Annotated in this window: 33 protein-coding genes and 3 pseudogenes; 15 read left to right on the forward strand and 21 right to left on the reverse strand. The window is 62.3% G+C overall.

Features of this window, described 5'->3' with window-relative positions:
• A partial coding sequence (locus tag EH209_RS23275; RefSeq protein WP_282957108.1) for an SRPBCC family protein occupies nt 1-627 on the forward strand: 627 nt, incomplete at its 5' end.
• A gap of 61 nt (nt 628-688) precedes the next feature.
• Nucleotides 689-1,048 (forward strand): hypothetical protein, encoded by a 360-nt coding sequence (locus tag EH209_RS23280; RefSeq protein WP_126665187.1) that lies wholly within the window; start codon nt 689-691, stop codon nt 1,046-1,048.
• Nucleotides 1,049-1,141: 93 nt separating this feature from the next.
• Here EH209_RS23280 and EH209_RS23285 read toward each other — a convergent pair whose 3' ends face one another.
• On the reverse strand, nt 1,142-1,939 hold the full coding sequence (locus EH209_RS23285) for a hypothetical protein (RefSeq protein WP_126665188.1): 798 nt from the start codon (nt 1,937-1,939) through the stop codon (nt 1,142-1,144).
• 307 nt (nt 1,940-2,246) lie between these two features.
• On the opposite strand from EH209_RS23285, the pseudogene EH209_RS23290 reads away from it, so the two are divergent.
• Nucleotides 2,247-2,645 (forward strand): annotated as a pseudogene (locus EH209_RS23290) (EamA family transporter); the annotation flags it as partial.
• Nucleotides 2,646-2,744: 99 nt separating this feature from the next.
• Here EH209_RS23290 and EH209_RS23295 read toward each other — a convergent pair.
• The 4 genes from EH209_RS23295 to EH209_RS23310 all read right to left on the reverse strand — a co-directional run bounded on the left by EH209_RS23295 (nt 2,745) and on the right by EH209_RS23310 (nt 9,090).
• Nucleotides 2,745-4,346: a BCCT family transporter gene (locus tag EH209_RS23295; RefSeq protein ID WP_126665189.1), complete on the reverse strand. Its 1,602-nt coding sequence runs from the start codon at nt 4,344-4,346 to the stop codon at nt 2,745-2,747.
• Nucleotides 4,347-4,702: 356 nt separating this feature from the next.
• Entirely contained in the window at nt 4,703-6,223 is a 1,521-nt protein-coding gene (locus tag EH209_RS23300; RefSeq protein WP_126665190.1) for an aldehyde dehydrogenase family protein, read from the reverse strand.
• Between the two features lie 391 nt (nt 6,224-6,614).
• Nucleotides 6,615-7,814, reverse strand: a complete 1,200-nt coding sequence (locus EH209_RS23305) for an iron-containing alcohol dehydrogenase (protein WP_126665191.1) — start codon at nt 7,812-7,814, stop codon at nt 6,615-6,617.
• 469 nt (nt 7,815-8,283) lie between these two features.
• Nucleotides 8,284-9,090 carry an IclR family transcriptional regulator gene (locus tag EH209_RS23310; protein ID WP_126665192.1) on the reverse strand — a complete coding sequence of 269 codons (807 nt, stop codon included), beginning with the start codon at nt 9,088-9,090 and terminating at the stop codon, nt 8,284-8,286.
• 1,598 nt (nt 9,091-10,688) lie between these two features.
• Between EH209_RS23310 and EH209_RS23315 the strand changes: the two genes are divergently transcribed.
• From EH209_RS23315 to EH209_RS23330, 3 genes are all read left to right on the forward strand, one after another.
• Nucleotides 10,689-11,699, forward strand: coding sequence for an aromatic ring-hydroxylating oxygenase subunit alpha (locus EH209_RS23315; RefSeq protein ID WP_126665193.1), 1,011 nt, complete (start codon nt 10,689-10,691; stop codon nt 11,697-11,699).
• A gap of 701 nt (nt 11,700-12,400) precedes the next feature.
• Nucleotides 12,401-12,826, forward strand: a complete 426-nt coding sequence (locus EH209_RS23325) for an EamA family transporter (RefSeq protein WP_126665194.1) — start codon at nt 12,401-12,403, stop codon at nt 12,824-12,826.
• A gap of 374 nt (nt 12,827-13,200) precedes the next feature.
• Complete coding sequence (locus tag EH209_RS23330) at nt 13,201-14,331, forward strand: CobW family GTP-binding protein (protein WP_126665195.1); 1,131 nt, start codon at nt 13,201-13,203, stop codon at nt 14,329-14,331.
• Between the two features lie 237 nt (nt 14,332-14,568).
• Here the strand turns inward: EH209_RS23330 and EH209_RS23335 are convergent, their stop codons facing one another.
• The 7 genes and pseudogenes from EH209_RS23335 to EH209_RS23365 form a co-directional block, all read right to left on the reverse strand.
• Complete coding sequence (locus EH209_RS23335; RefSeq protein WP_126665216.1) at nt 14,569-15,726, reverse strand: glutathione-independent formaldehyde dehydrogenase; 1,158 nt, start codon at nt 15,724-15,726, stop codon at nt 14,569-14,571.
• A 135-nt stretch (nt 15,727-15,861) separates the two neighbouring features.
• Nucleotides 15,862-16,692: pseudogene (locus tag EH209_RS23340) on the reverse strand (phosphoenolpyruvate carboxylase); the annotation flags it as partial.
• 429 nt (nt 16,693-17,121) lie between these two features.
• Nucleotides 17,122-17,430, reverse strand: a complete 309-nt coding sequence (locus EH209_RS23345) for a hypothetical protein (protein WP_126665196.1) — start codon at nt 17,428-17,430, stop codon at nt 17,122-17,124.
• A 212-nt stretch (nt 17,431-17,642) separates the two neighbouring features.
• A pseudogene (locus EH209_RS23350) lies at nt 17,643-18,193 on the reverse strand (integrase core domain-containing protein); the annotation flags it as partial.
• Nucleotides 18,194-18,265: 72 nt separating this feature from the next.
• Complete coding sequence (locus tag EH209_RS23355) at nt 18,266-20,209, reverse strand: aldehyde ferredoxin oxidoreductase family protein (RefSeq protein ID WP_126665197.1); 1,944 nt, start codon at nt 20,207-20,209, stop codon at nt 18,266-18,268.
• Nucleotides 20,210-20,230: 21 nt separating this feature from the next.
• The gene (locus tag EH209_RS23360) at nt 20,231-20,521 is read right to left on the reverse strand and encodes a HalOD1 output domain-containing protein (protein ID WP_126665198.1); all 291 of its coding nucleotides are present in this window, start codon (nt 20,519-20,521) and stop codon (nt 20,231-20,233) included.
• A 361-nt stretch (nt 20,522-20,882) separates the two neighbouring features.
• Nucleotides 20,883-21,539, reverse strand: coding sequence for a helix-turn-helix domain-containing protein (locus tag EH209_RS23365; RefSeq protein ID WP_126665199.1), 657 nt, complete (start codon nt 21,537-21,539; stop codon nt 20,883-20,885).
• A 208-nt stretch (nt 21,540-21,747) separates the two neighbouring features.
• Here EH209_RS23365 and rdfA point away from each other — a divergent pair, with 208 nt between their 5' ends.
• Nucleotides 21,748-22,377: a rod-determining factor RdfA gene (rdfA, locus tag EH209_RS23370; protein ID WP_126665200.1), complete on the forward strand. Its 630-nt coding sequence runs from the start codon at nt 21,748-21,750 to the stop codon at nt 22,375-22,377.
• A gap of 201 nt (nt 22,378-22,578) precedes the next feature.
• Entirely contained in the window at nt 22,579-24,516 is a 1,938-nt protein-coding gene (locus EH209_RS23375; RefSeq protein WP_126665201.1) for an archaea-specific SMC-related protein, read from the forward strand.
• A gap of 47 nt (nt 24,517-24,563) precedes the next feature.
• Here the strand turns inward: EH209_RS23375 and folP are convergent, their stop codons facing one another.
• Nucleotides 24,564-26,987 carry a dihydropteroate synthase gene (gene folP / locus EH209_RS23380; protein ID WP_126665202.1) on the reverse strand — a complete coding sequence of 808 codons (2,424 nt, stop codon included), beginning with the start codon at nt 26,985-26,987 and terminating at the stop codon, nt 24,564-24,566.
• Nucleotides 26,988-27,076: 89 nt separating this feature from the next.
• Between folP and EH209_RS23385 the strand changes: the two genes are divergently transcribed.
• Both EH209_RS23385 and EH209_RS23390 read left to right on the forward strand, forming a co-directional pair.
• Nucleotides 27,077-28,288: an alanyl-tRNA editing protein gene (locus EH209_RS23385; RefSeq protein ID WP_126665203.1), complete on the forward strand. Its 1,212-nt coding sequence runs from the start codon at nt 27,077-27,079 to the stop codon at nt 28,286-28,288.
• Nucleotides 28,289-28,575: 287 nt separating this feature from the next.
• On the forward strand, nt 28,576-29,553 hold the full coding sequence (locus tag EH209_RS23390) for a formyltetrahydrofolate deformylase (RefSeq protein WP_126665204.1): 978 nt from the start codon (nt 28,576-28,578) through the stop codon (nt 29,551-29,553).
• 745 nt (nt 29,554-30,298) lie between these two features.
• Here EH209_RS23390 and EH209_RS23395 read toward each other — a convergent pair.
• Complete coding sequence (locus tag EH209_RS23395; protein WP_126665205.1) at nt 30,299-30,679, reverse strand: Rid family detoxifying hydrolase; 381 nt, start codon at nt 30,677-30,679, stop codon at nt 30,299-30,301.
• A 127-nt stretch (nt 30,680-30,806) separates the two neighbouring features.
• Between EH209_RS23395 and EH209_RS23400 the strand changes: the two genes are divergently transcribed.
• A complete protein-coding gene (locus EH209_RS23400; RefSeq protein WP_126665206.1) occupies nt 30,807-32,057 on the forward strand; it encodes a serine hydroxymethyltransferase in 1,251 nt (416 codons plus the stop codon).
• Between the two features lie 263 nt (nt 32,058-32,320).
• Here EH209_RS23400 and EH209_RS23405 read toward each other — a convergent pair whose 3' ends face one another.
• The 5 genes from EH209_RS23405 to EH209_RS23425 all read right to left on the reverse strand — a co-directional run bounded on the left by EH209_RS23405 (nt 32,321) and on the right by EH209_RS23425 (nt 40,845).
• Nucleotides 32,321-33,961 carry a BCCT family transporter gene (locus EH209_RS23405; RefSeq protein ID WP_126665207.1) on the reverse strand — a complete coding sequence of 547 codons (1,641 nt, stop codon included), beginning with the start codon at nt 33,959-33,961 and terminating at the stop codon, nt 32,321-32,323.
• Nucleotides 33,962-34,237: 276 nt separating this feature from the next.
• Nucleotides 34,238-35,482, reverse strand: coding sequence for a threonine ammonia-lyase (ilvA, locus tag EH209_RS23410; protein ID WP_126665208.1), 1,245 nt, complete (start codon nt 35,480-35,482; stop codon nt 34,238-34,240).
• 39 nt (nt 35,483-35,521) lie between these two features.
• Nucleotides 35,522-38,080, reverse strand: a complete 2,559-nt coding sequence (locus tag EH209_RS23415) for a GcvT family protein (RefSeq protein ID WP_126665209.1) — start codon at nt 38,078-38,080, stop codon at nt 35,522-35,524.
• Nucleotides 38,081-38,253: 173 nt separating this feature from the next.
• Complete coding sequence (locus tag EH209_RS23420; protein WP_126665210.1) at nt 38,254-39,147, reverse strand: bifunctional methylenetetrahydrofolate dehydrogenase/methenyltetrahydrofolate cyclohydrolase; 894 nt, start codon at nt 39,145-39,147, stop codon at nt 38,254-38,256.
• Nucleotides 39,148-40,107: 960 nt separating this feature from the next.
• Nucleotides 40,108-40,845, reverse strand: a complete 738-nt coding sequence (locus tag EH209_RS23425; protein WP_126665211.1) for a creatininase family protein — start codon at nt 40,843-40,845, stop codon at nt 40,108-40,110.
• 90 nt (nt 40,846-40,935) lie between these two features.
• Between EH209_RS23425 and EH209_RS23430 the strand changes: the two genes are divergently transcribed.
• Complete coding sequence (locus tag EH209_RS23430) at nt 40,936-41,931, forward strand: succinylglutamate desuccinylase/aspartoacylase family protein (RefSeq protein WP_126665212.1); 996 nt, start codon at nt 40,936-40,938, stop codon at nt 41,929-41,931.
• 20 nt (nt 41,932-41,951) lie between these two features.
• On the opposite strand, the gene EH209_RS23435 is transcribed toward EH209_RS23430, so the two are convergent.
• Both EH209_RS23435 and pabB read right to left on the reverse strand, forming a co-directional pair.
• The gene (locus EH209_RS23435) at nt 41,952-42,572 is read right to left on the reverse strand and encodes an anthranilate synthase component II (protein WP_126665213.1); all 621 of its coding nucleotides are present in this window, start codon (nt 42,570-42,572) and stop codon (nt 41,952-41,954) included.
• Nucleotides 42,569-44,086: an aminodeoxychorismate synthase, component I gene (pabB, locus tag EH209_RS23440; RefSeq protein ID WP_126665214.1), complete on the reverse strand. Its 1,518-nt coding sequence runs from the start codon at nt 44,084-44,086 to the stop codon at nt 42,569-42,571. The genes EH209_RS23435 and pabB overlap by 4 nt, the downstream gene beginning before the upstream one ends.
• 228 nt (nt 44,087-44,314) lie before the next feature.
• Between pabB and EH209_RS23445 the strand changes: the two genes are divergently transcribed.
• The 3 genes from EH209_RS23445 to EH209_RS23450 form a co-directional block, all read left to right on the forward strand.
• The gene (locus tag EH209_RS23445) at nt 44,315-45,514 is read left to right on the forward strand and encodes a hypothetical protein (RefSeq protein ID WP_126665215.1); all 1,200 of its coding nucleotides are present in this window, start codon (nt 44,315-44,317) and stop codon (nt 45,512-45,514) included.
• Nucleotides 45,515-45,604: 90 nt separating this feature from the next.
• Nucleotides 45,605-46,006 carry a DUF7344 domain-containing protein gene (locus tag EH209_RS25320; RefSeq protein WP_449271928.1) on the forward strand — a complete coding sequence of 134 codons (402 nt, stop codon included), beginning with the start codon at nt 45,605-45,607 and terminating at the stop codon, nt 46,004-46,006.
• A 105-nt stretch (nt 46,007-46,111) separates the two neighbouring features.
• On the forward strand, nt 46,112-46,512 hold a 401-nt coding region (locus EH209_RS23450), incomplete at its 3' end, for an aromatic ring-hydroxylating oxygenase subunit alpha (protein ID WP_164722119.1).

The raw sequence follows: 46,512 nt of genomic DNA on the forward strand, positions 1-46,512 counted from the left end.
GTGAATCTCAACGAGGATCCGATGCCGCTGGCCGAACAGGCCGGCGTGATGAAAGACCGCCTCGAGGCGCTGCCCCTCGGGGAGTACGAACACGCCACCCGCATTGTCTCGGAAGTCGAGTGCAACTGGAAGGTGTTCGCGAGCAACTACTCGGAGTGTGACCACTGCCAGGCTAACCACCAGGACTGGATCAAGGGCATCTCGCTCAACGATTCCGAACTCGAGGTCAACGATTACCACTGGGTGCTCCACTACACGCACGCCCAGGACGTCGAGGACGAGATGCGGATCCACGACGAGCACGAGGCCCAGTTCCACTACTTCTGGCCGAACTTCACGGTCAATATGTACGGCACCGCCGACGGCTACGGCACCTACATCATCGACCCGATCGACACCGACCGCTTCCAGCTCATCGCGGACTACTACTTCCGCGATAGCGAACTCTCCGAGGAAGAGCGCGAGTTCGTCCGGACGAGCCGCCAGCTCCAGGAAGAAGACTTTGAGCTGGTCGAACGCCAGTGGGAAGGCCTCAGAACGGGCGCGCTCGCTCAGGCCCAGCTGGGCCCCAACGAACACACTGTCCACCGCTTCCACCAGCTCGCCCAGGAAGCCTACGACTCGTGATCGCACCGTTCACCGACCAGCACTCGCCAGCACCCGAAACGGAATCCGAAATTCGATACCTATGAGCACGCAAGATCAGGCATCGTACGTCGCGTCCTGTCCGGAGTGCGACGTCGATCTACGAACCGAGACGCCGAACGAGATCGTCGAGTTCTACCGCCGTCACTATCGCGTGACGGGCCACGACGTAGAGTTCGAACGCGCACAGTTGGATTTAGACGAGGACGTCACGAGCGACGATCTCAAGGACGTCGTCTGGCAGCTCCAAGAGCACTACGAGAACGGCGTCCCGATCGGCGTCGTCGCGGCGGCGATGTCCGACCGCGGACTATCGATCGGCGAGACGATCGACGAGATCCATGAAGTACGGATGACCGGCGGCCTGTACGAACCACAGGACGATCATCTAGGCGCGTTCTGACCGACCGTTTTCGTTCGTCCCCCGGCTCACTGACTCGCGTTCGATTCGAAACGCCGGACGGCTCCCGCTCACCGCCGTCGCTCGTCGCAACGGTCACTCCTCGCGATCGGTCGCGTCCGTCTTGGGCCACTTCTCGTCAGGATCGATCGGTTCCACCGCGCGAACGAGTTCGTCTTCGGTGTAGTCGCGGTCCTCGAGTCGCATGCTCCGGATCCGCCACTGGCGGCTCAGTTCCGGTTCGCCCTCGGGCCCGACTCGCCCGCCGTGGGTTCTGAAGAACGCTCCGCCGCGACCGAGCCGCTTCCCCTCGTAGGTGTGTTGGTCGAAGACGGCGTCGTACGTCCCGCCGGGCTCGAGTTCGTCGACTGGATGGTCGTAGCGGGGCTCGCGGCCCTCCTCGCATGCGGCAGCGCGTTCGTCGGAGAGTTCGCCGAAGTAATCGTCGGCGTGTGCGGCCTCGCGAGACGACGGTGCTCGAGCGGCCGCCAGGGCCGCGTGGACCGCACAGAGCCGCCCGCGCCAGGACTCTTCCGACCAGCGTTCGCGGGCCAGTTCCTCGTAGCGGGCCACCGTGAGCGCGACCTCGTGTCCGGCGCGCAGGTCCTCGACGACGTAGAGGTTAATTCGGTCCCAGAAGTTCCAGGCGTAGCCCGAACGGACCAGTTCCCACGCGGCCCACGCCGCGACCTCCTCGTCGGATCGCCGAACCGCCTTCTGGAGAAGGCTCGAGACGACGTACCGATTCGCCCCGGACTTGGTCGCGTTTTCACCGAGTTCGTCGCCGAAGTCGTCGCGCTCGGGTCCGGAGTCGGAATCGTCGTCGGTCGCGTCCGTCTCGTCGGTCCGGAGCTCGCCTTCGGTGCCGAACGTGGCCTGTTTCCTGTCGTCCATACTCGATTCTCGCTCCCGTCAACGGAAATAGCTGACTGCTCCGATCAACGGGCGGGCGAATCACGCCGACTGACCGTACTCGAGATCGGGATCGTCACTCCGCTCCGAGGGACGGGTGGTACCCACACTGCTCGCAGAGCCGTTCAACTCGAACTCCCGGAAACCAGTCGCGGTTCGGCTACGCGACGTGTCTGTCGGTGCGCTAACGGTAATGGTGGTTCGTGAGACTGTCCACTGTATGGGACGTCCGATACTGCTCGCGTTAGTAACGATGATCGCGTGGGGCCTGTAGGCGGTCTTCGCCAGGCTCGCAACGGACTCCATCCTTCCGGAGACGGCGATGGGGATCTCCTACGCGGTGGGGACGCTCGTCGTCGTTACCTATATCGTTGTCACGCGGACGATCCCGACGGCCGTGGTCTACGACGGCTTGTTCTACGCCACGCTCGCCGGTGTCGCGTCGGCGGCCGGTAGAATTGCCCTGTACGCGGCGCTCGCGAGGGGTGACGCCGCGATCGTCACGACCATCAGCGCCCTCTATTTCATCGTCGCGGTGGTTATCGCGGTCGTCTTTCTGGAAGAACCCTTGCAGATGACTGATACTGCGGGAATCCTCCTAGCCGGTATCGCTATCGCGTTGATCGCGAACCGATCGAACTCGCGGACGAGTCGAGCGGATCGCGTTCGCTCGCGAAACACATCGTGATCGGTTCGTTACTGCTCGAGTTCGCGCACGCCGCCAAGCAGTCACCGGTCTCCGGTCGCAGTCTCGATGACGCCTCGCTTTCCCCTTCGAACCGACGCGCTAGTCATCGTCGTCCTGCCCCTGTGGGTGGGAGGAATCGGTGTTCGCAGACGTGATCAACGTGTCCTCGTTTGCTAGCGTGGACTCTCCCTGATAGTATTCGCGAGCGGTAACGTAACTTGCATAGACGATCGCCAGGAGGAAGAGCGTGAACGGGAGCGCGAGCACCGGGGGAAACGCTTGCATCGCGTCGAACACCGGAAGTTCGAGCGTCATCACGCCGAGGAAGGAGAGCAGGACTCCCCACCACGCCCGGTTTCGAGCGTTCGGCTCCTCCGTGCCAAGCGTTATCGAGGAGAGGATGTACACGGCCGAGTCCAAGGACGTCACGACGTACCCGGCGATCACCAATATGAGCAACACTCCCAGCAGGGGTGCGAACGGCGTGAGAGTGACCGCAGTCGCGATCGAGGCGGGGATACCGCCGCTGGCAAACGCGTCACTGACCGGCCCGACGTATCCCGGTGCGAGCACCCAGCCGCCGACGATGGAGTGCTGTATCCAGAGCAACACGCCAGGAATAACGACCAGGCAGACGAACGTCTCGCGGATGGTTCGGCCCTTCGACACGCGGGCGACGAAACTGCCGACGAACAGACCCCATGCGGCCCACCACGCCCACCAGAAACTCGTCCATTGTTGGGGCCAATTGCCCGCAGCCGTCGGAGCGGAGTACAGCGAGAGGCGGAACATGTTATTCAGCCAGACGCCGCCGGCGTCGAGTCCGAGGTTGATCGTAAAGAGCGTCGGTCCGACCGTGAGGAGCAGCGCGAATGTGACCAACATGAGGACGACGGTGATCCGAGCGGCGTTGCGAATCCCGCTTCGCAGCCCCAACCAGACGTCCCCGAGGAAGACCAGTCCGAGAACGCCGAACAGCCCGTACGTGAACAGCGTCGGGGGAACGCCGAACACCGTATCCAGCAGGGCGGAGAACACCTGCGCGGAGAATCCGATAGCCGCCGCGACGCCGCCGATGATGGCGATCAGCGCCGCCAAGTCGACGGTCCAGTAGAGGAGCTTGTACCGATCGTCGTCAAGGAACACCTTTAGCATCGAACTGAACTTGTACGAATCCGTACCGCGCGTGTAGATGATCAGTCCGAACGCCAACGCGAACGGCGGATACCACATGGCGAGTCCCGGGAAGACCTCGTGGATGAACATAAACGCGAGCGCGAGCGATTCGATTGAGGCCCCCGTGACCGGAAGCGGCTCCGGAGGCGGACTGTTCACGATGGAGATGGGTTCGCCGACCCCCCAAATGATGATCGAGCCGCTGTACCCGACCGTGAACACCATGGCGAGCCACGAGAACAGATCGAACTCTGGCTCGGCGTCCTGTCCGCCGATCCGAATGTGACCGTATCGCGAGAAGACCATGTACGTCGAGAAGACGAGCAATACCATCCCGAGTAACATGAACCACCAACCGAAGTAGGTCAACACCCATCCGAAGGCCTCGTTGAACGTATCGTTGAGGACCTGTGGACTCCGGATACCGATCGCTGCTAACGCCAGCAACGCCCCTCCCGTGATGAAGAACAGGAGTTTCTCATCGGCGTCTGCGCTTTCCAGGCCGAATATGTGCCAGAAGTTCATTGTTTTTCGATGATGAAACTACACGTCTCCGTAATCGATCCCCAGTCCGATGCGTGACTCATGTTATGTATTACCAGTGCATCTGCTATCCCAACGGAACGGTACTTATACCTTTCGGACATATCGACGATTCGGTCGAAAAACTCGGACGGTACATCGAAACGAGAACCGTCGTCGCACACGATTTCGGCGCGAACGACGGAGAATTCGGTCCCGTACACTATCTCTCGTATTCGGGATCGCTTGAGTGCGTCTCCGTTACCTTCGGTCAGCGGTAACGGAGGCGGTCGTCCCGACTACGTCGCGATACCACTATCTCGTCAGTCGTGACGATTCCACCTCTCCGAATCCTCCCGTCAGAGTTCCGGCTCATCGAGATTGACGTAGACCGATTTCGTCTGCTGGTAGTGGTCGAGCACCTCCGTGCCCAGGTCTTTTCCGATACCCGACTCCTTGAAGCCGCCATACGGAGCCTGCGGCAGGATCGGACCGTACTCGTTGACGTACACGAGCCCCGCTTCGATGTCCGCCGCCGCGTTGTGGACGACGGACGTCCGCTCGGTCGCGATGCCCGCTGCAAGTCCGAACTCGGTGTCGTTCGCGAGTTCGATCGCCTCGTCGTAGCTCGAGAACGTGTTGATCGTCTGTACGGGCCCGAAGATTTCCTCCCGAGCGATGCGCATATCGTTCTCCACGTCGTCGAACACCGTCGGTTCGACGAACCAGCCGTTCCGGAGGTCGGAATCGTCTGGCGGTCCGCCACCCGTGAGCAGGGTGGCGCCTTCGTTCTCGCCGACGTCGATGTATTCTGTGACCGTCTCGTACTGGGACTCGGTAGTGAGCGGCCCCATCGTCGTCTCTTCGTCGAGCGGATCGCCGAGCGTGTAGGATTCGGCTTTCTCGACGAACCGGTCGACGAACTCCTCGTGGACGCTCTCGTGAACGATCGCTCGAGAGAACGCGTCGCAGATCTCTCCCGTGCTGTAAAAGATACCGTCAGCGACGGCGGAAACCGCCTTTTCCAGGTCGGCGTCGGGAAACACGATAAACGGCGACTTCCCGCCGAGTTCTAACGTAACCGGGGCGACGTTTTCGGCGGCCGCCTGCATCACTCGCTGTCCAACGCCGACGCTGCCAGTGAACGAGATTTTGCGGACCTGATCGTGTTCTGTCAGTGCGCCGCCGACCTCCGATCCGGTCCCGGTGACGACGTTAAGCACGCCGTCCGGGAAGATACCCTCGGACAGTTCGGCGATGCGGATCGTCGTCAGCGGGGCCTCAGCCGACGGCTTCAGCACGGTCGCGTTCCCCGTCCCAAGCGCGGGCCCGAGCTTCCACGCGGCCGCCCAGATCGGGAAGTTCCACGGCGTGATCTGTCCGACCACGCCGTAGGGCTCTTTTCGCGTGTAGAGGTGCAGATCCTCGGACGTCGACACCTGTCTCCCGTCCTGACTCTGGCCCCGGCAGATCGACGCGTAGTATTCTAAGGTTCCAATCGCCCCTTCGACCTCCCCTCGAGCCTGCGACATCGGCTTCCCGGTGTCTATGCACTCCAGGAACGCCAGTTCGTCGACGTGATCGCGGAGTACGTTGATCCAGTCGAGCATGAGTCGAGATCGTTCGGCAGGGGTCGTCTCCGACCACTCCTCGTCGAACGCGCTCCACGCGGCGTCGACTGCCGTATCGACCTCCGCCGAGCCGCAGCGCGGAATCGCGGTGATTGGTTCACCGACGACGGGGTCGACGGTCTCGACGACCTCGTCCGTCTCGTATCGAGACCCGTCTAGCCACGAGTCGAACGTGCTGATATTCTCGACTCGTTCTCTCGCTTCCACGTGATTCTCCCGTAACTGGCCGCTAACAGTCTCTGATGCCATTTACAGGAAGTGGTTTGTTACCATCCTTCATATATTTTAGCATAGACCCGTCGATGCTAGAGCTTCGAGTTCGAAAATCGGTGCCGCGAACGAAACTTCCTGCTACACTGTTCCCGATGATCGATGAGACTACCGATGACTGACGTCCGCGACGGAGGGGTGAGGCCGACGCGGTCGCGTCCGTTCGGAACTGCCCGTCTCTTCCGTCGAAACTAACACACTACCGGTCGGCTGTCGCTCTTTCGAGTCTCCGGCTCCGAACGTTCACCGTCCGCTAGAAGGCGACGGAAACGGAATCTCTCCGACGGTATCGGAACGGATGTGCTCGGTCGAGTCGATGGGTGACCGGGGTCAACTCCCTCGATTGGCTGCGTTTCGCGATCGGCGACGATCAGTACGCGTCCCGAGCGACTTCCAAGAGGTCGTCGGCGTCCGCGTCTCGGGGGTTGTCGTGAATCTCGATCGTGTCTAACGACTTCTCCGCGATCGCGGGGAGATCGTCCTCCGCGACGCCGAGTTCGCGGAGACTCGAGGGGAGGTCGACCCTGTCGATGAGTTCCTCCACGGCGTCCACCGCTTCCCTCGCGGCCTCCTCGTCGGATAACCCGGACACGTCCACGCCCATCGTTTCCGCGACTTCGGCGTATCGACCGGGAACGGCTTCGATGTTGTATCGCATCACGGCGGGCGTGTACGCGGCGATGGCCTCGCCGTGTGGGATTTCGGGATACATTCCGCCGGTCGTTTCGGCCAGGGAGTGGATCGCTCCGAATCCGGCGAAGTTCTCGCAGATCCCCGCCACGTGAGAGCCGAACATCATCTGTTCGCGCGCCTCCATCTCGCCGTCCTCGTAGGCGGCGGGGAGGTGCTCCGAGACGAGTCCCATCACGTGTTTGGTCAGCGGTTCGACGAGGGGCGGACGGGCGGACGACACGTGATTCTCGAGCGCGTGGGAGAAGGCGTCGAAGCCGGTCGCGGCGGTCTGTCTCGGCGGTAGCGTCTCTGTCAGGGCGGGATCGACCAGCGAAATTTCGGCGCCCAGGTACGGTCCGCCCGGGTACAGCGGCGATTGGCCGAGGGCCATCTTGAACTCGCGTTCTTCGTCGGTGATAACGGCCCAGTAATCGACCTCGCTGCCGGTTCCGGCGGTTGTCGGTACCGTCACCAGCGGAAGGGGGTGATTCTCGATCGGTTCCTCCATCACCTCCTCGGCCGACGTCACTTCGTAATCGGCGATCTCTCCCGGGTTGGTCGCCATCAGCGACGCTCCCTTTCCGACGTCGATCGAACTTCCGCCGCCGACGGAGACGATGAAGTCACATCCCTCTTGCTCCAGCATCTCGGTCGCTTCGTCGACCATTCCGGCCGTCGGGTTGGGCTCGACGCCGTCGTAGGTAGCGTACTCAATGCCTTCGGCAGTGAGCGACGTTCGGATCCCGTCGACTAGGCCAGCGTCGAGGATCCCCTGATCCGTGACGATCAGCGCCTTCTCCCAGCCCTGCGAATCGACGATCGATCCGATGTTCTCGCTGGATCCGTTCCCGAATTCGACCCAGATCGGAAAGGTGAGCGTGTAGTCGCCGAGGCTCATCGGCGCTCACCCTCGCGTTTCGCGTCGAGAATGCCGGGTGATTCCGTAGCCGTACTATCTATGGACGTCTCTCGGCCCGCATGAGTGTCTTTCTCTCGCATTCCAACCGAGGATTCCATATTCCAGTATATAAATCTTAGTGTTAGGTCACACCGCCGCGGTTTCGCGAACGACGTGTCTGCGTCCGTGTGACCGGCTGGGCCCCGATCGCGGCGGATCGGTCCGCCGTCCGCACTATTCGGTCCCCTGCTCGCTTGGGGAGGAACTCTCGGCTCCGACCTTCTCGTTAGCCACCCAAACAATTGATATCTGGTAACTGAACAGTGACCGTTCTGATGCGTTTCGAATGTGGAAACGGACCTCGAGTATCGTCGATCATCGACTTCGCGAGCCGATCGTCTCGGGAGAGGTGTTGCGTTCGATCCGTCGGAGAACGCCGGCGCCTTTCCGATGCGCCACGTTCGGTCCGCTACGGACCGTCACTACGGTCGTTCGCCAACCGTCGTTCGAACGATTCGACGGTCCGCTCGAGCACCGAAACGATATTCTGCTCGATCACCTCATCGGTAATGCGATAGCTCGGTCCCGAGACGCTCATGGCACCGATGGGAGGACTGTCCGGTCGATCAACCGCCATCCCGACGCCGCGCAATCCGTCGGTAAATTCCTCGTCGTCGATCGCGTATCCCCGATCGTCGACACGCTCGAGTTCCTCGAAGAAGGCCTGTCGATCGGTGATCGTGTTATCCGTGTTCGCCGGTAGTCCCCACCGGTCGAGGATTGCTTCGGTACGTTCCCGGGGCAATTCGGCGAGAATCGCTTTCCCGGATGCGGTAGCGTGCATGTGGTAATATGTCCCCATTCGAGCACGGTAGCGGTTCGAATCGCTCTCGTCCGGGTATTTCACCCATTTGTGGTACGATTCCGAGATCGTGACGACGCAACCGTGGTCCTCGATCACGAAATCGACCTCTTCGTCGGTCGCGTCCGTCAGCTCTCTTACGGCGTCGTCCGCGAACTGGTAACCTACCTTTCGACTCCGAGCATGTTCGCCGAGGTCGAGGAATTTCGGACCGATGTGGTATTCGTCGCCCTCTTTTACCAAATAGCCGCATTCGTACAGGGTGATCACGTGCTTGTATACCGTACTTTTGGCGAGCGATAGATCTTCGGCGAGCTGGGAGAGGTTCGCGCCGCCGCGTTCCCGTATTCGGTCGATCAGCGCCAGCGAGCGAGCGGGCGTTTTCAATGTCGGATTCTTCGGTTGGCCCATCATATGTGATGTCAATCCATGCCATTCCAATTAAGCATTTCGCACATCGAAACACTAGTTCGAATTTCGCTTCTCAGAACAACCATCGGCGGATCTGGGACTGTCATCTCCCCATTTCGCCGATCCACAATCTGTAGGGGGTTATACCATTTGTCTATTCGAAACCGTCCGCCGTTCGTTCGCAGTTGGCGAGATGACGTCACGATCGCCCGAAAGCACCCTGATAACGCCACGTATGGGATGACTCTCGGTCCCGAGACTTGCTCGCCACTCACAGCGTTGAGTCGAGCGTCGAGGAGCGGGCGAACGGTCGGCAGACGACACTGCACTCTTCTCCCGGGTTCCGTTTTGGATCCGTTACCCGGCCTCCTATTCGGTTGTCTCTCCCGTTCGACTACGGTACGTCGGCTCACTTCGCCAAGTCCATTACACTCGTACTGATGTAATCACCTGCGTTTACGCCCGCCGTCTCAATGTCGAGACCGATTATACACGGTCCGACCGAAACCCGATCGGTAGCTCGACGTTCGAACGATTCGCCTGTTCTCATCGGTCGGCAGACCTGCTCTCTCTCATCGGTGCGGTGGGCTATTATCTTCCGCTGACTCCCGGCATCGCCTACTGAGCTGCAGCGGCCGAAAGAAGTCTCCGAGGTCATAGTAGCCTGCTAGTCGCGGCGACTTGTGACACTGAAACTGCGACCCCACCGTCCGCTTTTACGCATTCGAAAAGTACGGGTGATACTACGTCTTTCACTCGCGATCGTACGCATCCGGCAGCAGTTCTATTTCCGCCTCTTTCACACTGAAGTCGTAGTTCCGTTCGAAAACGTAGTCCAGAGAGATCGTGCCCCATCCACGAAAGGTACTATTTCTAAGGTTTTGTGTTTCACGATTTCGTTTCGCGAGACTCTCGCGTAAATACGGCGGTACCGATCGGATACGACGGTAGCCAGGCGATTCTCTTCATCCCTCATTCCGGGCGGACTGAAAGGCGATAGTATCAGTGACTGTCACTTGTCGCCACCTCATCTCTTCCGGCGTGATTCGGACTTCCATCAGGAATCGGTTGCTAATTACGCATCCACACGCAGTGGTGGCTGTTTTCCGAAAAACAGCTACGGTCACCGCGAGCCGATCGTCAATCCGCTCCGAGGGACGGCACGTTCCCGCAGTGATCGCACATCGGCGTGGATCGTTCGTACGGTTCGACCATCGTCTGTTCGCAGTTCGGACATGGCATCTCACGTCTTGTGCCAACGTAGCATATGACATTCTTGGAGTGCTAAATGACGGGCCGTTATACCAGATTGTGGACATCTTCAAAGGCGGAAACGGGTCGATCAGTTCTGCTGATCTTCTGCTCGGTTCCGCCGACGCGGAACCGATTCAGTGTACTGATGATTCGGCCCCTATCATGTTCGACTTCTCGTTGTCGGGTATCGCAGCGCTTCAAGCGCGTAAAGTGGCGAGTCGCTGGCTCGAGACAGTCGAATCGATGTCGCAGCATGATCCGATATCCGGATCTGGAAACCGGACATATAATGGGATTCTATATAACTGGTTAACGCTTTTTCGTAATGCCCTCAATTGTGCTACTGTATGACGCAATGGAACCAAAGCCAGACCGAGGCAGTAAGCGCAGACATCACGGAGAAGACGAACGCGCTGCCGGCCCGGTACTTCACCGATGACGACGTCTTCGAGATGGAGAAAGAGAAAGTGTTCGGCCAGTACTGGGTGTACGCCGGCCACGCCAATAGCATCAGTGATCCCGGCCAGTACTTCACGCGAACCATCGGCGGGCGTGATCTAATCGTCGCTCGAGACGACGACGGTGACGTCCGCGCCGTGGAGAACTTCTCCGCTCGCGACGGTAACGCGCTTCTCGAGGACGCGCCGATGACCGATCCCGGGCGTGTCGATCCGGACGAGCTCGCTGATGCGGAGTCGGTGCACGCCGACAGCATCGGTCCGCTGCTGTTCGTCAACCTGCGCGAGGATCCGATGCCGCTGGCCGAGCAGGCCGGCGTGATGAAGGATCGTCTCGAGGCGTTGCCCCTTGAGGAGTACGAACTCGCCACCCGGATCAGTTCGGAGGTCGAGTGCAACTGGAAGGTGTTCGCGAGCAACTACTCGGAGTGCGACCACTGCCAGGCTAACCACCAGGACTGGATCAAGGGCATCTCGCTCAACGACTCCGAACTCGAGGTCAACGACTACCACTGGGTACTCCACTACACGCACGCTCAGGACGTCGACGATGAGATGCGGATCCACGACGAGCACGAAGCCCAGTTTCACTACTTCTGGCCGAACTTCACGGTCAATATGTACGGCACTGCCGACGGCTACGGCACCTACATCATCGACCCGATCGATACCGATCGCTTCAGGCTGATCGCGGACTACTACTTCCGCGACAGCGAACTCTCCGACGAAGAGCGCGAGTTCGTTCGCACGAGCCGCCAGCTCCAGGAAGAGGACTTCGAACTGGTCGAACGCCAGTGGAAGGGACTTAGAACGGGCGCGCTCGCTCAGGCCCAACTCGGCCCCAACGAACACACCGTCCACCGCTTCCACCAGCTCGCCCAGGAGGCCTATAACTCATAACTGATCTAAAACGTAAGCGCAGACTCATCCGATCAAGTATGTAGTTCCGTTTTTCGGAACACCGAGATTCGTTATCTGGAATTGCTGCGACGACACTCTCCGATCTGGAGTCGTGTTTCGTACCTCCTCTGCGCCGATTGGCTGCGTCTTGATAAAGTGTAACTCTCCGCCGACGAGTTGCGTCTCACGCTTTACGAGCATCGTGGTGTTTACGAAAGTGTGTGGTGAGATCCCCCTATGATTACCGACTCGATGAGCAATCTAGCGGACGGGACTCTGGACGGTGTCGTCACCGACGTGTAAAAACGAGACAAGGACTCATCCACACCCTCGCGACCGAGCCTGACTTCGAAGCGGGAGATGCTGTCACGGGTCGCATTGACGAAGAGTTCCGGACCTACTGCACGCGAGCGCATACGGCGAGTCATTCGGTGTACGGCGTGGAACGAAATCTGTTTGAGGACCCTGGGTACAGCGGGTTTGATATCGGATCGGAGAAAGTTCGCCTGGGCTTCGAAACTGACCGCGACCCCGGCGATGGAAACGCTATCACGCTCGAGAAATGGGAAACGAAGTCGGAAACGCTCAGGACATCACATGGGAAGGGCCTTTAGACGCGGAACAACCGCAGCAGCGAGTATTTAAACACCAGTCATAATGAACATGGCTTTTCTCTAAATAGAGTCACGAAGCACTCACTAATGGGATTTATAGGAATGGATTCGGGAATTTTGTTCGGCTTAATTACAATGACGTCGTGGGGGATTTGGATAATCTTAGGCAACGGTGCATCAGAGTCCATCGATCCGAGGACTGCCGCCGCGATTACGTATCTCGTAGCGGGTCTTCTCGCACTTGGGTCGATCGTCGTTTCAGATGCCTCGATCGCCGTTACTGCGAGAGGAGGGTTGCTTGCTGGCGCGGCTGGATTGTTCGCTGGAATCGGCCTCATTTCGATGTATATCGGATTCTCCCAAGCGTCAACGACACTGGTCTCTACTCTCGGTGCCATGTACTTCGTCGTCGCGGCTGTCCTCGGTATCGTCGTTCTCGGAGACGAGGTTACGATAACGAGATTTGCTGGAATCGCGTTCGCATGTCTCAGTATCGTCTTAATCACTCGATAGAGTGGATTGATTCGATGGTCGCGCGTGAGTCAGTACGACCGGTACGCAGGGCGGCGGATTGCACGAGGAACCGGCGACCGTCGTCGAGTACCTGCAGAAGCAGGCGTAATTGCTCAGAGGCGACGAGAGCGTGAATTCTCCCCCCGTATTGAGCTAGACGAAACGGCATGTTTTCCCGTTCTTTTCAACAAATCAAATATATTATCTGTTGTGGGCGGTGCGAACTAAGTCTATAGCGCACGTGTCCCCGTTCCGACTCGATGCCAGCCGCGAACACAGAACTGCGATAACGGTCCCTGTATCGCCGCTATTGGAGCGGATGACGAACTATCACTCTCGGCGGTGACGGGAGATTCATTACACGTCGACACGAGATGCCATACGGAATGGTCACGTCTTCATCGGAGATTCCGATCACCGTTATCAGTGGACCGCTGGGTGCGGGTAAAACGACGCTGGTCAACCGACTGCTGAACAACCCCGGCGAGAGGCGAATCGCCGTCATCGTCAACGACATGGGCGAGGTCAACGTCGACGCGGAGTTGATCGCTGACGAGACGGAAGAAGGTGTCGTCGACCTCTCGAACGGGTGTATCTGCTGTCGGCTCCAGGACGACCTCGTCGCTCAAGCGACGCGGTTGGCTGAGGAGCGTTCGTTCGACTACCTCGTCGTCGAGGCGTCGGGAATCAGCGAACCGGTTCCCATCGCTCGTGCGCTCACGGAGGGGACAAACGAAGACAGCCTTCCGGACCGGTTCCGCCTCGATACGACAGTTTCGGTCGTCGACGCTTACGGGTTCTGGAAAGCGTTCGATTCCGAAGAATCCCTCCCGGATGCTGCCCCGGACCCGGAGCGCCCGCTAACCGAGGTGTTAGTAGACCAGATCGAGTTCTGCGACGTGTTGCTGCTGAACAAATGCGATATGGTTCCCGATGATGCGCGGGAGTCTATCGAGACTGCCATCCGTAAACTCCAGCCGCGTGCGACGCTTCATCGAACGACGTACAGCGATGTCGACCCGAGTGCCGTTCTTAATACTGGATCGTTCGACTTCGAAGCGGCACGGCGGCAACAAGGCTGGAAGCGAGCGCTGTCCGGAGAAGCAGCAAACGAGCATCCGGGTCACGACCACGGTGACGATGCCGTTTCGGCGGCTGAGGCACACGGCGTCGAGTCGTTCGTCTATCGGCGAGAGCGTCCCTTCCATCCCGAGCGGTTCGACGCGTGGCTCGACGACTGGGACGGCAAGATTATCCGCGCGAAAGGGTTCGCGTGGGTCGCGAGTCGCCCGGAGACGGTTCTCGGGGTGAGTCAGGCCGGTCCGTCCGTCCAGGCTGGCCCGATCGGCGAGTGGGGAGACGACGACCCGGCGACACGGTTAGTGTTCATCGGTAGCGACCTCGACGAAGCGGCCGTGACCGACGAACTCGACGACTGTCTAGCTGCGTCCGACGAACAGACCGAAGCGTACGCTACCGATCCCTTCCCCCGCGGATCTGCTTGATCTCCGCTGGGTCTGATCTCTTCGCTGGTCGTTCCAGCGCCCGCAGACTCCCCGCAGCCGACGGTGATCGATCACCGGTGCTGCCCGGTTCGCATCGTACTCAGGTACTCGTCGCGTCTCGTACTCGGTCCCTCGCGTCCGGCCGTCTAGGGACGAAGAATCCTGTGCGGGTAGCGTATACCAGAACGTAGAGCGACGTAGTCACGCCAAAAACGGAGGCGTCTGATCGCGCGAGGGTTACGGTTCCAGCAGGACCTTCGTGACGCCTTCCTCACGGTTGTCGAATTTCTCGTACATCTCCGGTGCGTCCTCTAGGCCGACGCGGTGGGAGACGACCCAGCTGGGATCGGCGCGCCCTTCGATGATCATGTCGCGGAGTTCGCGGTTGTACTCCTTGACGTTGCACTGGCCGGTACCGAGCGCCTGCCCCTTCTCGAAGAGGAGGCCAAAGTCGATGCCGAGACGTCCCTGTGCGGCCATGTCGTCCGGTGCACCGGGGTCATCGGGGACGTACAGTCCCGGAATCCCAAGTTCACCGGTCGGGCGGACCGTCCGGATGAGATTGTTGATGACAACAGCCGGGTTCTCGCGAGCGGGGTCGTACGCGCCGTCGCCTTCCTTATCCGGGTCGATAGCCTGGTATCCGACGGCGTCGACGCCCTTATCGACGCCCCCGCCATGGACGTCCTTGATCTGTTCGACCGGATCTCCCTCCTCGAAGTTGATCGGCGTCGCGTCGCAGTGTTCCTCAGCTAATTCGAGGCGGCTGGGAACGCGGTCGACGACGTAAATCTCCGCGGCACCCTTGAGCTTCGCGCTGTAGGCCGCCATCAGGCCCACCGGCCCGGCACCGTAGATTGCGACGGAGTCACCGGACTGGAGGTTGGCGAGCTCCGTGCCGTGCCAGCCGGTCGGGAAGATGTCCGCGAGCAGTGCAAACGAGTCCTCGTGTTCGTCTCCGTCGGGCAGTTTGAGCGCGTTGAAGTCCGCGTACGGAATGCGGAGTTGCTCAGCCTGACCGCCCTGGTACGGCCCCATCGCGACGTACCCGTACGCGCCGCCGGCGAATCCGGGATTGACGTTCGTACAGAAGCCCGTGTAGCCGTTCTCGCAGTTCTCACAGAAGCCACAGGCGACGTTGAACGGCGCGACGACGCGGTCGCCCACCTCGAGGGAACTCACCGCGTCGCCGACCTCGGTCACGACCCCCATGTTCTCGTGCCCGAACACGATCCCCGACTCTGCGGCCGTCCGCCCTTCGTACATGTGGAGGTCGGACCCGCAGATGCACGTCGTCGTGATGTCGATCACGACGTCGTTCGGGTGTTCGATCTGGGGTTGCTCGACTTCTTCGACCGCAACCTCGCGTTCGCCTTTGTAAACGACGGCATTCATGGACATTGATCGATATCTCCACTATCATCCACGAGCGGATCATATTTATATTCGGTGTTTATTTAGACGGTTAAAACTCAACTTGTAAAATTAACAACCTTTAGTGGCGAAGATCCGTTCTACATGTTTGCCGTTTCATCCGGTGTTTTTCATCCCGGCAGCGATTCCTTTGACCGTCAACCGAAGCGTCCGCTCCTCGAGCTCCGTGCGATGGGTCTGCTCGAGGTTCTCACCGAGCCAGTCGCGGGGATGGAGTTCGTCGCGTCGGCCGATCTCGCCCAGTCGGCGCTGGTTCTTATACAATGACCAGTTGGCCGCGAGGAAACCGTTCTCCTTGTTCGAGTCCGAGTAGCCCAGCATGATCTCCTGGGTCCGGCCGCGGACCTCGAGGGCCTGACCGGAGGCTTCGTTCTCGAACAGCGTGCCCATGATCCGGCGGGCTCCCGAGAGGGCGTACTCGGTTTCCAGAAGCGGGACGATGTTGATGCCCGCGTGTTCGGGCAGCGAGACGATGCCGGCTTGATCCGCCAGAAACAGCACCTCGAGGACATGGCTCGGCTCGTCGGTCATCTAGATGCAGTAGGTGTCGATGGCCTCGATGCCGTACTCGGTCTGCCAGTCGGCGAGGCTGTCGAAGAGTTCGAAAACGCGCGCCGAGTCCGCCGAGAGCTCGTCGGTTTCGCTCTGGTCGAGTACGGGCTCGTCCTGTAACACGGCGTCGGTCAGGAACGTGTCGCGCTCCTCCTCTGAGAGATCGTAGTGGTCGATCCCCCCGCTCTCGAGGGCCTCGGCGATGGCGTCAGTATGCTTCTGCTGATGTTCTCGCAGGTCCAGGCTGGCCAGCGAGAAGCCGAAGGTGGTGACCTGGAGCCGGATCGGGTCGACGTGGGCCTCGACGACGTTTTCGGCCGCATTGTTACGGAGGCTTTGCGCGATGACTTCGAGGTCGTCGAGGAGTTCGTCGACGGTCAAGCGCGTCGAGCAGAAGCTGCTCCTCGAGTCACGGAGAACAGAGTGACTTCGATGGACGGAACGTGCCTCGAGACCGTCGGCGGATCGGACGAGGTTCGATGCAAGCGCTAACCGAGCGATCGGGCGTCGGCCCTACTCGAGGGCGTCGTCCGGTTCGCCGGACGTCGGTCTCGGACAGTGACCGCGATCGGTCGTTTTCTTCCGGTTCGAATCGATTGTCCCTTTCATGTCGACATTTGGAGGAGTCAAACGAATGGGGTTCGATACGTAGCGGTGACTCGTTGGAGTCGATACGGAAGACCGATCGAATCGGTCGGCTTTGACCGCAGGCGAACGTGACCGGACAAAATACGATAATCCGACAGTTCGTCGTCCCCGTCCCCAAACCGCCTTCATCGTCGCGACCTAATTTCCGATGACGGTTCACAGAGGCTGGGCCATCGCGTCCAGTTGCTCGACGAAATCGTCGATGACTCCGCTCGTGGCCGCGGTCTCGTTTTCGGTATCGCTGTTATTGTGAACTGGGGGCTCGTAGACGGTGATCTCCGCACGCTCGAGGGCGGTTAGATCACCCTTGTGGCACTCGAGGTTGAGAATCGCGCCGGCAAAGATAACGATCACCCGATGGTCGTGGACGTCGAGGAACTGGATTTCGAGTCGGTCTAAGACTGCGGTGACGTCGATCGCCGTCGGGAACGCACATTGCTGCGAGACGTCGGCAGCCTTACTCATTACGATCTACGTCGAGATGCGATATAATAGTTCTTCGGGCACCGTCTGGTGAAGCGCTTCTGGCACGGAGCAGTGGCTTACCGCCTGTTACGAGACTACAGGAGAGAACAGAAATAATCACTGTTCGGGAGTGTCTGCTGAGTCGGTCGACTTTCGCCGCTGATGGAACAGAACCTCGTTATGTCTCGATGGTATGTTCACAGCGGCACTCTCTAGTTTAGCACCTCCGCTGGCGTTTGTCCACTGAGTGATTGGTGTGGTCGTTGTGTATTGTAATTGTGTCCGAACTGTTCAAGACACCCTGACGCTCGTCCGACTGCCTACCCACGAGTTCTGGAAGCGGTCAGCCCAAATTTCGAGGGGATGAAACCACTTCCCGATCAGACATCTCACGACGTAGTCAAGCTGACCGCTTAGTCCTAATCGAGAGAGGACAGCAAGATATCTGTAGTCATCGACGAGAAACACCGTGTCGTCGAGATCGTGATTCTCGGTCAGTTGATGCAGGAACGCAACGGCTGGACCGGTGCCTCGCCGTCCGAATACTGCGGCAGCGAGACTGAGTTGTGAGTCTCTGTCTATTGCAGCGTAGGACCAAGGCCAGTCGCCGTTAATCTTGGCAGCGGTTCATCAATAGCGACCTGTGACGGCACACCCGTCGGCGGATCTGGGTGTTGACAGCTAGCTGCTGTACTCTGGTCCAGATTGCTTGACGAGAATGTTCAACGCCGATCAAGCGGAGCGTCGACGAGTTCGATAGAAGGTGTTCGAGGTCGCGCTCGCGAGGACTTCGCGAATGGCGTTCGAGACTGCGAGAAACCTGTCGGTCGTTTCGTCAGTCGTCGGACAGAATCGCTGCTCCGCTTCCGCCGTCGCTGATACCGGTACCGGGACCGATCTCGATTTCGAGGTCGTCGAGTTTCTCGTCGGGGACGACGCCGTCAACCCAGCCGCGGTGGTCGTAGTACTCGTCTTTCATCTCCTCGAGTTCGCAGTACTCGCCCTCCGAAGCGCCCTGACCCGGCGTCTCGCCTTCTTCGAGGAACACCTCGGGCAGCGAGTCGTCGTCGCCGTCGAAGCCGACGAGGTTGTTGTAGTAGCGCTCGAGGTTATAGATTCGTTCGCCGCACTCGAGCAGGTCTTCCTCGGTGTACTCTAGCCCGGTCATCCCGTTGAACTGGGTAACGTACTCTTCGATGCCTTCGGCGAACGCGTTGAACTTGCAGATGTCGAACGAGTCGCTGATCGCGTGGAGGTCCTGGAACTGAGCGGTGAGTTCGCCTTTCCCTTCGTACTCGTAGGGATCGACCTTCTCGGGGATGCCCAGGATCTCCGCGGCGGGCGTGTAGCCCCGCAGGTGACAAGCTCCGCGGTTCGAGGTCGCGTAGCCGATCCCCATCCCCTTCATACAGCGGGGGTCGTACGCGGCGATGGACTGGCCTTTCACGTCGAGTCGGCAGTCGTGAGCGTCGATTTCGTCGGCCATCCGCGCTTGGCCTCGCGCAAGGAGGTCGGCGAGGTCGTCCTCGCGACGAGCGACCCGTTTGATCATCTCGATCATCGTCTCTGCATCGCCCCAGTCGAGTCCGTCGTCTACGTCGTCGAGATAGCCCTTTTCGGTCGCGTCCATAGCCATCGCCATGATGTTGCCTATCTCGATGGTGTCGAGGCCCATGTCGTTACAGCGATCGATCATCACGGCGATCCTGTCTCGATCGTCGTTGGCGGAGTTCGTCCCGAGCGCCCAGGCGGACTCGTACTCGAAGGACTCCATCCGGACGTTCAGCTCTTCTCCCTTGTGCATCACGTCGACTTCGACCTCCTTCTTGCAGGCGACCGGGCAGGAGTGACAGGTGGGTTCGTCGACGAGGATATTCTCGCGGACGTTCTCGCCGCTGATACGCTCGGCGTCGAGATCCTTCGGTCGGTCCGTCTCGTGGTCGTTGTACGAGATCGCGGAGGTGTATCGGCCGTTCTTGGTCGGATGGCCATCCATCTCTTCAGTGAGGTTCATGAGGACGTTGGTCCCGTACATCGAGAGACCACCCTCGTTGGGCGCAGTGACGTCCGACTCGGTGATCGCCTTCATCGCCTGTTGGTGTCCCTCGCGGAACGTTTCCGAATCCGCGGGCTGTGGCATCTCGGTACTCGACTTGATGACGATCGCCTTCAGCCGTTTGTTGCCCATCACGCAACCGGTACCACCGCGACCAGAGGCTCGGTCGTCTTCGTTCATGATACAGGCGTATCGGACCTCGTTCTCGCCCCCGGGACCGATCGCCATGATCGAGAGATTCTTGCCATAGGCGCCCTCGACCTCGTCCTCGATCGTTTCGCAGGTCTCGTGGACTCCTTTCCCCCAGAGGTGGGAGGCGTCTCGGAGCTCGATCGTGCCGTCTTCGATGTAGGCGTAGACGGGGTCGTCGGCCTGCCCTTCGAACAGAAGCCCGTCGAAGCCGGCCCACTTCAGGCGAGCGCCCGACCAGCCGCCGTGGTGACTGTCGGTAACGGTACCGGTCAGGGGCGACTTCGTACAGACGGCGATTCGGCCGCTCATCGTCACCTGCGTCCCCGACAGTGGGCCGTTCATGAACGCCAGTAGATTGTCGGGACCGAGCGGATCGACGTCCGGTCCCTGTTCGAAGACGTATTTCACACCGAGGCCGCGCGCTCCGATGTACTTCTTCGCGTCCTCCTCGTCGATCCCTTCGTACGCGATGTTGTCGTTTCCGAGATCGATCCGTGCAACGTGATCCTGAAAGCCGCCGATATCAGTCATTGTCGTGATATGCGAGGGGAGTCAGCTCTTCTTGATAAGAATCTGTCCAGTGCTCTGCACGAGAACGGTGTAGCCGTAGTAGGAGAAGGTGATACACCCGGCCTTACCGGCGTTCCCGTCGGTGGATTCAAATGCCGAATCGATCGCCTCTGGATTAATACTGCCGCTCAGCGGCGGGAGATCCTCCGGATGCTCGTTTTCGTACTCCGCAATCGCCTGCACGATACGATCACTCGCCCACTCCTCCCCGGACCAGTCGTGGTGTAAGTGATGCGTCGGTCGGTCGGCCGCCGAGTCTACGGCACTACTCATAGGTTAATGATTGACAATCACCAAAATGATCTTTAATGAGTAATATTCCTACTCTTTAAATACCCTCTATATGATGGAGTCCGTTCCGCCTACCGCTGTATGGTGGTGATTCGTGGGCCGCTCGAACTCTATCGAATCAGTAATGTATAAGTGGAGTTATACACTCACTCGACGGTCATTATTGGTTAGTCGGGATGGCAAAACAAAACTATTATGAGTTTTATAAACATCGCAATTTGGGCATTTGGGGCTTTAAAGGGGCATATTACGCCAATCCCTATTAGAAACACTCTTTACATTTACTATAGAATATGATGTGTGGCTAAAGTTATATGACAGAGAACAAGTATTATTGGGGCCGTCAGTCGAGATCTTCGTCCATCAACGTCGCGGAGATCAGGTTCCGCATCCCGCGTCGAAGCCGACCGCTCATCGCGGTCGAGGAGACGCCGACTTCGTCGGCAACACCGCTGAGGGCCGTGTCTCGTGGCTCGTTGAAATATCCGCACTTGTACGCCGTTTGCAGTGCTTCGATCTGTTCGTCCGTCAGTCCGAACAAAACGTCCTCTTTGGCCCCCGTGCTCCCGTGTATCTCGATGATTTCGAACATCATCCCACACTCTTCGGCAAACTTCCAGATCGTATTGAGCGCTTCTCGGTCCGGGAGCTGTAACTGGACAAACCATCCGCGGCGTCTGGTTTCCGTCCGTAACATGAACCCGTTCACTTCCGTGAGGATCGGACTCAGTAATATCGTTCCGTCCGGATGTTCGATATAGTAGATGAACGTGTCGTCGTTCGCATCGATGAGTTCGTAACTGTCGACGGTCGGATCAGAATCGAGGTGACGCTCCAGTTCGTCGCGGTCGTCGTACCTGATGAGAAACGGAAAAACGTCCGAATCCGGGTCGGTGTTCGCCTGCGTTATTACTTCGATCTCGATACCATCTACACTCCGTAATGTCGGGACCAGAGCGAGTTCGTCGTGTTCGGCGTAGGCTTTTACGGTGATAGGCATCTCTTCAGTAGTGGTCCGTCTTAGTTACCGAGCGGTCTCGATCGTCGGTTCGATATCGACTCGCCGATCGCGTATCGTCCGTCTGCACGGTACTCTCTCGTTGCTTCGGGCAGCATATAAGAGTATGCTCGAGTCAGTCGGATAACGGTTCGCGGCGGCGACACAGCGGGAAGAAAATAAATGGTGTTCCACACACGCAATATATACGATGGCGAACGACACCGGAGGCTGTAAGATCGATCGGGTTGCCCGAGAGCGGAAACTCGACGACCTCGATCAGCGACTCCTCGAGCGCCGGGACGCGGGAGCCAGTCTCCGCGACCTCGAAACGTATCACAATCGGCAAGTGCTCGAAGCGGCGGTGAACGAATCGGACATGGAGACGCTGGAGGGTGAAGTCGAGAACCTCTACCGCCTGCTTACCGACGATGACGTGAGCGTCGGAACGCGAGTCGAAGCGCGGTCTCGACTCGAACGGAACGGCATCGATCCGGACGCAGTCACGGACGACTTCGTTAGTTACCAGACCGTTCGGACGCATCTCAACGACTGTCTCGACGTCGACACCGAGCGAACCACGCGAATCGATCGGACCAACGCAAAGAACGTCGTCTTCAAATTACTGTCCCGAACCGAGTCGATCACCATGCGAACGATCGATCGACTCCGCTCGAGCGGTCTCCTAACGATCGGCGACCCGGAAGTCACGCTGAGTCTGCGCGTCGCATGTACGGAATGCGGTGAGGAGTACACGTTTGCCCGCCTCGTGGATCGGGGACGCTGTTCGTGCCGAGAGGACGGTCGAACCGCTGTTCGGGACGATGAGACCGACGCGTGATCGTCGTGCGGCATCACGAGTACGGAGCGGGTTTCGACGTCGGCGGTCGGCCGACGATAGCGGATCGTTGTACATACGGTTCTCCGCTATCGTGAACGTATTATTCGGCCAAACGATTATATAGGATACGGTCATCATCTACCGTCGCGCGGCCTAATCAACCCGCTGTGCCCTACCGATGCATCGGTCGTTCGCCCATCCATGTTTGTAAACAGCCCTGAATCGGAGTCGGAAAGCGAGTTCGAGGAATTACACATCACCGTCCAGAACGTTGGTGGAATTACCGACGGCGAACTGACGCTCTCACCTGGAGTGACGCTGCTCTCGGGGGAGAATGCATCGAACAAGTCGTCGTTCCTTCGCGGACTGGCTGCCGTACTCGGCGGACCCACGCCGCCGATAAAGAGCGACGCAGATCGCGGACGTGTGACACTTCGAACGGACGAGAACGAGTACTTCCTGGAGTTGTCGAACGAAAACGGCGATCCGATCGTCACCGACGCGGAGCGGTTCTCCGATCGGACTGACCTCTGTGAACTGTTCGTTGCACTTGGAGAAACGAATCCGATCAGGCAGCGACTCCTCACGGACGGGGACCTGTACGAACTCCTGATGCGGCCCGTCGATACCGCGGAAATCGAGGCCGATATCGAGCGGCTGAAAGAGCGAAAGGATCGGCTCGACGAGCGACTCGTGGAGTTAGATCGGTCCGAGGACCGACTCCCGACGCTGCGGACGCGAGCGACGACCCTGCGCGAGGACCGCGAGGAGATCGAGACGGCCCTCCGCGAGAAGCGCGAGGCGATCGACGAGCGGGACGCGGAGACCGACGGCAACGACGTCCTCGACGACCTCAAGGAGAAGCGATCGGAGCGCGAGTCCGTTCGCGATCGGATCGAAACGCAACGAGAGGCGATCCGCTCGCTGGAGGACGAGCTCGAGGCTGTCCGCGAGCAGCGCGACGAACCTGGAACGGCGGAGTCGTCGCGGGACGTCGATGCGATCGAGAGCGAAATCGAGGGCCTCCACCATCAGAAACAGCAGTTGACGAGTACGATCAACGCGTTGAGCCCGATCGTCGAGATGAACGACCAGCTGCTGGACGACGAGCGAGAGATCCCCGAGGAGATGAAATCGGACGAGATCGTCGCCGAACTCGATCCCGCGTCGCGGACGATCACCTGTTGGACGTGTGGTTCCACCGTCGAACGGGAAGAGATCGCCGAGCAAGTGCGGGTGGTCCAGGAGATCATCCGAGAAAAGCGACAGCAACGCGAAACGATCACAGAGCGGATACGATCGCTCGAGGAGGAGAAACGCCAGCTCGAACGACAGCGTGACGACCGCGAGCGACTCGCCGAGAAAGAGCGGTCGATCGAAGCCGAGATCGACCGGCGAGAAGAAACGCTGAGCGAGCTACGGGACGAGAAAGCGGCGCTCGATGACGAGATCGAATCGCTTCAAGCGGACGCCGAAACGCTCGACGAACGGGACGACGAACTGCTCGAACTCCATGGCGAGGTGAGCGACCTCGAGTACGAACGCGGGCAGCTCGAGAACGAGTTGACCGAACTCGAACGGGAGATCGAGGAGCTCGAGGCGGAACTCGAGAACCGCGACGATCTCGAGGCGGAGCGCGAGTCGGTCGCGACGCGGCTGCGAGAGCAGCGAGAGCAGATCGAGACGCTCGAGCGCGACCTCGTCACGACGTTCAACGAATCGATGCAGCAGGTCCTCGACGTACTGGACTACGAGAACGTCGAGCGCGTCTGGATCGAACGGCTCGCGGGAGATGGTGACGCACCGTCGGCGACCGACTTCGAGTTGCATATCGTTCGCTCGAACGAGAGCGGCGCCGCGTACGAAGACACGGTCGACAGCCTGAGCAAGAGCGAGCGCGAGGTGATCGGGCTCGTCGTCGCCTTCGCGGGCTATCTCGTTCACGACGTCGCGAGCGAACTACCGGTGGTCGTCATCGACGCCGTCGAAATGCTCGACGCGGACCGGATCCGCGGTCTGCTGGACTACTTCGAGGATCACACCGAGTACGTCGTCGCCGCCGTCCTTCCCGAGGAGGCGAGGGAACTCGAGGAGACGTATCCGACGATATCGACCGCTACCTTCGCTGCCCGTTCGTGATCGTGTTCACGTAAGCTTACTTCTGCTTCCGGCTTCAGCTGCGAGGGCTAGTATCGAGCGTCCGCCGTGCGGACCGTCCGAACCGCGGCGACGTTTTCGGGGACGTCGTGAACCCTGACGATGTCGGCGCCGCGTTCGGCTGCCATGGTCGTCACCGCGAGCGTTGGCGGTAATCGCTCGCCGGACGGGCAGCCGACGCGGTCGAACATCGATTTCCGGGAGTGGCCCACCATGACCGGACACCCCAGCGCGCGCAACTCGTCGGTCCTGGCGGCCAACTCGAAGCTCTCGGCGGGGTCCTTTCCGAAGCCGAGTCCGGGGTCGACGACGATCTGATCCCGGTCGAGTCCCGCGCGTTCCGCGAGTAACACCGTCTCCGAGAGTTCGTGCAGGACGTCTTCGACGACGTCGTCGTAGGTGGCGGTTCGGTCGGGATCGACGGGCGTCTCGAGGCTGTGCATGACGACGAGCGACGCGTCGTGGTCGGCCGCGACGAAGCGCATCTCCGGATCCTCGAGTCCGGAGACGTCGTTGACGATGTCTGCGCCTGCCTCGAGGGCGGCGTCGGCGACCGCGGCTTTCCGCGTGTCGACCGAGATCGGGACGTCCAGGTCCTCGATGCGTTCGATGACCGGGACGACGCGGTCGATTTCCTCGGCGACCGAGACCGGCTCGGCGCCGGGGCGGGTGCTCTCACCGCCGATATCGACGATATCCGCGCCGGCGGCGACCATCTCTCGGGCTCGCCGGACCGCGTCCGGCACGCGGTCGTACTCTCCTCCGTCGTAGAAACTGTCTGGCGTGACGTTCAGGATGCCCATGACTGCGGGGGTTTGATCCCACGGATACCGATCGCGATCGGCTCGGTCGTCGACGCGATCGTCGATCGTTTGCCGGAGCTGGGCGGCGACGTGGGCGAGTCCGCGGTCGGCGTCGGTCAGTTCCGCAAGCAGGTCCCGGAACTGCGACGACGTCCCGGAGAGGACCGTCGCGACGCGGCGACCGGCCGTCTCGGCGTCCGAACGGACGCACGTTCCGCCGATCGCCTCGAACGCCCGTTCGACGCGCTCGGCCTGCGGACCGCGCAGATAGGTCTTGATCGTTCGATGGACGGTCTCGTCCGCGACGGACTCGGCAGTCTCCGCGTCGACGGCCGCGCTTGTGAGGACGTTCCGCGCCTGCTCCGTCGCGGCCGTTCGCTTCGGGATCTGAAGCCGCGTCCACCGGTCGCGCGCTTCGGCGACTGCGTATAGCGAGCCGGTGACGAGGACGCAGTCGTCTTCGTCGGCCGCCGACAGCGCCCGCTCGGTCGCCTCGAGAACGGACCCGGCGCGGTCGATCGTCGCCGCCCGATCGTCGAACGCGGATGCAAGGGCGGCCGTATCCTCGGCACGAGGCACGTCCGGTTCACAGAGGTAGAGCGCATCCGGGGACGGCAACGCCGTCGCCATGCCCCGGTGGTCTTTCTCCCGCATCGCGCCGAAGACGAGATGGAGGTCGTCGAACGAGTATCGGTCGACGAGCGAGGCGAGCGTCTCGCAGGCGCCCGGATTGTGCGCGCCGTCGAGGATCGCGAGCGGCGCCGTCGACATGACTTCGAACCGGCCTGGCCAGTAGGCGTCGCGGAGACCGCGCGCGATCGATTCCGGATCGACGCCGGCGACCTGATCGGCCAGCGTCGCCGCGACACCGGCGTTGGTCGCCTGATGGGAGCCCACGAGCGGCAGCCGCGTCTCGAGCGACCACTTCGGTCCCGCGATCGAAACCTCGCTCTCGATCGGCGATGCCAGCCCGTGCTCGCGGGTGATCACGTCCGCATCGTCGCTTCCAACGGTAATCACGTCCGTCTCCGAACGGATCGCCTCGAGGGCCGCCTCCGACGCGCCGGTCACCAGCGGCGCATCAGCTGGCGCGACCTGCGCCTTGTCGCGGGCGATCTCCTCGATCGTGTCGCCGAGGATGTCGGTGTGTTCCAGCGAGACGCTGGTCACGGCGCTCGCGACGGGATCGACGGCGCTCGTCGCGTCGTATCGGCCGCCGATGCCGACCTCGAGGACGGCGACGTCGACGTCCTCGGCGGCGAAGTGGTGGAGCGCAAGCGCTGTGAGAACCTCGAAGTAGGTCGGCGTGTCGTCCGCCTCGCGGAGCCGTTCGATGCAGTCGTCGATTTCGGCGACGAATTCCCGGACCCGCTGTTTCGGAATTTTCCGGCCGTTGATCTGAATCCGTTCGCGCAGATCGTTTAGATCAGGCGACGTATAGAGGCCGACATCGAGTCCGGCGTCGCGAAGAATCCGTTCGAGCATGCATCCGGTGCTTCCCTTCCCGTTCGATCCGGCGATCTGGACACAGTCGAGGTCCTCGTGCGGACGATCGAGATACGTGAGCAACGCGGCGGTCGTTTCCGTTCCGAGCTTGGGTCGACGCCGCTGTAGCGACTCGAGGTAGTCGACCGACTCGTGATACTCCATACCACACGTGCCACCGGCGACTTCATTAATGTGTCGCCGCACCGGCGCCTCCGCACGGTTTATAACGATGTGTGCCGACAGTCGGCACAATGGCTTCCGAATCGAGAGACAATCGCGCACCGGACGAGCCGTACGTGACGGAGTTCGAGGCGGCGGTGCGGTCCGTCGACGGGACCGACGTTCGGCTCGAGGAGACGTACTTCTACGCCGAAGGCGGCGGCCAACCGGCCGATCGCGGGACGCTGAACGGGATCGATGTCGTCGACGTGCAGATGCGCGACGGCGAGACCGTCCACACGCTGGCGACGGCGCCCGACTTCGAGACGGGCGACGACGTGTCCGGCTCGATCGACGAGGAGTTCCGGACCTACTGTATGCGAGCGCACACCGCCAGTCACGCGCTATACGGTGCCGGTCGCGAACTGTTCGACGACCACGGCTACGGCGGCTTCGACATCGACGCGGAGAAGGGCCGCATCGACTTCGAGACCAATCGCGACCCGGACGAGGTGAACGCGCTCACCCTCCAGCGGATGGTCAACGAGGTCGTCTGGGAGTCGAGAGACGTTTCCTGGCGGGAGATGGACGCAGCGCAGGCGCGGGACCGCGACGAGATCGTCTTCAACGAAACCGGCGCGGCCGAGACGACCGATACCGTCCGCATCGTCGAGATCGACGACTGGGACATCGCCGCCTGCGGCGGGACGCACGTCGAAAACACCGTCGAGATCGGCCCCGTCAAGGTCCTCGAGGTATCGAACCCCGGATCGGGCCTCGTACGCGTCGAGTACGCGGTCGGCCCAACCGCCGTTCGCGCGCAACTCGACGAGACGCGAGCCGCGACTCGCGCCGCCCGGACGCTGGAGACGAGCGTCGAGGAACTTCCGGAGCGAGCGACCGCCGTCGTCGAAGAGAACGCGACCCTCGAGGCGGAGGTCGACACCCTGCGCGACCGCCTGCTCGAGGAACGCCTCGAGTCGTTGGGCGACGACACCGTCTCGAAGGACGGCGAGGAGTGGATCGTCGGCGAGCTCGATATCGACGGCATCGGTCCCAACGACGTGTCAGAACGCGTACGGGCGCTCGCGGGCGATATCGGTGACGTGGTCGCGCTGACCGGCGTGAACGGAAGCGCGTTCGTGGTCGTCGGCACGACCGGCGAGACGGACGCGAGCGAACTCGTCGACGACGTCACGGCGACGTTCGGCGGCGGTGGCGGCGGCGGACCGACGTTCGCACAGGGTGGCGGTCTCGAAGACGACCCGGCCGCCGTCGTCGACTACCTCCGAACGGAGGCCTGATCTCCTTCGGCCCCGATCGGAGCCGGTTGCTGATCGATCCGAACGCTGCTTTTCAGAGTGTCTGTTTGCTGACTGGAAGAGCGGTCGGCAAACACGACGTATTCTCCCGATATCAGGAGAACCAAGGTTCATTAACGGTGATCGGGAAGAGGTGAGTGGATGTCACTAGCACAGTATGCGTCGTCCGCCGCGGCGACGGACCGGGTAGACCGATCAGTACGCGCCACCGGGATCGACCGAGCGCAGTCGACGACCGCGACCGAGGACGGGTCTCGGAGGTGGGAACGATGACCCGCGAGCGGACCGAGATCACGATCGTCGGCGACGACGACTCGGAGATCATCGCCGACGTGACGTCGTTGCTGTTCGAACGCGACGTCGACATCGTCGACCTGGATCAGGCCGTACGGGAGGGAACGTTTCGGATGGGTATGCAGGTCGACGCGTCCGAGATGTCGGTCTCGCGGGACCAACTCCGCGAGGACCTCGACGCGCTCGGCGACGAGTTCGGCGTCGACGTCACGGTGCGATTCCCGTCTAACTGCGAGGACCGGTCCATCGCCGTCCTCGTCACCAAGGAGAGCCACTGCCTGGAGGCCCTGCTCGAGCGCTGGGAGAACGACGAACTCGGTGCGGACATCGGGGTCGTCATCGGAAACCACGACACGCTCCGCCCGCTCGCGGCCGAATACGACGTTCCGTTCCACGACATCGGCGACGAGAACGGCACGCCCGACGAGGACGAACTTCTCGACCTCCTTGCGGAGTACGAGATCGACCTCATCGCGCTGGCCCGCTACATTCGGATTCTCTCGCCGGAGGTCGTCTTCCGCTACGAGGACCGCATCATCAACGTCCATCCCTCGCTGCTGCCGGCGTTCCCCGGTGCGGCCGCCTACCGGCAGGCCCTCGAGGAGGGCGTCCGGATCGCCGGCGTCACCGCCCACTACGTGACGACGGATCTCGATCAGGGGCCGATCATCACGCAACGGGCGTTCAACGTCCCCGCCGACGCGACCGAAGCGGACCTCAAGGAGCGCGGCCAGCCGCTCGAGGCGGACGCCCTCGCGGAAGCGATCCGGTTGCACCTCGAGGACGAGATCACGACTGAGGGCGGACAGACGAGAGTCGTCGATCCGAACGCGACCGACGCTCGACTCGGTGCCGCGACGGAACTGGACCAGGCGAATCCCAGCGAGCCGGTCGACAGCCGCGAGGAACTCACCGCCGAAGGCGATGACACGACGGCCGTTGCGGACGACTGATGGGTTCCGCCCCGCGATAGCGTTCTCTTCGGTTCCGTCGAACGTCCGCGAGTCACGGGACCGGTTCCGGTGTCCCCGAGACGAATCGCCATCGGATACCGTTTCGACGGTGACGGGTCTCGAGCCTCGAGCCGCGGTCGACCGGTAGATAACACTGATACCGCTGTGAAGCACGCGGGACCGATTCAACGTATACTTCGCGTATCAGTTCGTCTGAAAGCCGTCCGCGAAAGCGCGGTGAACTACCTGCTGAGAACGATCTGTTCGGGATCGAACCGGTACCAGACAGTGGATGGTCCGTACGTCGCGAACGCGCCCTTCGGCGGGCCGGACACGTGGTTCTTCGTGTGGATCTACCTCGTCGGCCCGATCACCGGCGCGGTGACGTACCGACGAATCGTACCGGCACCCGCGAGGACTCGACGGCCTGCAGACGAAGAGGTCCCGGCGAACGAGCCCGACGACGACCGACGTCTCGAGCGGCGATCGGCCGGACGCGTCAGTCGCGCGAGCCCGCCGCGATGAGTCGTCCGTCCCTGACGACGATCGCATTCGTTCTACGAATTCGAGAGACGCGAGGTCGGAGCGCAGCGATTGAACCGTCCGCATCACCCGGACACTGTCCGGCCGCGAATACGGACGCTCGAGCGGTCGCATTTCTTGGCCTCGCCGAGCCGACCGCGATCGACGGAACGAAAAGGTGGGACAGACGGATCGATTTCGGACCGGTGCTCGCCGCGGTCGCCTATTCGACGGCCGCGATCGCTTCGATCTCGATCGCCGCGCCCTTGGGGACGCGACCGACCTCGACCGCGCTCCTGGCGGGCGGCTCCTCGTCGAAGAACTCGCTGTAGACCTCGTTGAACTCCTCGAAGTCGTCGATATCGTTGAGGAAGACGGTCGTCTTGAGGACGTCGTCCATCGACAGGCCTTCCGCCTCGAGGATCGCCGCGACGTTTTCCAGACACTGCCGCGTCTGGTCGCCGACTGATTCGTCGTCTAACAGCTCGCCATCCGCCGTCAGCGGGAGCTGGCCCGCGGTGATGAGGACGTCGTCGGTTCTGGTCGCCTGACTGTACGCTCCAACGGCTGCCGGTGCGTCGTCGGTGCTAACGGTTCGCATCACACTGGCATACCAGTTCGCGTCTCTTAAATTTCGGCTCCGTTCCACGTCCGGTTAGCGGAGTTACGTTTCGTGGTGGGGTGTGTTACACGCACGCAAGATACTCACTCGCATCCGTTCCACGTAGCGTATGGCCTTCGAACAGCCACTCGACCGGATAGCGCCGAGCGTGTCCGAGTCCGTCTCGCTCGAACGCGAGCGGCAGGAATCGACCCTCGGGATGATCGCTTCGGAGAACCACGTCTCGAAAGCCGTCCTCGAGGCGCAGGGGAGCGTGTTGACGAACAAGTACGCGGAAGGATATCCCGGTAGCCGGTACTACGGCGGGTGCCAGCACGTCGATACGGTGGAGGAACTCGCCATCGAGCACGCGAAAGCACTCTTCGAGATGGACCACGCTAACGTCCAGCCGCACAGCGGGACGCAGGCGAACATGGGCGTCTACTTCGCGGTCCTCGAGCCGGGAGACACGATCCTCTCGCTGTCGCTGTCACACGGCGGCCACCTCTCGCACGGTCACAACGTGAACTTCTCGGGTCAGCTCTACGACGTCGAGCAGTACGAGGTCGACCCCGAGACGGGGTACATCGACTACGACGAGGTCGCACGACAGGCCCGCGAGATCGAGCCGGACATGATCGTCAGCGGCTCCTCGGCCTATCCGCGCGAGTTCGAGTACGACCGTATCGGCGAGATCGCGGACGCGGTCGACGCTTACCATCTCGCGGACATCGCCCACGTGACCGGCCTCATCGCGGCCGGCGTTCACTCGTCGCCGGCCGAGCACGCGGACTTCGTTACCGGGAGTACCCACAAGACGATTCGCGCCGGCCGCGGCGGACTCATCATGTGCGACGAGGAGCACGCCGACGACGTCGACTCCGCCGTGTTCCCCGGCGCGCAGGGCGGTCCGCTGATGCACAACGTCGCCGGCAAGGCGGTCGGCTTCGCAGAGGCCCGGACCGACGAGTTCGAAGCGTACGCCGAACGGATCGTCGCCGGCGCGAAGCGCCTCGGCGAGGTGTTCGACGAACGGGGGCTCTCGCTGGTCAGCGGCGGGACCGACAAACACCTCCTGCTCGTCGATCTGCGCGACTCCCACCCCGATCTGACGGGGACGGAAGCCGAGGAAGCGCTGAGCGACGTCGGCATCATCGTCAACAAGAACACCGTCCCCGGCGAGACGCGGTCGCCCATGGTGACCAGCGGGATCCGCGTCGGTACCCCCGCGCTCGCGACCCGCGGCCTCGGGGAAGCCGAGATGGAGACCGTCGCCGACCTCATCGTCGACGTGCTCGACGCGCCGGACGACGACGCGGTCGCCGATCGCGTTTCGTCGCGGGTCGACGACCTCTGCGAGGAATTCCCGATCTACGAGTGAGGCTCGCGATACCGGCGTAACGCCGACAACTGATTTCTACCGCCGACTGGCTGCATCGCGGGCTCGCCGTCGCTACTTCGTGTAGCCGTCCAGTCGACCCGAACGGATAGCTACCGGAACCAGAAGTGATGAAGCGAGCCGATCGTCGACGGTACTATCGCCGCTCCCGGCCGACGGTCACCCCGCCGGACGAACGCCGAGACGGCGTCCGGCACCGGAATCGAAATCGACCGCGAGGAATCGAGCGGCCGAACAGCGGTCGGTCAGTCGTCGGACGGATCGGCGTCGGCAGCCTCGCGGTCGGACGTCTCGAGCTCGAGAGACGTGAGCGAGACGTTGTCCTCCTCGCGGAGGAACAGCGGCCGATGGCTGCTGAACGTGACGATCATCGCCGCGACGGCCAGTAACGCGATGATCGCGAACGGCCCGCCGGTGATGATCGCGGCCTGCTGTAGGGCGTCAACGCCGCCGGTGACCATCAGCAGCGACGCGAGCGCGCCGATGAGGAATCCCCAGATGACGCGGTTGATCGTCGAGGGATTTTCGTTCCCGCCGGTCGTGAGCATTCCCAGCGCCAGCGTCGAGGAGTCGGCCGACGTGACGAGGAACGTCGTCACGAGCACGAGGAACAGACCCGTCAACACGCCGCCGAGTGGCAACGCCTCGAACAGCGGGTATCCGGAGCCGGCCTCACCGAGTTCGCTGATGATGGTGAGAATGTCGGCGCGACCGTTCTCCTGCAGGAAGATCGCGGTGCCGCCCATCGTGGCGAACCACGGAATCGTGATTCCCGTCGAGGCGATGACGCCCGTGACGACGACCTGTCTCACCGTCCGACCGCGCGAGATGCGCGCGATGAACAGCCCGACGAACGGCGTCCAGGAGAACCACCACGCCCAGTAGAAGACCGTCCAGCCGCCGACCCAGCCGCTGACGCCGCCGCCGACGCTCTCGGCGGCGCCGGTGTAGAAGCTCATCGTGACAAAGTCGTTGATGTACGCGCCGAGCGCCTCCGTGCCGACGGTCATGATGTACGTCGTCGGACCGAGGACGAACGTCGCGACGGTCACCACGGCGAATAGGGCCATGTTGAAGTACGAGAGGCGGCGGATTCCCTTCTCTACGCCGAGCGCGACCGAGATCGTGAACGCGACGGTCAGTCCGGTAATCACGACGACCGTCCCGAGGTCACCGACGCTCGCACCGGTGATCCACTCGACGCCAACGAGAAACTGGCTCCCGACCAGTCCCAGCGTCGTCGCGACACCGCCGATCGTCGCGAACACGGCGAGGATATCGATGACCTTCGCGATCGGACGGTCGAGGTTTTCAATGCCCACCCACGGTGCGATCACCGTCGAGATGCGCAGCGGCGCGTCGTATCGGTAGGCGAAGTACGCGATCGGGAGCGCCATGATCACGTACGCGGTCCACGCGGAGAGGCCCCAGTGGAAGAACGTGTACTGGATCGCCCCAACGGCGGCCCCCGCCGATTGCGCCTCAGCGCCGATGAACGGCGAGACGGTGTCGTAGTGGAAGATTGCCTCGGCAGGGCCCCAGAACACGATCCCGGCGGCGATCCCCGCCGAGTACAGCATCGCGAAGTACGCGAGGAACGTGAACTCCGGCTCTTCGTCCTCGCCGCCGAGCTTGATGTTGCCCCACGGTCCGAATATCAGGAAGCCGGCGAACGCGACCAGGGCGAACATCGCGACCAGGTACCACCAGCCCGCGGCGGTCCACAGGAAGTCGTTCACGCTGGTCATGTACCCCGACGTGGTCTCCGGCCAGAGGACGAACGCGATTACCGCCGCGGCGGCGATGAAGAAGCCGGCTACGAACACCGGCGTGTCGAGTTCCTCGAGGAACCGTCCGACCGGTCCGTTTGATTCAGCTCCCGCCATTGTAGATCACCGTTTCACCGCTGTTCGATCGCCGCGATCGGTGGCGGACGTCCGCCACTCAATCGTCTCATTCGACGGGGCGTCGCGCCCCCGCTCGGTCCATCGGGTTCTCGTACGCTCGTTCTCGCCGATCATTGTTAGTGACTACCTCTCATTGGTTCTCTTCGTTCTTCGGTATAAGCCTACCCTTCAATCTAGTATCGAACACGTTCATCAGGGAATTAACTCTCAAACCGACCGAACCCGCCCTCCTTTCCACAAAACATCATTATATTTTCATTTTCGGTTCACGTCCTCGACGATGTACCCTTCGGCTTCGATCGCGTCGATGATCGTCGCGGCGTGTTCGGCGCCGCTGGTCTCAATTTGAAACACCAGGTACGCCTCGCCGACGGTGAGATCCTCAACCGCGCGGTCGTGCCGGACCGTCTGGATGTTCGCTCCGTGATCGGCGATGACGCCCGAGATGTCGTCCATCTTTCCGGGCATGTCGTCGATCCGGACGCGCAGCCGCAGGATCTGTCCCCGCTCCGTGAGCGCGTGGATGAGGACGGTCTGCAGCATCGTCATGTCCAGGTTCCCGCCGCCGAGGACGGGCATGACGGTTTCACCGCTGACGTCCAACTGATCGCTCAAGACGGCCGCGACCGACGCGGCGGCCGCGCCCTCGACGACCTGTTTCGCGCGCTCGAGCAGCAGTAGGATCGCGTTGGCGATCTCCGCGTCGGAGACGGTGACGACCTCGTCGACGTGGTCCTCGATAAGTCGTAGCGTCAGGTCAGAGATCCCGCCGGTCGCGATCCCGTCGGCGATGGTATCGACTTCGTCGAGCGTGACCGGAATTCCCTTGTCGAGACTCTCGTGGACGGTCGCGGCTCCCTCGGCCTGAACGCCGACGACGCGCGTCTCGGGGGAGAGGTGGTCGAGCGCGGTGGCGACACCGCTGATGAGTCCGCCGCCCCCGATCGGGACGACGACGGTATCGACGTCGGGGCAGTCCTCGTGGATCTCGATGCCGAGCGTCCCCTGTCCGGCGACGATGTGCGGATCGTCGTACGCGTGGACGAACTCGACGTCGTTGTCGGCGGCATAGTCCTGTGCGTACGCCATCGCCTCCTGGAAGTCCTGTCCGACCAGTTCGACCGTCGCGCCGTAGCTCCGCGTCGCGTCGATCTTCGCCTGCGGGGCGTGGGTCGGCATTACGATCGTCGAGTCCGCGCCGCACTTCGTCGCCGCGAGGGCGACGCCCTGTGCGTGGTTGCCCGCGCTCGCGGCGACGAACTCGTCGGCTCCGTCGTCGACTGCCTGTTTGATCTTGTTGTACCCGCCTCGCGTCTTGAACGAGCCGGTCCACTGGAGGTGCTCCATCTTCAGGTACACCTCCGCGTCGACCATCTTGCCGAGCGACGTGCTCCGCTCGACCGGCGTCCGCTTGACGACCGTCTCGTCGTCGAGGCGGTCGCGCGCTCGTTCGATGTCTGCATACTGAACTAATGGTTCTCGTTCCTGAGGTTCACTCATGATTGAATACTGTGGATGTTGGCCGGCGATCGCTACCGGCTATCGGATGATCTTGTCGCGACCGGGATCGAACAGGGGCTCGTCGCGGACCGTCGCGTCGTAGGTCTCCCCTTCGCACTGGATCTGCACCGACGTCCCGGCGTCGGCGTACTCGCTGGGCAGGTACGTGTAGGCGATCGATTCGCCGACGCTGTAGCCGTAGCCGCCGGCCTGAACGTAGCCGACGGCCTCGCCGTCAGCGAGCACCGGCCGGCCGCTCAGCATCGCGTCGGTCGAATCGTCCACCGTCAGACAGGCGACCTCGGTATCGATGCCCTCTTCTTTGGCCTCGACGAGCGCCTCCTTCCCGATGAACTCGGTGTCGAGGTCGACGGCGAAGGGGAGGCCGGCGGCGAACGGATCGACGTCGGTGTCGACGTCCGTTCCCCACAGGCGGAACCCTTTCTCGAGGCGCATCGACTCGAGTGCGCCGCCGCCCATGGGCCTGACGTCGAGATCTTCACCGGCCTCCCAGAGCGTGTTCCAAAGCTTCTGGCCGTACTCGGAGGGTGCCCACAGCTCCCAGCCGAGTTCGCCGACGTACGAGACCCGCAGCGCGATCACGGGGACGTCGCCGACGTAGAGCCGCTTGCAACTGAAGTACGGGAACTCGTCGTTAGAGACGTCGGCATCGGTGACTCGCTGGAGCAGCAATCGAGACTTCGGACCCCACAGTCCGACGGTACACTTCGCGGATTCCTCGATCGTCACGGAGACTGTGTCGGGCGCGTGGTCCTCGATCCAGGAGCCGTGGATACCCGGCGAGTTGCCGCCGCCGGTAGTCACCATGTACTCGTCCTCGTCGAGGCGGGCGACGGTGAGGTCGGCGATGATCGTGCCGCCCTCGTTCAGCATCGTCGTGTACCGAACCTTTCCGACGTCGATCTCCATGTCGTTGCTGCAGATCCGCTGGAGGAACTCGCCGGCGTCCTCGCCCTCGACCATGATCGAACTGAACGTCGTCATGTCGAACATGGACACGTTCTCGCGGGTGTGGAGGTGCTCGGCGCCCTCGATCGGGGAGCGGTTGATCCCCTGCCAGCCGTCCTGTTCGGGGATCTGCTCCTCATACTTCTCGACGAGGTCCGCGTTGGACTCGTACCACTGTGGCGTCTCCCACCCGCCGCTTTGGTAGAACTCGGCGCCCAGTTCCTGCTGTTGCCCGTAGAACGGACTCACGCGCAGCCCGCGGTGGTCGTCGGGCTGCCACCGCGGTTCGACGATGCTGTACACCTGCTCGTACCGTTTGCCGCCGCGGTCCGTGAAGTAGTCCTTGCTCCCGGCGTGGGGTTCGAACCGGTTGACGTGGATGCCGCTCGTGTCGACGGGTCCGGACGGGAGCCGCGGAACGCCGTTCTCCATCCACTCGGCGAGGATCTTCCCGTAGCCGCCGGAGTGGGTCCACCAGATCGCCAGCCCGGTCCAGAGGCCGTCGACCGCCGCCGTCTCGCCGAGCACCGGCATCCCGTCCGGCGTGTAGACGAAGATGCCGTTCTCTGTGACGCGGAAGTCTTTGCCCTCGGTCGCGGGCAGCAGTTCGTCGAATGCCTGCTGGGGCGACTTCTCGCGGTTCGGGTGCGTCGCCTTCGTCCAATGCTTATCGGTGAAACTGTGGACCGATGCCTGGCTGTCCTCGTCGTTTTTCCCCATCTCGTCCGGGTCGACGACTAGCGGCTCGTGGTTGTACGAGCCGAGTCCGTAGCCGTCGCCGTGCGTTCGGAAGTACAGCGAGTTGTCCTGGTCCCGACCGACCGGCCGGTCCGGCGGCTGGGCCATGAACTCCGTGATCTGGCTATCGCCGGGGACCTCAAGGCCGGCGGTGGCGTCGCCGATCACGTCGCCGGAACCGTCGTCGTCGAGTTCCGCGAGCGGATCCGTGACGACGTACTGGTGTTCGACGGGTGTGATCGGCAGTTCGAGGCCCGCCATTTGACCGGTCTGGTACGCCCAGTTGTTCGTCGCGAGGACGCACCGATCGCACTCGATGCGGCCGTTGTCGGTGGCGACCGCCTGGATCTCGCCGCCGTTGGTCTCGATGTCCGTCACCTCGGTGTCGCCGAAGAACCGGGCCGACGACGTCTCGATGTACCACTGCAGCGCGTCGGTCCCGGCGACCTGCCCGTCGGTCGGCGAGTAGTAGCCGCCGAGGATCTCGTCTTCGTCGACGAGCGGAAGATGCTCCGTGACTTCCTCGGGCTCGAGGAGCTCCGGCTCCGGCAGCCCGTACGAGGTGGCCCACTCGACGCGCCGCTGGAGGAAGTCCATCCGTTCCTCGGAGCGGGCGAGTTCGATGCCGCCGACTTCGTTGTAAACGCCCGCGTCCTTCAGCAGTCGGCTCGTGTAGTGGGCCGTCTTGGTCTGGATCTTCGACGGCGACGTCTGGAACATGATTCCCGGTGCGTGCGTCGACGAACCGCCGGTTACCGGAAGCGGTCCCTGATCGACGACGACCACGTCCTCTGCGCCGAGTTCCGTCAGGTGGTAGGCGATACTACAGCCGACAGCCCCGGCGCCGATAATCACTGTCTCGGCTCTCGAAGGCAAGCTTTCGGTGCTCATGTGATACCCACACATGCTACAGTCCCTCTCATAAATATACCGCTGCTTTAAGTGAAACGGGCGATCGAGACCGCTTCACGCGGCGAGTCCCACAACAGGAAAGAAAGTTGATACGTTTTTGCAAACGCGACATCGTCATCGGCTTGACCGGGCGACCGCGTCTCCGTCGCCGGTCACGGGAGCGATACGTCGACGTCAGCTTGTAGACTCGCCGCCTTGATCGTATTGTAGAGAAGCATCGTGATCGTGAGCGGCCCGACGCCGCCGGGGACTGGCGTGATCGCGTCGGCCTTCTCCTTCGCGCTCTCGAACTCGACGTCGCCGACGAGTTCGTACCCCTTCTCGGTGTCCGCATCCACGCGGTTGACGCCGACGTCAATCACGGTCGTTCCCGGCGAGAGCATCGATCCGTCGATCAGTTCCGGAACGCCGGCGGCCGCGACGACGACGTCCGCGTCTCGCGTCTTCGCCGCGAGATCGTCCGTACGCGAGTGACAGACCGTCACCGTCGCGTTCCCAGTGTCGGACTTCTGGACGAGGAGATTCGCCATCGGTTTCCCGACGATGTTCGACCGGCCGACGACGACGACGTCCGCACCCTCAGTCTCGACGCCCTCCGCCTCGAGCAGTTTCTGGATGCCGTGGGGCGTACACGGCTTGAACCGGGGCGTACCGGTGACCAATCGACCGACGTTCTCCGGGTGAAATCCGTCGACGTCCTTCTGCGGATCGATCCGCTCGAGGACGGCTTGCCGGTCGACGTGATCCGGGAGCGGTAACTGTACGAGGATACCGTGGACCGCCGGGTCGTCGTTCAATTCGTCGATCCGATCGAACAGCGCGTCGGCCGGCGCGTCCGGATCGAGTTCGTGGTGGATGCTCTCGATCCCGAGGTCGTTGCAGGCCTGTCGTTTCATCGAGACGTATGTCTCGCTCGCGCCGTCATCGCTCATCAGGACTGTCGCCAGCCCCGGCGTCGTGCCGGCGTCCGCGAGGGTCTCGAGGCACGGTTCCAGGTCTGCCGTGATACGATCCGCGATTTCGTTCCCGTCGATGATCCGTGTCATAGCTGATCTTGTTCCGATCGCTGCGGGCTGCGTCCGCTCGAGGAGACGTGGCGCTACGGCCGGTACCGCGTCGGATACCGGCGCCGTCGTTCGTCGAGACGGACCGCATCGACCCGCAACGATGTCGACTAAAGGGTTTCCGAGGAGGGTAATTAATCCACGTGTCGATTGCTACTCCGCTCCGCAGTCGGGCTCGCCTCAGTAGACGTCCGTCTCCCGAATCGCACGCTGCGATCGATATCACGGTCGGATTCGGCGGGCCGGTTTATACACCCGTAGTATTTGCGGTGGAACCCTATCCGTCTCTGTGCGCTCTCTCCGAACGGCACCGAACTGTGGTGCCGAAACCGGGACGGAAGAGTCTGCAACCGTGACCAGATACCGTCCCAACTCCCGGGCTTCGCCCCGGTCCCGGGTCCTCATCCTCAACCAGATCCCAGACACCCTCTCCAGTTTCGTGCTTCGGCCGTCGAACGACGATGGCGTCGCCTCGAGTTATAATCGATATTTCACGACGAGCGACGCCGAGCGGATCCGATCGCTATTGAGAGACGCGACAGCGGACCATCGGAGAACCGACGGCGTGGTCCGTGGTTCGGTGGCTCCGGAGAACGGGAATCGAGACCCGCTCGGCTATGCGAGCGAGAACGAGTGAGAAGCGACAACGGAGCAGAAGAACGCGCCCCGCAGTGTGGCTCGGCGGAGTCGTCGAACGACCGCCGACGTTACGACAGCACGCGCTCGAGTTCGGAGCTCACCCGCGTACGAGAGCCGGAGCGCGGTGACCGGGACGTTCTTCGCGACCGACGCCGGTGAGCCGCGATTGGCCGAAGAAATAACAGTGATATCAGTGTGAAGAAGCAGGCGTTCGAGGCGGCGGTATCGAGGCGACACCGTCAACGGACGACCGTCTCGTCGAGAGCCGGGGATCGGCCGCGCCGTCGCGGGCGCGGGGTTCAGTCACCGGTGTTCGGGGCGGTCGAGATCCCGGTCAGCGACGGTCTTCAGCAACGCGATTAGCGCGTCGGCCGCTGCGTCGAGCAGCTCCTCGCCCAGCTCCGCGCTCGCCTCGCGCGGATCGCCGACGACGCCGTTCTCGGTGAACTCGGCCGAGTCGAACGCGAGATTGACTTTTCCCTGCCAATCTCCCCAGCGATCGCTCCCGTTCTCGGCGGCCTCCTCGAGGCGGCCCTCACGGACGGCGCCGGGATTCGCGTGCTGCATCAGCGCCGTCTCGAGCGGCCCGCCGTGGCCCATGCGAGAGCTGTGTTCGCCGACCTCGTCGAACCACGTGAACGGCACGGCGTAGGCCTCGTCGCGGCGAGTGACCTGGCCGGCGACCTCCTGGAGGGCGCTCGTATTCCCGCCATGGCCGTTGACGAGAACGATTCGATCGAACCCGTGGTGGGCGAGGCTGCCGGCGATATCGCGGACGTACGCCTTGAACGTCGACTCCGAGGTCCAGAGGGTGCCGGTGAACTGCCGGTGTTCCTCGGCGATACCGACGGGGATCGCGGGCGCGACCGCGACCGTCCCCTCGTACCGCTCCGCGGCCGCGTCCGCGACCGTCTCGGCGTTGAGCGTGTCTGTTCCCAGCGGCGCGTGCGGGCCGTGTTGCTCCGTGCTCCCGACCGGGAGCAGCGCGAGGTCCGTTTCGACTGCGTCTATCTCCGTCCACGTCGCTCGCTCGAGATGCATACGGCCGATCGCTGAACGCGTAGTCGCATAAAACATCACCTCCTCGAGAGACGTGCAAACTTACAAGTTCGAACGAAGGGTTGAACGAGTATGGAGCACGAGACCGTCACCCATACGACCGCCGAACGCCGTCTCGCTCGCTTGCCGTCCGGGACGGATGTCGCGGTGACCGTCCATCGGTACGACGGCGGAGCCGGACCGACCGCCTACGTGCAGGCCGCACAGCACGGCATCGAACTCAACGGAACGGCCGCGCTGCGTCGGTTGCACCGTCACCTGCTGACCGCGGACCTCGCCGGGACGGTGATCGCCGTGCCGGTCGTCAATTCGCTCGCGTTCGATCACGGATTGTACGTCACACCGCAGGCGGTCGACGCGGTCAACTCCAACTGTAATCGCGTCTGGCCGGGCGACGACGCGGGAACCTTGCAGGAACGGATCGTCGCCCAACTGTGGGAACTGATCGAGTCGACCGACGTCGTGATCGATCTGCACACCGGGACCCCGGACATGCTCGAGCACGTCAGATTCCAGCCCGGAAACCGGAAGTCACGGACCCTCGCGGCGACGTTCGGGGCCGACTATCTCCTGACCGACGTGCCGTCCGACAGTGAAACGGACGACAGCACGGGGGACGGCGACGACGCGGACGACGACGAGCCGTATCAGGGCAAACTTCGAACGGCCGCCGCGCGGGCCGGAATTCCGGCGATCGTCCCGGAACTCTCGAACAGCCGTCAGATCGATCACGACGCGGCACATCGCGGGGTCCGCGGGCTCCGAAATGTCCTCGGGGAACTGGGGATGCTCCGCGAGGAACCGGCGCCGACGCCGTCGCAGACGATCCTCCGAAACAACGGGGGACGGATCGGTACCGACGCTTCGGGGCTCTTCGAACCGAATCCGGAGGTCACCGTCGGTGATCGCGTGTCCGCGGGAACCGAACTGGGGACGGTGTACTGTCCCTCGTCGTTCGAGGAGCGCCAGCGCGTGACGACGACCGACGCCGGCGTGATCTACTCGCTCACCCGCGAGTCCGTCGTGACCGCCGGCGAGAAGGTCGCCTGTATCGCGGAGCGAGCGTGACCGGCCGTCGATGGTCCGGTTCAGCCGCGGGCGATCGAGGTACAGAAGTTCTCGACGATGCGTTTCCCCGACTCGGTGAGAATGCTCTCCGGGTGGAACTGGACGCCGACGTGGGGTAACTCGGCGTGGCGAACGCCCATGACGACCCCCCGATCGTCGTCGGTGTGGGCGGTCTCGATCAGTTCCGCCGGCAGGTCGTCGCGCTCGACTGCCAGCGAGTGATACCGACCGACTTCGAAGGGATTCGGCACGCCGTCGTACAGCCCCGTTCCGTCGTGGTTCACCGCAGACGTCTTTCCGTGGACGACGTCGGGCGCGCGTCCGACGGACACCCCGTGAGCGGCACAGAGGGCCTGATGCCCGAGACAGACGCCGAACGTTGGGTACTCGGTCTCGGCGAAGATATCGACGGAGACGCCGGCCTCGGCGGGCGTCCCGGGGCCCGGGGAGACGACGATCCCGTCGGGATCGAGGTCACGGACGCCCTCGAGGTCGATCTCGTCGTTGCGTCGGACGATCACGTCGTCGAACTCGCCGACGTCCTGTGGCGTCGCCGTGGGGCCCGCCGGAGCGATCGACTCGGTAACGTACTGAACGAGGTTGTACGCGAACGAATCGTAGTTGTCGACGACCAGAATCATCCCGCATCACCGACCGCATCGGTCGCGGTCTCGAGGGCGAACGACGCCCGTTCGCCCAAGGCCTCGTCGACCGCCGTTACGAGCGCCCGTGCCTTATCGAGCGTCTCGTCGTACTCCTGATCGGGAACGGAATCGTGGACGACGCCGGCACCGACGCGCAGGTGGTACTCCTCGTCGTGGTGGACCAGCGTCCGGATGACGATGTTCAGCGTCGCCCGATCGTCGAAGCCGAAGATCCCGATGCTCCCGGTGTAGGGACCGCGTCGGGTCGCCTCGAGTTCGTCGATGATCTCCATCGTCCGCGGCTTCGGCGCGCCAGTGATCGTGCCGCCCGGAAACACCGCCGCGACGGCGTCGGCGATGCTCGCGTCGTCTCGCAGGGTTCCCTCGACGAGAGAGACGAGGTGCATGACTTCCGAGTACCGGTCCACGCGGCGATAGTCCGTCACCGACACGGAACCGTACTCGCTGACCTTCCCGAGATCGTTGCGCTCTAGGTCGACGAGCATCGCGTGTTCGGCGCGTTCCTTCTCGTCGTCGCGGAGATCGGCCGCCAGTCGCTCGTCTTCGGCCGTCGTCCGCCCGCGGGGCCTGGTTCCGGCGATCGGTTCGGTGACGAGCGAGCCGTCGCGAACCTCGAGCAGCAGTTCTGGACTCGCGCTGACGAGGTCGACGCCCGGGAACTCGAGCAGTCCCGAGTAGGGAGCCGGATTCACGCGTCGGACTGCGTCGAAGACGTCGACCGGATGGGCGGCCGCCGGGGCGACGAGTCGATGGGAGACGTTCGCCTGAAACGTGTCGCCGTCGCGAACGTATCGCTTGACTCGCCGAACGCGGTCGGCGAACGCCGCCCGACCGCACTCGCTCTCGAACGCGGCCCGAGTCGCGTCGACCGGCTGACTGCGGTCCGCTTCGCTGCCGTCGATCGCCGCCTGCGCCAGGGATCGAGCCCCCGCTCGACCGGTCTCGTAGGCGTCGGCGGGATCGTCGTCGACCACGGGACAGGCGGTCACTCGTAGTTCCGTTTCGCCGTCGTCGTCGCGCGGTTCGCGCCACGCGGCGACCCGATCGAAGACGCCAAGTTGAAGCCGCGGCAACCCGCGTTCGTCGGTCGTCGTCGACGGCAACGACTCGAGTTCTCTGGCGACGTCGTAGGAGAGCCAGCCGAACGCACCGCAGGGATACGGAACCGAGCAGTCTCCGCGTACCAACCGCTCGCGCTCGAGCAGCGCGTCGATCGTTCGGATCGTTGGACTCCCGCCGTCCCGATCGACCGCGTTCGCAGTTACTCGAACCCGTTCGACGGGATCGACACCGAAGTAGCCCCAACCGGACTGCCCGCCGGTCGTCTCGAGGTAGAACCCGTCGGCCTCGTCGGTCCGGGCCCTGCAATAAGCGTCGAACGGATCGGCGACGGAAGCGCGTACTTCGACCGGGACGCGAGCGCCATTCGGCGCGCTCTCGGCAGTCTCTACAAACGATTCGCTGTCGGTTATAACCGTGATCGTGCTCATGGGGATACCCGCTACCGGAACCGACCGCCGTCCCGGAAGCGTTCGTATCAGGAGGGCAAGCGGAGGGTATAAAAATGTTGTGCCGCGAGTAGACAGACCACGATATAACGGGTATCCTGGAGATCGGGGAGTATTACCGCTCTCGGATGGGTTTACCGGGGGACATATAAAGGGGTGGGCTATTCCTCATGTACCCTTATGCCAAATGACCGGATGATTATTAATATCATGGGAGTCAGTGGCTCGATTGAGAAGATCTCTCAAACGATCGAACGATACGAAGCGGCCGGGGGCGAGATCCATCGCGTCGACGCAACGGTTCGAGGGGACGGTGATGAACCGAGCATCGCGGTCGACGTCGTCGTTCCGCTGTGTTCGGCAACGGGAGTGGCGTCCAGCGAGGCCGAGGCGACACCACGAGCGGCGACGGTCGAGGAGAACGGCGGTCTCTGCCTTGAGTTTCCGCCGTCAGTCGTGCCGGAGATCGACGAGTTCGCGCCCGCGGACGCGTCGCTCGTCACGGAGGAAGCGACGGTTACCTCGGAGGGAACCGTCGTCGTCACGTTCGCCCTCGGTCTCGAGGCGAACGCGGAGCCGAGCAGTGAAACGGTAAACGGGAACACCGAGTCCGACGGGAGCGGAAGCGAATCGACCGACTCAATCGAGCGCGACCGCTCGGATCGCGAGACATCGGCCGATTCGCTCGAAGGGGCGGTAACGACCGGCGAGTCAAAGCCGGAATCGGCGACCGAAAGCGAGGACGAACGCGCGCTCGAGTCCCGCGATCGATCTGCCTCGGATTCGGCTCCGAACGCGGTGACGAGCGACGTCGCGATCGACGACGAGACCGAGCGTGCACTCGCGGCCGCACGGAACGAAGACCTGCCGCCGTACGACGACGTCGAGTACCTGGAGTGTCTGTACGACTCCTTCGATACGTTCACCGCGATGGCGGAGGTACTCGAGATGGACGTCGCGTCTGAGACCGTTCGGCGATATATGATCGACGCCGGCATCCACGAGCCGACGTCCTACGAAACGACCGCGCCGGACGAGGACGACGCGACGACCGACGGCTCGGAAACGACGACCGGCCAGCAGGATTGCTCCGTCGCTGAAGAACGGGAGCCGATGACCGACGATTCGGTCGCGTCCGTCCCGGAGAAACAGCTCGTCGCCGACGGGATCGGTCTTCCCGAAGACGTCGAAATCAACGAACTGATGGACGCGATCGAGTCATCTATGACGTTACACGACGTCACCCGGGAGCTTAGCCTCGAGCGAAGTCGGACCCGCGAACTGCTCGAGCAGCTGAACCTGCTCGATCTCGTCGTGAAACGTGTCTACGGCTCGGCCGACCCCGAGCGATCCCCCTCGCGAAACGAGATTGCCGATCGGATTCGCGAGAGCGTCACCCACGGCCAGTAACGCGAGCCACCGTGGGACGACTCCCGAAGCGCCGGCAGTGCGCACCGCCCCCTCTCCCTCTGTTCCCTCCCTCTGGCACTCGCTACATCCATGCGTCGTCGGGACAGACTAGATGCTCGCGACCGAGATATACGACACAGGATACCGGCCGACTCGTCTCGACGGGCCGCAATCGCCATCCTCGATCGCGGCGCGATCGGTCTCGACGACCTTACACGCGACGTCGCGACGTTCGAGGCGATCGAACCCGCGGACGACGCGATCGAATGGGTGGTACTCTCGTTCCGGCACGTCCACCTAGTGATTCTCGAGGACGCGTGTATCGTCCGCTACCTCTCCAAAACGGGACGAGTCGCGTTACTGGAAAACGAACGGAGAACCGTCTCCGAACGTTCCTCTCCGAGTCCCCTCGTTCGTAGTTCTCGCGACGACCGGCATCGGTCGTCGACGTGGTCCGACATCGCCCGGCGGGCGATCGGTCCCGGTGACTGAATCGCTCTCGAGCCGATCTCTCTCCCCAACTCGGTTGTGCACTTATATTCATGTTCAATATCACTGGTCAACAGTTTTTAGGCTATATTGTGTTATTGGTACCGTATGACACAGTGGGACGATTCACAGACGAAATCGGTGAGCGAGGACATCACGGAGGAATCGAACGCGCTGCCGGCTCGCTACTTCACCGACGATGACGTCTTCGAGATGGAGAAAGAGAAGGTGTTCGGCCAGTACTGGGTGTACGCCGGCCACGCCAACAGCATCAGCGATCCCGGCCAGTACTTCACGCGGACGATCGGCGATCGGCAACTGATCGTCGTCCGCGGTCACGACGGCGATATCAAGGCGTTCGACAACGTCTGTGCCCACCGCGGCTCGAAGATGGTCGAGGATACGCCGATGACCGACCCCGGCGATGCAAAGCGAATCAAGTGTCCGTACCACCTCTGGACGTACGACCTCGAGGGAGAACTCAAAAGCACGCCCAAGAGCTTCGACGA

It is taken from the genome of Haloterrigena salifodinae (assembly GCF_003977755.1).
Taxonomy (GTDB): domain Archaea; phylum Halobacteriota; class Halobacteria; order Halobacteriales; family Natrialbaceae; genus Haloterrigena; species Haloterrigena salifodinae.

What these genes read in the sequence shown, in the direction of transcription:
- EH209_RS23280 (WP_126665187.1), top strand. Translation starts at nt 689, where the DNA reads ATGAGCACGCAAGATCAGGCATCGTACGTCGCGTCCTGTCCGGAGTGC.
- EH209_RS23285 (WP_126665188.1), bottom strand. Translation starts at nt 1,939, where the DNA reads ATGGACGACAGGAAACAGGCCACGTTCGGCACCGAAGGCGAGCTCCGG.
- EH209_RS23295 (WP_126665189.1), bottom strand. Translation starts at nt 4,346, where the DNA reads ATGAACTTCTGGCACATATTCGGCCTGGAAAGCGCAGACGCCGATGAG.
- EH209_RS23300 (WP_126665190.1), bottom strand. Translation starts at nt 6,223, where the DNA reads ATGGCATCAGAGACTGTTAGCGGCCAGTTACGGGAGAATCACGTGGAA.
- EH209_RS23305 (WP_126665191.1), bottom strand. Translation starts at nt 7,814, where the DNA reads ATGAGCCTCGGCGACTACACGCTCACCTTTCCGATCTGGGTCGAATTC.
- EH209_RS23310 (WP_126665192.1), bottom strand. Translation starts at nt 9,090, where the DNA reads ATGATGGGCCAACCGAAGAATCCGACATTGAAAACGCCCGCTCGCTCG.
- EH209_RS23315 (WP_126665193.1), top strand. Translation starts at nt 10,689, where the DNA reads ATGACGCAATGGAACCAAAGCCAGACCGAGGCAGTAAGCGCAGACATC.
- EH209_RS23325 (WP_126665194.1), top strand. Translation starts at nt 12,401, where the DNA reads ATGGGATTTATAGGAATGGATTCGGGAATTTTGTTCGGCTTAATTACA.
- EH209_RS23330 (WP_126665195.1), top strand. Translation starts at nt 13,201, where the DNA reads ATGCCATACGGAATGGTCACGTCTTCATCGGAGATTCCGATCACCGTT.
- EH209_RS23335 (WP_126665216.1), bottom strand. Translation starts at nt 15,726, where the DNA reads ATGAATGCCGTCGTTTACAAAGGCGAACGCGAGGTTGCGGTCGAAGAA.
- EH209_RS23345 (WP_126665196.1), bottom strand. Translation starts at nt 17,430, where the DNA reads ATGAGTAAGGCTGCCGACGTCTCGCAGCAATGTGCGTTCCCGACGGCG.
- EH209_RS23355 (WP_126665197.1), bottom strand. Translation starts at nt 20,209, where the DNA reads ATGACTGATATCGGCGGCTTTCAGGATCACGTTGCACGGATCGATCTC.
- EH209_RS23360 (WP_126665198.1), bottom strand. Translation starts at nt 20,521, where the DNA reads ATGAGTAGTGCCGTAGACTCGGCGGCCGACCGACCGACGCATCACTTA.
- EH209_RS23365 (WP_126665199.1), bottom strand. Translation starts at nt 21,539, where the DNA reads ATGCCTATCACCGTAAAAGCCTACGCCGAACACGACGAACTCGCTCTG.
- rdfA (WP_126665200.1), top strand. Translation starts at nt 21,748, where the DNA reads ATGGCGAACGACACCGGAGGCTGTAAGATCGATCGGGTTGCCCGAGAG.
- EH209_RS23375 (WP_126665201.1), top strand. Translation starts at nt 22,579, where the DNA reads ATGTTTGTAAACAGCCCTGAATCGGAGTCGGAAAGCGAGTTCGAGGAA.
- folP (WP_126665202.1), bottom strand. Translation starts at nt 26,987, where the DNA reads ATGGAGTATCACGAGTCGGTCGACTACCTCGAGTCGCTACAGCGGCGT.
- EH209_RS23385 (WP_126665203.1), top strand. Translation starts at nt 27,077, where the DNA reads ATGGCTTCCGAATCGAGAGACAATCGCGCACCGGACGAGCCGTACGTG.
- EH209_RS23390 (WP_126665204.1), top strand. Translation starts at nt 28,576, where the DNA reads ATGACCCGCGAGCGGACCGAGATCACGATCGTCGGCGACGACGACTCG.
- EH209_RS23400 (WP_126665206.1), top strand. Translation starts at nt 30,807, where the DNA reads ATGGCCTTCGAACAGCCACTCGACCGGATAGCGCCGAGCGTGTCCGAG.
- EH209_RS23405 (WP_126665207.1), bottom strand. Translation starts at nt 33,961, where the DNA reads ATGGCGGGAGCTGAATCAAACGGACCGGTCGGACGGTTCCTCGAGGAA.
- ilvA (WP_126665208.1), bottom strand. Translation starts at nt 35,482, where the DNA reads ATGAGTGAACCTCAGGAACGAGAACCATTAGTTCAGTATGCAGACATC.
- EH209_RS23415 (WP_126665209.1), bottom strand. Translation starts at nt 38,080, where the DNA reads ATGAGCACCGAAAGCTTGCCTTCGAGAGCCGAGACAGTGATTATCGGC.
- EH209_RS23420 (WP_126665210.1), bottom strand. Translation starts at nt 39,147, where the DNA reads ATGACACGGATCATCGACGGGAACGAAATCGCGGATCGTATCACGGCA.
- EH209_RS23425 (WP_126665211.1), bottom strand. Translation starts at nt 40,845, where the DNA reads ATGCATCTCGAGCGAGCGACGTGGACGGAGATAGACGCAGTCGAAACG.
- EH209_RS23430 (WP_126665212.1), top strand. Translation starts at nt 40,936, where the DNA reads ATGGAGCACGAGACCGTCACCCATACGACCGCCGAACGCCGTCTCGCT.
- EH209_RS23435 (WP_126665213.1), bottom strand. Translation starts at nt 42,572, where the DNA reads ATGATTCTGGTCGTCGACAACTACGATTCGTTCGCGTACAACCTCGTT.
- pabB (WP_126665214.1), bottom strand. Translation starts at nt 44,086, where the DNA reads ATGAGCACGATCACGGTTATAACCGACAGCGAATCGTTTGTAGAGACT.
- EH209_RS23445 (WP_126665215.1), top strand. Translation starts at nt 44,315, where the DNA reads ATGGGAGTCAGTGGCTCGATTGAGAAGATCTCTCAAACGATCGAACGA.
- EH209_RS25320 (WP_449271928.1), top strand. Translation starts at nt 45,605, where the DNA reads ATGCGTCGTCGGGACAGACTAGATGCTCGCGACCGAGATATACGACAC.